Origin of the sequence: Nonomuraea sp. ATR24, from assembly GCF_041950485.1 — a bacterium.
Taxonomy (GTDB): Bacteria; Actinomycetota; Actinomycetes; order Streptosporangiales; family Streptosporangiaceae; genus Nonomuraea; species Nonomuraea ceibae.
Genome location: NZ_JBGNUU010000004.1, coordinates 562,911 through 616,245, shown reverse-complemented (window position 1 = coordinate 616,245; position 53,335 = coordinate 562,911). Strand labels below are relative to the sequence as shown.

At 71.5% G+C, this 53,335-nt stretch carries 63 protein-coding genes (1 of these 63 running past the window's edge); 41 read left to right on the top strand and 22 right to left on the bottom strand.

From position 1 onward, the window contains the following. The 3 genes in view from ACBI99_RS13990 to ACBI99_RS13980 are tightly spaced (at most 49 nt apart) and all read left to right on the top strand, a layout consistent with a single transcriptional unit that may run on beyond the window. Positions 1–491, top strand: partial view of a P-loop NTPase fold protein gene (locus ACBI99_RS13990; RefSeq protein WP_375072428.1) — the 3' end only. Its footprint begins 1,660 nt before the window's first position; the window shows 491 of its 2,151 coding nt (coding positions 1,661–2,151); its start codon lies off the left edge, out of view; the stop codon is at positions 489–491. Between the two features lie 49 nt (positions 492–540). After that, entirely contained in the window at positions 541–810 is a 270-nt protein-coding gene (locus ACBI99_RS13985) for a hypothetical protein (protein WP_375072427.1), read from the top strand. 21 nt (positions 811–831) lie between these two features. Further along, positions 832–1,143 carry a hypothetical protein gene (locus tag ACBI99_RS13980; RefSeq protein WP_357592712.1) on the top strand — a complete coding sequence of 104 codons (312 nt, stop codon included), beginning with the start codon at positions 832–834 and terminating at the stop codon, positions 1,141–1,143. Here ACBI99_RS13980 and ACBI99_RS13975 read toward each other — a convergent pair. After that, the gene (locus ACBI99_RS13975) at positions 1,140–1,601 is read right to left on the bottom strand and encodes a flavodoxin family protein (protein WP_219508838.1); all 462 of its coding nucleotides are present in this window, start codon (positions 1,599–1,601) and stop codon (positions 1,140–1,142) included. The genes ACBI99_RS13980 and ACBI99_RS13975 overlap by 4 nt on opposite strands. Positions 1,602–1,683: 82 nt before the next feature. On the opposite strand from ACBI99_RS13975, the gene ACBI99_RS13970 reads away from it, so the two are divergent. The 7 genes from ACBI99_RS13970 (at position 1,684) to ACBI99_RS13940 (ending at position 7,048) form a co-directional block, all read left to right on the top strand. Further along, positions 1,684–2,361 carry a hypothetical protein gene (locus tag ACBI99_RS13970; RefSeq protein ID WP_219508837.1) on the top strand — a complete coding sequence of 226 codons (678 nt, stop codon included), beginning with the start codon at positions 1,684–1,686 and terminating at the stop codon, positions 2,359–2,361. 96 nt (positions 2,362–2,457) lie between these two features. Beyond that, entirely contained in the window at positions 2,458–3,336 is an 879-nt protein-coding gene (gene bla / locus ACBI99_RS13965) for a class A beta-lactamase (protein ID WP_375072426.1), read from the top strand. Between the two features lie 47 nt (positions 3,337–3,383). After that, positions 3,384–4,490, top strand: a complete 1,107-nt coding sequence (locus ACBI99_RS13960) for a sensor histidine kinase (protein WP_375072425.1) — start codon at positions 3,384–3,386, stop codon at positions 4,488–4,490. Beyond that, the gene (locus ACBI99_RS13955) at positions 4,487–5,146 is read left to right on the top strand and encodes a response regulator transcription factor (RefSeq protein ID WP_219508835.1); all 660 of its coding nucleotides are present in this window, start codon (positions 4,487–4,489) and stop codon (positions 5,144–5,146) included. The genes ACBI99_RS13960 and ACBI99_RS13955 overlap by 4 nt, the downstream gene beginning before the upstream one ends. A gap of 60 nt (positions 5,147–5,206) precedes the next feature. Beyond that, positions 5,207–6,199 (top strand): NAD(P)-dependent alcohol dehydrogenase, encoded by a 993-nt coding sequence (locus tag ACBI99_RS13950; RefSeq protein WP_219508834.1) that lies wholly within the window; start codon positions 5,207–5,209, stop codon positions 6,197–6,199. Positions 6,200–6,220: 21 nt separating this feature from the next. Next, the gene (locus tag ACBI99_RS13945) at positions 6,221–6,772 is read left to right on the top strand and encodes a dienelactone hydrolase family protein (RefSeq protein WP_364182827.1); all 552 of its coding nucleotides are present in this window, start codon (positions 6,221–6,223) and stop codon (positions 6,770–6,772) included. Positions 6,773–6,862: 90 nt separating this feature from the next. Continuing rightward, positions 6,863–7,048, top strand: a complete 186-nt coding sequence (locus tag ACBI99_RS13940) for a DUF5708 family protein (RefSeq protein ID WP_219508832.1) — start codon at positions 6,863–6,865, stop codon at positions 7,046–7,048. On the opposite strand, the gene ACBI99_RS13935 is transcribed toward ACBI99_RS13940, so the two are convergent. The 4 genes from ACBI99_RS13935 to ACBI99_RS13920 form a co-directional block, all read right to left on the bottom strand. Then, on the bottom strand, positions 6,960–7,319 hold the full coding sequence (locus ACBI99_RS13935) for a hypothetical protein (protein WP_364182825.1): 360 nt from the start codon (positions 7,317–7,319) through the stop codon (positions 6,960–6,962). The two genes, ACBI99_RS13940 and ACBI99_RS13935, sit on opposite strands and share 89 nt — an antisense overlap. Next, complete coding sequence (locus tag ACBI99_RS13930) at positions 7,320–8,372, bottom strand: serine/threonine-protein kinase (RefSeq protein ID WP_375072424.1); 1,053 nt, start codon at positions 8,370–8,372, stop codon at positions 7,320–7,322. It abuts the gene before it with no gap. A 105-nt stretch (positions 8,373–8,477) separates the two neighbouring features. Further along, the gene (locus tag ACBI99_RS13925) at positions 8,478–8,690 is read right to left on the bottom strand and encodes a PLDc N-terminal domain-containing protein (RefSeq protein WP_364182819.1); all 213 of its coding nucleotides are present in this window, start codon (positions 8,688–8,690) and stop codon (positions 8,478–8,480) included. A gap of 20 nt (positions 8,691–8,710) precedes the next feature. Beyond that, positions 8,711–9,463: a class I SAM-dependent methyltransferase gene (locus ACBI99_RS13920; protein ID WP_357592696.1), complete on the bottom strand. Its 753-nt coding sequence runs from the start codon at positions 9,461–9,463 to the stop codon at positions 8,711–8,713. 73 nt (positions 9,464–9,536) lie between these two features. Here ACBI99_RS13920 and ACBI99_RS13915 point away from each other — a divergent pair, with 73 nt between their 5' ends. Both ACBI99_RS13915 and ACBI99_RS13910 read left to right on the top strand, forming a co-directional pair. Further along, positions 9,537–10,106 (top strand): CGNR zinc finger domain-containing protein, encoded by a 570-nt coding sequence (locus ACBI99_RS13915; protein WP_219508824.1) that lies wholly within the window; start codon positions 9,537–9,539, stop codon positions 10,104–10,106. A 126-nt stretch (positions 10,107–10,232) separates the two neighbouring features. Then, positions 10,233–10,373: a hypothetical protein gene (locus ACBI99_RS13910; RefSeq protein WP_219508823.1), complete on the top strand. Its 141-nt coding sequence runs from the start codon at positions 10,233–10,235 to the stop codon at positions 10,371–10,373. Between the two features lie 125 nt (positions 10,374–10,498). On the opposite strand, the gene ACBI99_RS13905 is transcribed toward ACBI99_RS13910, so the two are convergent. Next, a complete protein-coding gene (locus tag ACBI99_RS13905; protein ID WP_375072423.1) occupies positions 10,499–10,858 on the bottom strand; it encodes a hypothetical protein in 360 nt (119 codons plus the stop codon). Between the two features lie 334 nt (positions 10,859–11,192). Between ACBI99_RS13905 and ACBI99_RS13900 the strand changes: the two genes are divergently transcribed. The 4 genes from ACBI99_RS13900 to ACBI99_RS13885 all read left to right on the top strand — a co-directional run bounded on the left by ACBI99_RS13900 (position 11,193) and on the right by ACBI99_RS13885 (position 15,628). After that, positions 11,193–13,019: a glycosyltransferase family 2 protein gene (locus ACBI99_RS13900; RefSeq protein ID WP_375072422.1), complete on the top strand. Its 1,827-nt coding sequence runs from the start codon at positions 11,193–11,195 to the stop codon at positions 13,017–13,019. 73 nt (positions 13,020–13,092) lie between these two features. After that, complete coding sequence (locus ACBI99_RS13895; RefSeq protein WP_375072421.1) at positions 13,093–14,109, top strand: energy-coupling factor ABC transporter permease; 1,017 nt, start codon at positions 13,093–13,095, stop codon at positions 14,107–14,109. A gap of 20 nt (positions 14,110–14,129) precedes the next feature. Continuing rightward, positions 14,130–14,885 carry a cobalt ECF transporter T component CbiQ gene (gene cbiQ / locus ACBI99_RS13890; protein WP_364182808.1) on the top strand — a complete coding sequence of 252 codons (756 nt, stop codon included), beginning with the start codon at positions 14,130–14,132 and terminating at the stop codon, positions 14,883–14,885. After that, entirely contained in the window at positions 14,882–15,628 is a 747-nt protein-coding gene (locus tag ACBI99_RS13885; protein ID WP_375072420.1) for an energy-coupling factor ABC transporter ATP-binding protein, read from the top strand. The genes cbiQ and ACBI99_RS13885 overlap by 4 nt, the downstream gene beginning before the upstream one ends. On the opposite strand, the gene ACBI99_RS13880 is transcribed toward ACBI99_RS13885, so the two are convergent. After that, on the bottom strand, positions 15,604–16,638 hold the full coding sequence (locus ACBI99_RS13880) for a TrkA family potassium uptake protein (RefSeq protein ID WP_219508816.1): 1,035 nt from the start codon (positions 16,636–16,638) through the stop codon (positions 15,604–15,606). The two genes, ACBI99_RS13885 and ACBI99_RS13880, sit on opposite strands and share 25 nt — an antisense overlap. 74 nt (positions 16,639–16,712) lie before the next feature. Here ACBI99_RS13880 and ACBI99_RS13875 point away from each other — a divergent pair, with 74 nt between their 5' ends. From ACBI99_RS13875 to ACBI99_RS13860, 4 genes are all read left to right on the top strand, one after another. After that, the gene (locus ACBI99_RS13875; RefSeq protein ID WP_049563214.1) at positions 16,713–17,051 is read left to right on the top strand and encodes an STAS domain-containing protein; all 339 of its coding nucleotides are present in this window, start codon (positions 16,713–16,715) and stop codon (positions 17,049–17,051) included. Between the two features lie 48 nt (positions 17,052–17,099). Continuing rightward, positions 17,100–17,873, top strand: coding sequence for an SDR family NAD(P)-dependent oxidoreductase (locus tag ACBI99_RS13870; protein ID WP_219508815.1), 774 nt, complete (start codon positions 17,100–17,102; stop codon positions 17,871–17,873). Between the two features lie 8 nt (positions 17,874–17,881). Further along, positions 17,882–18,646, top strand: coding sequence for a crotonase/enoyl-CoA hydratase family protein (locus ACBI99_RS13865; RefSeq protein ID WP_219508813.1), 765 nt, complete (start codon positions 17,882–17,884; stop codon positions 18,644–18,646). Between the two features lie 103 nt (positions 18,647–18,749). Then, positions 18,750–19,367 (top strand): rhomboid family intramembrane serine protease, encoded by a 618-nt coding sequence (locus tag ACBI99_RS13860; protein ID WP_375072419.1) that lies wholly within the window; start codon positions 18,750–18,752, stop codon positions 19,365–19,367. Between the two features lie 9 nt (positions 19,368–19,376). Here the strand turns inward: ACBI99_RS13860 and serC are convergent, their stop codons facing one another. Then, positions 19,377–20,486, bottom strand: a complete 1,110-nt coding sequence (gene serC, locus ACBI99_RS13855; protein WP_219508810.1) for a phosphoserine transaminase — start codon at positions 20,484–20,486, stop codon at positions 19,377–19,379. Between the two features lie 189 nt (positions 20,487–20,675). On the opposite strand from serC, the gene ACBI99_RS13850 reads away from it, so the two are divergent. Further along, entirely contained in the window at positions 20,676–23,324 is a 2,649-nt protein-coding gene (locus ACBI99_RS13850) for an ABC transporter substrate-binding protein (protein ID WP_219508808.1), read from the top strand. Here the strand turns inward: ACBI99_RS13850 and ACBI99_RS13845 are convergent. Then, on the bottom strand, positions 23,255–24,361 hold the full coding sequence (locus ACBI99_RS13845; protein ID WP_219508806.1) for a citrate synthase 2: 1,107 nt from the start codon (positions 24,359–24,361) through the stop codon (positions 23,255–23,257). The two genes, ACBI99_RS13850 and ACBI99_RS13845, sit on opposite strands and share 70 nt — an antisense overlap. A 176-nt stretch (positions 24,362–24,537) precedes the next feature. On the opposite strand from ACBI99_RS13845, the gene pdxH reads away from it, so the two are divergent. Both pdxH and ACBI99_RS13835 read left to right on the top strand, forming a co-directional pair. Then, a complete protein-coding gene (gene pdxH, locus ACBI99_RS13840; protein ID WP_219508804.1) occupies positions 24,538–25,191 on the top strand; it encodes a pyridoxamine 5'-phosphate oxidase in 654 nt (217 codons plus the stop codon). 10 nt (positions 25,192–25,201) lie between these two features. Further along, positions 25,202–26,437, top strand: a complete 1,236-nt coding sequence (locus ACBI99_RS13835) for an MFS transporter (protein WP_375072418.1) — start codon at positions 25,202–25,204, stop codon at positions 26,435–26,437. On the opposite strand, the gene ACBI99_RS13830 is transcribed toward ACBI99_RS13835, so the two are convergent. Beyond that, entirely contained in the window at positions 26,422–27,045 is a 624-nt protein-coding gene (locus tag ACBI99_RS13830) for a UdgX family uracil-DNA binding protein (protein WP_375072417.1), read from the bottom strand. The two genes, ACBI99_RS13835 and ACBI99_RS13830, sit on opposite strands and share 16 nt — an antisense overlap. Before the next feature lie 104 nt (positions 27,046–27,149). Between ACBI99_RS13830 and ACBI99_RS13825 the strand changes: the two genes are divergently transcribed. From ACBI99_RS13825 to ACBI99_RS13815, 3 genes are all read left to right on the top strand, one after another. Next, positions 27,150–27,854: a metal-dependent transcriptional regulator gene (locus ACBI99_RS13825; RefSeq protein WP_281427172.1), complete on the top strand. Its 705-nt coding sequence runs from the start codon at positions 27,150–27,152 to the stop codon at positions 27,852–27,854. A 123-nt stretch (positions 27,855–27,977) separates the two neighbouring features. Further along, positions 27,978–30,194 carry a SpoIIE family protein phosphatase gene (locus ACBI99_RS13820; protein ID WP_219508800.1) on the top strand — a complete coding sequence of 739 codons (2,217 nt, stop codon included), beginning with the start codon at positions 27,978–27,980 and terminating at the stop codon, positions 30,192–30,194. 16 nt (positions 30,195–30,210) lie between these two features. Continuing rightward, positions 30,211–31,008: an alpha/beta fold hydrolase gene (locus ACBI99_RS13815; protein WP_375072416.1), complete on the top strand. Its 798-nt coding sequence runs from the start codon at positions 30,211–30,213 to the stop codon at positions 31,006–31,008. On the opposite strand, the gene ACBI99_RS13810 is transcribed toward ACBI99_RS13815, so the two are convergent. Beyond that, a complete protein-coding gene (locus ACBI99_RS13810) occupies positions 30,974–31,135 on the bottom strand; it encodes a hypothetical protein (protein WP_219508798.1) in 162 nt (53 codons plus the stop codon). The two genes, ACBI99_RS13815 and ACBI99_RS13810, sit on opposite strands and share 35 nt — an antisense overlap. A 26-nt stretch (positions 31,136–31,161) precedes the next feature. Continuing rightward, positions 31,162–32,307, bottom strand: coding sequence for an acyl-CoA dehydrogenase family protein (locus tag ACBI99_RS13805; protein ID WP_375072415.1), 1,146 nt, complete (start codon positions 32,305–32,307; stop codon positions 31,162–31,164). A 190-nt stretch (positions 32,308–32,497) separates the two neighbouring features. On the opposite strand from ACBI99_RS13805, the gene ACBI99_RS13800 reads away from it, so the two are divergent. The 6 genes from ACBI99_RS13800 to ACBI99_RS13775 all read left to right on the top strand — a co-directional run bounded on the left by ACBI99_RS13800 (position 32,498) and on the right by ACBI99_RS13775 (position 38,261). Continuing rightward, positions 32,498–33,820, top strand: coding sequence for a hypothetical protein (locus ACBI99_RS13800; protein ID WP_375072414.1), 1,323 nt, complete (start codon positions 32,498–32,500; stop codon positions 33,818–33,820). Beyond that, positions 33,820–34,599: a class F sortase gene (locus ACBI99_RS13795; RefSeq protein WP_357592686.1), complete on the top strand. Its 780-nt coding sequence runs from the start codon at positions 33,820–33,822 to the stop codon at positions 34,597–34,599. The genes ACBI99_RS13800 and ACBI99_RS13795 overlap by 1 nt, the downstream gene beginning before the upstream one ends. 124 nt (positions 34,600–34,723) lie before the next feature. Next, complete coding sequence (locus ACBI99_RS13790) at positions 34,724–35,587, top strand: hypothetical protein (protein ID WP_357592684.1); 864 nt, start codon at positions 34,724–34,726, stop codon at positions 35,585–35,587. A 7-nt stretch (positions 35,588–35,594) separates the two neighbouring features. Continuing rightward, the gene (locus ACBI99_RS13785; RefSeq protein WP_219508792.1) at positions 35,595–36,356 is read left to right on the top strand and encodes a class F sortase; all 762 of its coding nucleotides are present in this window, start codon (positions 35,595–35,597) and stop codon (positions 36,354–36,356) included. Positions 36,357–36,380: 24 nt separating this feature from the next. Beyond that, on the top strand, positions 36,381–37,058 hold the full coding sequence (locus ACBI99_RS13780) for a hypothetical protein (protein WP_219508790.1): 678 nt from the start codon (positions 36,381–36,383) through the stop codon (positions 37,056–37,058). Between the two features lie 57 nt (positions 37,059–37,115). Further along, the gene (locus ACBI99_RS13775; RefSeq protein ID WP_219508789.1) at positions 37,116–38,261 is read left to right on the top strand and encodes an acetyl-CoA C-acetyltransferase; all 1,146 of its coding nucleotides are present in this window, start codon (positions 37,116–37,118) and stop codon (positions 38,259–38,261) included. A 25-nt stretch (positions 38,262–38,286) separates the two neighbouring features. Here the strand turns inward: ACBI99_RS13775 and ACBI99_RS13770 are convergent, their stop codons facing one another. The 6 genes from ACBI99_RS13770 to ACBI99_RS13745 all read right to left on the bottom strand — a co-directional run bounded on the left by ACBI99_RS13770 (position 38,287) and on the right by ACBI99_RS13745 (position 40,720). Beyond that, positions 38,287–38,499 carry a hypothetical protein gene (locus ACBI99_RS13770; protein ID WP_219508787.1) on the bottom strand — a complete coding sequence of 71 codons (213 nt, stop codon included), beginning with the start codon at positions 38,497–38,499 and terminating at the stop codon, positions 38,287–38,289. 2 nt (positions 38,500–38,501) lie between these two features. After that, positions 38,502–39,347, bottom strand: a complete 846-nt coding sequence (locus ACBI99_RS13765; protein WP_375072413.1) for a hypothetical protein — start codon at positions 39,345–39,347, stop codon at positions 38,502–38,504. Beyond that, positions 39,338–39,643, bottom strand: a complete 306-nt coding sequence (locus ACBI99_RS13760) for a hypothetical protein (RefSeq protein WP_375072412.1) — start codon at positions 39,641–39,643, stop codon at positions 39,338–39,340. Before ACBI99_RS13760 ends, ACBI99_RS13765 begins: the two co-directional genes overlap by 10 nt. Positions 39,644–39,702: 59 nt before the next feature. Beyond that, positions 39,703–40,089, bottom strand: a complete 387-nt coding sequence (locus tag ACBI99_RS13755; protein WP_219508783.1) for a YbaB/EbfC family nucleoid-associated protein — start codon at positions 40,087–40,089, stop codon at positions 39,703–39,705. Then, on the bottom strand, positions 40,089–40,484 hold the full coding sequence (locus ACBI99_RS13750) for a YbaB/EbfC family nucleoid-associated protein (protein ID WP_219508782.1): 396 nt from the start codon (positions 40,482–40,484) through the stop codon (positions 40,089–40,091). Before ACBI99_RS13750 ends, ACBI99_RS13755 begins: the two co-directional genes overlap by 1 nt. A gap of 101 nt (positions 40,485–40,585) precedes the next feature. Next, complete coding sequence (locus ACBI99_RS13745) at positions 40,586–40,720, bottom strand: hypothetical protein (RefSeq protein WP_375072411.1); 135 nt, start codon at positions 40,718–40,720, stop codon at positions 40,586–40,588. 219 nt (positions 40,721–40,939) lie between these two features. Here ACBI99_RS13745 and ACBI99_RS13740 point away from each other — a divergent pair, with 219 nt between their 5' ends. After that, positions 40,940–41,383 (top strand): hypothetical protein, encoded by a 444-nt coding sequence (locus ACBI99_RS13740; protein WP_375072410.1) that lies wholly within the window; start codon positions 40,940–40,942, stop codon positions 41,381–41,383. Continuing rightward, on the top strand, positions 41,364–41,663 hold the full coding sequence (locus ACBI99_RS13735) for a transcriptional regulator (protein WP_357593898.1): 300 nt from the start codon (positions 41,364–41,366) through the stop codon (positions 41,661–41,663). The genes ACBI99_RS13740 and ACBI99_RS13735 overlap by 20 nt, the downstream gene beginning before the upstream one ends. A 1-nt stretch (position 41,664) precedes the next feature. Here the strand turns inward: ACBI99_RS13735 and ACBI99_RS13730 are convergent, their stop codons facing one another. Then, positions 41,665–42,129: an Lrp/AsnC family transcriptional regulator gene (locus ACBI99_RS13730; protein WP_357593900.1), complete on the bottom strand. Its 465-nt coding sequence runs from the start codon at positions 42,127–42,129 to the stop codon at positions 41,665–41,667. 80 nt (positions 42,130–42,209) lie between these two features. Between ACBI99_RS13730 and ACBI99_RS13725 the strand changes: the two genes are divergently transcribed. The 5 genes from ACBI99_RS13725 (at position 42,210) to ACBI99_RS13705 (ending at position 48,671) form a co-directional block, all read left to right on the top strand. Next, on the top strand, positions 42,210–43,430 hold the full coding sequence (locus tag ACBI99_RS13725) for an APC family permease (RefSeq protein WP_375072409.1): 1,221 nt from the start codon (positions 42,210–42,212) through the stop codon (positions 43,428–43,430). Positions 43,431–43,514: 84 nt separating this feature from the next. Beyond that, positions 43,515–45,377: an acyl-CoA dehydrogenase family protein gene (locus ACBI99_RS13720; protein WP_375072408.1), complete on the top strand. Its 1,863-nt coding sequence runs from the start codon at positions 43,515–43,517 to the stop codon at positions 45,375–45,377. 192 nt (positions 45,378–45,569) lie between these two features. After that, the gene (locus ACBI99_RS13715) at positions 45,570–46,832 is read left to right on the top strand and encodes an extracellular solute-binding protein (protein WP_375072442.1); all 1,263 of its coding nucleotides are present in this window, start codon (positions 45,570–45,572) and stop codon (positions 46,830–46,832) included. A gap of 70 nt (positions 46,833–46,902) precedes the next feature. Continuing rightward, complete coding sequence (locus tag ACBI99_RS13710; RefSeq protein ID WP_246645798.1) at positions 46,903–47,787, top strand: carbohydrate ABC transporter permease; 885 nt, start codon at positions 46,903–46,905, stop codon at positions 47,785–47,787. Beyond that, positions 47,784–48,671, top strand: coding sequence for a carbohydrate ABC transporter permease (locus ACBI99_RS13705; protein WP_246645797.1), 888 nt, complete (start codon positions 47,784–47,786; stop codon positions 48,669–48,671). Before ACBI99_RS13710 ends, ACBI99_RS13705 begins: the two co-directional genes overlap by 4 nt. Here the strand turns inward: ACBI99_RS13705 and ACBI99_RS13700 are convergent, their stop codons facing one another. Further along, entirely contained in the window at positions 48,672–49,382 is a 711-nt protein-coding gene (locus ACBI99_RS13700; protein ID WP_308125935.1) for a class I SAM-dependent methyltransferase, read from the bottom strand. It lies immediately after the preceding gene. Between the two features lie 114 nt (positions 49,383–49,496). On the opposite strand from ACBI99_RS13700, the gene ACBI99_RS13695 reads away from it, so the two are divergent. Together ACBI99_RS13695 and ACBI99_RS13690 are read left to right on the top strand one after the other, a co-directional pair. Continuing rightward, positions 49,497–50,036, top strand: a complete 540-nt coding sequence (locus tag ACBI99_RS13695) for an RNA polymerase sigma factor (RefSeq protein ID WP_375072407.1) — start codon at positions 49,497–49,499, stop codon at positions 50,034–50,036. Continuing rightward, a complete protein-coding gene (locus ACBI99_RS13690; RefSeq protein WP_375072406.1) occupies positions 50,023–50,952 on the top strand; it encodes a hypothetical protein in 930 nt (309 codons plus the stop codon). Before ACBI99_RS13695 ends, ACBI99_RS13690 begins: the two co-directional genes overlap by 14 nt. Here the strand turns inward: ACBI99_RS13690 and ACBI99_RS13685 are convergent. Further along, on the bottom strand, positions 50,941–51,960 hold the full coding sequence (locus tag ACBI99_RS13685; RefSeq protein ID WP_357593909.1) for an adenosine deaminase: 1,020 nt from the start codon (positions 51,958–51,960) through the stop codon (positions 50,941–50,943). The two genes, ACBI99_RS13690 and ACBI99_RS13685, sit on opposite strands and share 12 nt — an antisense overlap. Positions 51,961–52,000: 40 nt before the next feature. Then, positions 52,001–53,209, bottom strand: coding sequence for a pyridoxal phosphate-dependent aminotransferase (locus ACBI99_RS13680; protein WP_375072405.1), 1,209 nt, complete (start codon positions 53,207–53,209; stop codon positions 52,001–52,003). Between the last annotated feature and the right edge of the window lie 126 nt (positions 53,210–53,335).

The window sequence follows — 53,335 nt, the reverse complement described above, 5'->3', positions numbered from 1 at the left end:
GGGCGGAGCTCGACCGGAGCGGCGACGAGACCCAGGTGCTGAAAGTGCTGGAGAAGGCCGACCCGGAGGTGCGGCAGGCGGTGGCGTCGCAGGCGGTCGAGCGCATCCTCGACGCCGACGTCCAGGACCTCTCGCATCATGCCCTGTCCAGGTTCGCCCGGTTGTTCCACAGCAATCCGAGGGCGATGAAGCGGTTCGTCAACACCTACACCGTGCTGCGGGCCGTACGCGTGCTGGAAGGCAGCGTGGTGCCGACGGACACCCTGGCCCTGTGGACCCTGCTCCGCATCCGCTGGCCGGAGCTGGCCGATCACCTCGAAGCGCACCCCGACGACATCACGCGGCTCATGGACCGGTCGAGCGGCGACGACCTCCCGGAGGCGCTGCGGGAGCTGGCCGCCTCGGCCGACCTGCACGACGTGCTGCACGCCGTGCCCGGGGCCGAGCTGACTCCCGAGCAGATCCGCGCATGTTCCGGAGCCGGTGACTGACCGCTGCGGGGCCGGGCGTTGTACGGTGCGGTGGAGGAGGCGACGCTCCATGGCTGACGAGCAGATCACGACCATCGGCAGATGCCACATGTGCAAGCGCACCTTCGGCTACACGCCCGCGACCGTCATGACGGTCATGATGGACCCCGACACCAACCTTCCGCTGGGCATGACGATCTCCGGCGCCCTGCGCGAGCCCTCCCCGGAGGCCGCGGCCCGGGCGGTGGCGCGCCACGTCTGCCCCGCCTGCGTCGACAAGGTCAAGCAGCTCAAGACCTTCATGGACGCCCAATCCGCCCCACCGTGGGGCGACTCCTGACGGAACCCCCGAGGAGACGGCGTGGACGAGCTCGAACGACGGTTCCACCGGGCGATGGTGGGCATCTACGAGACCGCCAAGCGCGAGCTCGGCTACAACGCGACGCGCTTCCTGCAGATGCTCAGCGAGCGCGGCGGGGTCGAGACCGCGAGGCAGCTCTTGCGGGCCGACGCCCCGTCCGACGGGTTCACCACGCTCTGGACCCACGGAAGGCTCGATCTCACGGTCGAGGCCCACGTCCTGCAGGCGGGCTACGAGAGCCTGTTCTCCGACGAGGACCGGGAGCGGGCGAGCCGGCGGCTGGAGAGTTATGGGTGGCGGGTTGAGGGTTAGCTGATGGTAGCGGCGAGGGTGGCGCCCAGGGTCCAGCAGGCTTCGAGGTCGGCCTTGGCCGGGGCGCCGACGACGGTGACCGGGTGATGGGCGCGTTCCCAGCCGAGCCCGGTGGCGATCGACTCCACCGCGCGGACCGCGCCCGCCGGGTCGTTGTTGCCGTGCACGTACAGGCCGTACGGCAGGCGGCGGGTCTCCTCCAGGCACGGGTAGTAGACGGTGTCGAAGAAGTGCTTGAGCGCTCCGCTCATGTAGCCGATGTTGACCGGCGTGCCGAGCAGGATCCCGTCGGCCTGGAGCACGTCGACGGCGGTGGCGTGCAGGGCGGCGCGGGTGACGACCTCGACGCCCTCGATCTCGTCGGTGGTGGCGCCGCGCCGCACGGCCTCGAAGAGCTCGTGCAGCGTGGGCGAGGCGGTGTGGTGGACGATCAGCAGCCGGCGGGCTTCTTGCGACACGCTGCCGATACTTTCACGCCGCGTGCCGTGGTCAGCGGGAGGCGGGGGGTTCCGGAGGGGAGTGCGGGGTAGCAGGGGGTGCATGGTGACATCGCTCGTGCGGTCAGGGTTCGGCGCCGCGGCGCGCCTGCGACGGGGACGTCCGCTGCATCCGGCCGGGCTCGTCCTCGACGCGCGGCTGCGCGTGCACGGGACGGGCCGGGTGTGGGGGGCGGAGTTCCTCGACCGGCGGATGGATCTGGAGGGGATCGCCCGGTTCTCCCGGTCCACGGGGGTGCCGCCGCCGCTGCCCGACATCCTGGGGATCGCGTTGCGCTGGGAGCAGTCCGATCTGCTGTTGGCCAGCACCGGTCACACCGTGCTCGGGCGGCGCCTGCTCAGGCCGGCCCGGGCGTGGGCGCCCGGCCTCTACAGCTCGCTGTTCTCGTACGAGGTGGGCGGGCGGCGGGTGCTGATCGGCGCGCTGCCGAGGGCGGGACGGCGGCTGCCGGCCAGGTTCGACGCGCTCGCCCGGGCGGTGGCGGACGGGCCGCTGCTGCTGGATCTGCTGGTCGCGGCCCCGGCGGGGCCGTGGGAGGTGTTCGGGCAGGTGGAGGTGGCCGGTCCAGCGCGGACCGACGCCGAGCGGCCGACCCGCTTCGATCCCGTACGCCGTCCCGTGCCGGGGATGCGGCAGGCCGGATGGCTGAGCGAGGTGCGGGAGGCGGCGTACTCCGGCGCGCAGCAGGTGGCCGACCAGTCGCACGAAGAACGCGTCTGACCTCGCGTCCCACCCCGCCTGGCCCCCGTGCAACCCGCGCCCGACCCCCGTTCGACCCGTCGTCCGGTTCCGCGCCGGGCGCGAGAGGATGAAGGCATGCGATATCTCCGGGCCGCGCTGGCGGTTCTTCTGGTCAGCGGCGGCGTCACGGGCACGGCGTCGGCGGACACCGGTCAGGTCGCGAAGGAGTTGCGCAAGCTGGAGGCGTCGTTCCAGGGCCGCATCGGCGCGTACGCGGTCGACACGGGCACCGGCCGGACCGTGGCGTACCGGGCGGACGAGCGGTTCGCGATGCTGTCGACGTTCAAGGCGCCGCTGTGCGCGGCCGTGCTGCAGAAGGCGCGCACCGGCCGGCCGGGGCTGATGGGCAAGGTCGTCAAGTGGACGGCCGCCGACATGACGCCGAACTCGCCGGTCACCGAGAAGCATCTCAAGCACGGCCTGACCGTCTCCCGGCTCTGCGCGGCGGCGGTGACGCGCAGCGACGGCACCGCCTCCAACCTGCTGCTCAGGCAGATCGGCGGCCCCGCCGGGCTGACCCGCTACTTCCGCACGCTGCGGGACCCGGTCTCGCGGATGGACCGCACGCACCCCGGGCTGAACGACTGGACGCCCAAGGAGAAGCGCGACACCACGACGCCCGCGGCGATGGCGCGAGACCTGCGCCTGCTCACGACGGGCAACGCGCTGCACGCCAAGGACCGCGAGCAGCTCGTCGCCTGGCTGCTGGCCAACAAGACCGGCGCCGAGCGCATCCGCGCCGGGCTGCCCCGGAGCTGGAAGGTCGGCGACAAGACCGGGACCAACTCCAGCGGGTTCGGCGGCGGCAACGACATCGCCGTCGTCTGGCCCGGCAAGGGGGCCGCGCCCATCATCATGGCGATCTACACGAACCGTACGCCGGGACTGCCCACCGACAACCGGACCATCGCGAGGACGGCCACCGCCCTGGCCCGCGCCCTCGGCAAACTCTGACAAATCCCGAGGTGCCGGAAACCGGCTGCCGTCCGTACGATAGCGGGGTGCGTCGTTCCATGTGGGACGAGCCGCGTCCGGTCGACCCGCCCCGGCGGGTGTGGCGGGACTGGGTGCTCGTGGGGGTGCTCGCGCCGGTCGCGCTGCTCGAAGGCTTGCTGCGGCCGGACCTGCCGTGGCGGGCCGCGTCGATCGTCGTGGCCGTCGGGCTGGTGCCGACGCTGCTGTGGCGGCGGACCCGGCCGCTGCTGATGCTGGTGATCGCGTTCGGCGTCACCGGGCTGGCGCCGCTGGTGGCCGGCGGCGACACGTCCACGTACACGATGGCCTATCTGCTGCTCCTGCCCTACGCGCTGGTGCGGTGGGGGTCGGGGCGGGAAGCGGTCGCGGGGCTGGTCGTCATGCTGGCGTCGATCGGCTACTCGACGGTGCCGGCGCGGACCCCGCTCGCCGACGCGGTGGGGGCGTTCTCGCTGATGGTGGCGGTGGTGGCGCTCGGCGTGGCGTTCCGCTATCGGGCCGGGGCGCGGGCGCGCGAGCTCGACCGGGTGAAGCTGCTCGAACGTGAGCGGCTGGCCCGCGACCTGCACGACACCGTCGCCCACCACGTCTCGGCCATGGCGATCAGGGCGCAGGCGGGGCTGGCGACCGGCACGCCCGACGCGGCGGCCGAGTCGCTGCGGGTGATCGAGGCGGAGGCGTCGCGCACGCTCAAGGAGATGCGGGCGATGGTCCGCGTCCTGCGCCGGAACGAACCCGGCGAACCCCCGCCCACCGGGCATCTCGCGGATCTCGAACAGCTCGCCGAAGCCCGGGGCGGGCCGCGCGTCGAGGTGGAGCTGGCAGGCGACCTCGACGGCCTGGAACCGGCCACGACCGCCGCGATCTACCGCATCGCCCAGGAATCGGTCACCAACGCCCGGCGCCACGCCCGCGACGCCACCCGGATCGCGATCCGGGTCACCGCCGACGACACGTACGTCCGGCTGCGGGTCAGCGACGACGGCGAGCCGGGGCCCGCCGCCACCCCCGGGTACGGGCTGCTCGGCATGGCCGAACGCGCCGAGCTGCTCGGCGGCAGCTTCGAGGCCGGGCCCGGCGACGGCGGCTGGACGGTGTCGGCGGTGCTGCCCCGGGCGGAGGCGGCCACGTGAGCATCCGCGTGCTGGTCGCCGACGACCAGGAGATCACCCGCACCGGGCTCCGGATGATCCTCGACGCTCAGCCCGGCATCGAGGTCGTCGGCGAGGCGGGCGACGGGCGGCGGGCCGTCGAGCTGGCGCGGCGGCTGCGGCCCGACGTGTGCCTGTTCGACATCCGGATGCCCTACCTGGACGGCATCCAGGCGACCCGCGCGCTCGCCGGGCCGGACGTCCCCGACCCGCTCGCCGTCGTCGTCATCACCACGTTCGACCTGGACGAGTACGTGCACGCCGCGCTGCGGGCCGGCGCGCGCGGCTTCCTGCTCAAGGACGCCGGGACCGAGCTGCTCACGCAGGCGGTCCGGGCCGCGGCGGGCGGCGACGCGCTCATCGCGCCGAGCGTCACCGTGCGGCTGCTGGCCGCCTTCGCCGGAGCCGCGCCGCCCGCGCCGCCCGTCGAGCCGCTGACCGACCGCGAGGAGCAGATCCTCGCCGCCGTGGCGCGCGGGCGCACCAACAGCGAGATCGCCGACGAGCTGCGCATCACGCTCAGCACGGTGAAGAGCCACGTCGCGAACCTGATGACCAAGCTCGGCGTCCGCAACCGCGTCGAGATCGCCATGTGGGCGTACGAGACGAACCGGGCGGGGAACCGGCCGATGGGCTGACGAGGCGCTGGTCCTTTCGGCCGTTACCCCCCTCAGGGGGCCGCGCCCACACTGTGGGACATGAAGGCATACGTCTTACGTTCGTACGGATCGCCCGACGTCCTGCAGCTCACCGAGCTGCCCACCCCGGTGCCGGGGCACGGAGAGGTGCTGGTCCGCGTGCGCGCCACGTCCGTCCAGCCCTACGACTGGCACCTCATGCGCGGGGAGCCGCGCGTGTCCCGGCTGATGCCCGGCCCGCTGGGGCTGCGCGGGCCGAAGATCACCGTGCTCGGCGCCGACGTCGCCGGGCAGGTCGAGGCCATCGGCCCCGGCGTCACCGGCTTCCGGCCGGGCGACGACGTGTTCGCCATGCCCCAGCAGGGCGGCTTCGGCGAGTACGTGTGCGTACCGGAGAAGGATCTCGCGCCGATGCCCGCGGGCCTGTCGTACGAGGAGGCGGCGGCGCTGCCGCTGGCCGCCGGGACCGCGCTGCTGGCGGTGCGCGACGTGGGCCGGGTGCGGCCGGGGCAGCGGGTGCTGGTCAACGGCGCGTCGGGCGGCGTCGGCACGTTCGCGGTGCAGCTCGCCAAGGCGTACGGGGCGCACGTCACCGGCGTGTGCGGCGAGCGGAACCTGGACCTGGTCCGGTCGCTCGGCGCCGACGAGGTCCTCGACCGGGCCAAGCAGGACTTCACCGGCCACGAGGGACGCTACGACGTGCTGGTCGACAACGCGGGCGGCCGTACGGGCGCCGAGTGCCGCAGGGCGCTCACCCGCAAGGGCGTCCACGTGCTCGTCGGCGGGCCGGGCGGGCGGTGGCTGCAGCCGGCCGGGCGCATGTTCGCGCTCCTGGCGGTGGCGCCGTTCGTGTCGCAGCGGGTGGCGCTGGTGGACGTGGTGGGCTGCAAGGAGATGGGCGCGAACCTGCGGACGCTGGCCGCGCTCGTCGAGGGCGGCGAGGTCAGGGTGGTGATCGACCGGCGCTTCCGGTTCGAGGAGATCCCCGAGGCGGTCCGCTACCAGGAGCAGGGGCGCGTCACGGGCAAGGTCGTCGTCAGCGGATTGTCGTAGCCGTAGGACATGCTGGGCCGCATGACTGACGTGCTGCTGTTCCACCACGCGCTCGGGCTGACCCCGGGGGTGCTGGCCTTCGCCGACGAGCTGCGTGGGGCCGGGCACACCGTGCACGTGCCCGACCTCTACGAGGGCCGCGTCTTCGACGACCTGGAGGCGGGGGCCGCGCACGCGCAGGAGATCGGCTTCGGCACGCTCGTCGAGCGCGGGCGGGCCGTCGCCGAAGGGCTGACCCCGGAGCTGGTCTACGCCGGGTTCTCGCTGGGCGTGGTCCCGGCGCAGACGCTGGCGCGCACCAGGGCCGGGGCGAAGGGGGCGCTGCTGCTGGAGGCGTGCCTGCCCGCCGACGACTGGCCCGCCGAGGTGCCGGTCCAGGTCCACGGCATGGACGCCGACCCGTTCTTCGCGGGCGAGGGCGATCTCGACGCCGCCAGGGCGCTCGGCGCGGAGCTGTTCCTCTATCCGGGCGGGCGTCACCTGTTCGCCGACAGCAGCCTGCCCTCCTACGACGCGGGCGCGGCCAAGCTGCTCACCGAGCGGGCGCTGGCGTTCCTGCATCGAAAGATGTAGGCCGATCTCGTCAGCGCGCAGGAAGCCCGCCCACCAGGGAGTCAATAGCGTAGGAGACCTCAGCAGGCATGATCGAAATGAGGCTCCGTCATGGCTCCCGGCCGCAAGAACCTGTTCACCGGCCTCGCCGTCTTCGTCGGCGGGCTGCTGCTGTGGCAGTTCGGGCTCGATGTCGAGATCGTGGTGTTCAACCCGTCGAAGATCGGCGTGGTGATGATGGTGATCGGCGCGCTGGAGGCGCTGTGGGGCCTCTACCGGATGCGCGCCGAGTCCTGAGCCGCCGGTCCTGCACCGCCGTGGTCAGGGCGAAGGCGACCAGCCCGTTGACGTAGGCGACCAGGCCCAGCGCGATCCCCCTGATCTCCAGCACGTCCCACCGGGTGACGACCAGCGCCACCAGGCCGAGGCCCAGCAGGGGTTGCAGCGGCAGCACCGCCACCGCCGTCAGGAGCCGGTTGCGGGCCAGGAAGTCACGCCCGCGCGCGAGGACGATCCAGGCCAGGACGGCGCACACGGCCAGGATCAGGACGAGCGTCGTCACCTCCATCTAGCCGCGCCTCCTCAGGAAGAGGACCGCCGCCACCCCGCCGGCGATCCAGACGAACATGATCGGCCAGAACGGCACCCCGCTCGCCACCCACGGGAACGGCGCCGGCGAGAAGCCGCCCCCGGGATCGGGCTCGTGGCCGTAGTCGGCGGCGAGTGCCACCACGAGCGTGACGACGACGGCGGCCATCTGCATGACGAACGCCCACGTCACCGGACGGCCGGCGCGGCGGGCGGGCGCGGCCTCCTCGTCCTGGCCCAGGATGCGGCGCAGCAGCTCGCCGGCCGTCGGGCGGTCGGCCGGCGACTTGGCCAGGCAGTCGGCCAGCACGTCCCGTACGTCCCGCGGAACCCCGGTGAGGTCGGGCGGCTGGGTCAGGATGCGGTTGAACACCGCCGGGATGCTGTCCTGACCGAACGCCGGCCGGCCCGTCGCCGCGAACACCATCGACACGGCCCAGGAGAACACGTCCGACTCCGGCCCCACCGGCTCGCCGCCGAGCTGCTCGGGCGACATGTACGGCGGGGTGCCGACGACGGAGCTGGTCTGGGTCGCCGTCGCCTCCAGCACGCGGGCGATGCCGAAGTCGACCACCCGGGGCCCGTCGGGGCCGAGCAGCACGTTGCCCGGCTTGAAGTCGCGGTGCACGATCCCGGCCTGGTGGATGGCCTGCAGCGCGGCGGCGGTGGCGAGCATGAGACGGCGCAGCCCGCCCGCGTCGCGGGGGCCGTCGCGGCTGATGAGCTGCTGAAGCGACTCGCCGGGGATGTACTCGCTGACGATGTAGGGCCGGTCGCCGTCGACATCGGCTTCGAGCACCCGTGCCGTGCCGAACGAGCCGACGCTGCGGGCGGCGTCGAGCTCGCGGACGAACTGGCGGCGGTGCTCGGCGACGAGCCGGGCGTGCAGCACCTTGATCGCCACCGGCCGGCCTGACGGGTCGCGGCCGAGGTAGACGGCGCCCTGGCCGCCCTCGCCGAGCAGGGCCTCCACCTGGTAGGCGCCGACGCGCGCCGGGTCGGACTGGCTCAGGGGCCGGGGGGCGGAGACCATCCAGCTCTTATATCAAGATCCCCCCGGCGTGGGCAGGGCAATCGGCGAAGGGAGGCACCGGCAGGGCAATCGGAGAAGGGATACCCGCGGTGCGGCGGGCGGTGGTCAGCGCTTGCGGCCGAAGGCGAAGTAGGCGAGCGGGCCGGCGAAGTTGACGAAGACCGCCGCGCGCCAGGCCCGCTTGGAGCCCTTGATCTCGGCGGCGGGCCGGCGCTGGAGGTCGATCAGCGCCGCGCCCAGGAGGCCGAGCTGCGCGCCCGTGAGCGCGCCGATCGCCGTCCGCTGCCCTTTGCTCAGCTCACGCCACTGTTTCGCCATGAACGTGATGATAAATCACGCTATCGGATGGCGCAGAGCAGGCGGTTGTTGCCGCGCTGCCACAGCGTGCCGGTCTCGCTGAAGCCGGCCTCGCGCAGCGCCGTGACGTGGTGGGAGAGCAGGTTGGACTCCGAGCCGCGGTGGTCGGCGCCGGCGGTGGTCCGCTCGGCGTTGAGCGCGCTGAGGTCGGGGTCGGCGGCGACCGCGTCCCACCAGGCGCGCCAGTCCTCGGGGTGGTCGCCGGCGAAGACGCGCTCGGTCTGGGTGTCGTGGATGGCGCGTTCGAGGCGGGCCAGGCCGGGGGTGACGTCGTCGGAGTCGAGGTGGTCGCCGTTGAGCAGGAGACCGCCGGGCCGCAGCACGCTCGCGAGCTCGCCGTACATCGCGCGCAGGTCGGGCGGGGAGATCCAGTGCAGGGCGGTGGTGCTCACGGCGGCGTCGGCGGGGCGGTCGAGGCCGAGCGTGGCGGTCCAGCCGGGGGTGCGCAGGTCGGCGGCCACGAACGTCAGGTGCGGGTAGGCGGCGCGGCCGAGTCCGAGCAGCAGCGGGTCGGCGTCCACGGCGATCACCCGGGCCTTGGGCAGCCGCTCGACGAGGCGGGCGGACAGCGAGCCGGGGCCGCAGCCGAGGTCGATCACCAGGGGGTCGGGCCGGTCGAGCGCCTCCACGGCGTCGATCAGGGCGGTGAAGCGCTCCTCGCGGTCGGGCAGGTAGCCCGCCTGCTGGCGGTCCCAGCGCGCGAGCCAGGCGAGTGCGGCATCGTGGGTGAGCACAGTAGGTCTCCTTGTGACTGTCGTTTATGCTTTCAGCAGTCACAGACTAGAGCGCAAAGGTGTAACTGGTCAATTGAACTTCAACAGTCACACGGACGGAGTGGTCCGGGTCGCCGTCGGGCTGGTCAACAGCCTGACCCCGGGCGAGCGGCGTGGCCGGCCCGCGCCGCCGCCCGCCGACACCGCCGCGGCGGCCACCGAGGGGCTGCGCGTCGGCTATCCGAGCCACCGCCCGGCGACCGAGGCCGAGGCGGCCGAGCTGGTCGCCGTCGCGCTGCGGCTGCGGGAGGTCTTCGAGGCCGTGGCGGCGGACGACGTGGACACGGCGGCGCTGCGGGTCAACGCGCTGCTGGAGGAGTCGCGGGCCAGGCCGATGCTGCAGCGGCACGATGGCGAGCCGTGGCACCTGCACTTCCACGGCACCGGCGGCACGATGGCGGGCGACTGGGCGGCGAGCTGCGCCACCGGGCTGGCGCTGGTGCTGGGGAGCGAGTTTCACGACCGGCTCGGGGTGTGCACCGCGCCGCACTGCGATCGGGTCTACGTGGACGTCTCGCGTAACGGAACGCGCCGGTTCTGTTCAACTCCTTGCCAGAACCGGGTCAAGACCGCGGCATTCAGAGCGCGCAGCAAGACTGTCTAGCCCGACACATCCGGAAATATCATCCCGGCCTGGAGTGCCAGCCAGGAAAGAGGACGCGAATAAGGCTCGTGCGCCCTTCTGACGTGCCAGAATGGCGCCACTGTGACCCCCTCCCCACCATTCCCCGTGAACCTGGTCGGCATGTCGAACGGCGACGTGCTGATGCTGCCTGCCGTGTGGCCGGTGCGCCTCACTCCCGAGCAGCGGCGCCAGCTCGTGGAGCGGCTGCTCGATGCCGAGACCGAAGAGCTGGGTGTCGATCCGTGACGGATCCCCCTGCTCCAGCTCCCCGGGGGCGGCCCGGGGAGCTGGAGCCCGCTTTGTGATGTATTGACGTCCCCCACGTCACAAAGGTTCACACAAGTCTATAAATGGCCATCTCCACTGAGAAATCAGGCGGCACCCGACAGGTCCGCATGCTTGTCGCGTTCTATCTGGGCCTGGAGGATCTCCTGCCGCTCGTCGCTGATCCTGCGCGTCAGGATCATGTACGCCTCCAGCACCTTGGCGTAGGACCGCCGTGCCTCGTCGAGCTGTTCGGCCAGCATGAGCGCCCGGTCGGCATCGCCCTCGCGCCGGGCCTCGGCCAGCATGGCCCCTGCGTCGTCGACGATCTGCTCGGCCCGTTGCCGGGTCCGGCGCAACACTTCGGAGCACTCGAAGAGCTCTCCCAGTCGCGCTGAGGAAACGATGAACTCTGCCGTGTGCACGGCCGACCCGTTGCCTGCCGTCCGCCGGAGATCTGTTTCCATACCCGCCACCTCCACCGTCAAAGGTTGCCTCACTGTAGACGCGCAATCGCGATCCGTGGATCACGCTCGGATTCTGGAGGTACGGGTCTGTGCCCCCGGAGGACTTCTCTTCTCCCGAGGGGGAAAACAGCGCCCCTGAAGCCGATTCGGTGGGGGTCAAATACGACGCTTAGTCGTCTTACCTGGGTTTATCGAGTGAATGCGGCAATCGTCCGGCTGAGTAAATCAGGGGCACCAAGACTGGCGATCGCCCACGCCGCCGGGGCCGGCGGTCACATACTGATACGAGGCGGATGCGGATGGTGACGCTCCGGGGTGCGGGTTGGTGGTGGCCATGGTGAAGGACGACACGGTGGACGTGAGCATCGTCATCCCCGCCCGCAACTGCAGGCCGTACCTGGACCGGTGCCTCACCTCGGCGCTCGTGCAGCGGGTGGCCGCGGAGATCGTCGTGGTCGACGACGGCTCCACCGACGGGACGGCCGAGCTTCTCGGCCTCTACGCCGAATACCACCGTGACCGCTTCAAGGTGATCCGGCTCGAAGGCTCGGGTGGCGCGGGCCGCCCCCGCAACGTCGGGCTCGACCACGCGGCGGGCCGCTACGTGTTCTTCTGCGACGCCGACGACTACCTCGGCCCCGAGGCGCTGGAGCGCATGGTGGCCGTGGCCGACGCCAACGGCTCCGACATCGTGCTCGGCAAGATCGTCGGGCACGGGCGGCGGGCCCCGGCGTCGATGTTCCACCACAACGCCGACCGCGCCGAGCTGGGCGCCAGCGCCGTCTACAACAGCCTGAGCTGCTTCAAGCTGTTCCGCAGGGAGATGCTGGAGCGCCACCGGATCAGGTTCCGAGAGGGCCTGCTGGTCGGCGAGGACATCTACTTCACCGTGCACGCCTACTGCCACGCGGGCACGATCTCGGTGGTCGCCGACTACGACTGCTACCACCTGGTGGCCAGGGCCGACGGCAGCAGCATCATGCAGCAGCCCGACAGCCGCGACCCGCTGGCCTGGCTGCACATGATCCGCGGGCCGATCGGGCTCATGACCGACCACGTCCCGCCGGGGCCGCTGCGCGACCATCTGCTGCTGCGCCACTTCAGGCTCGACGTGTTCGCGCAGCTCGGCGCGCCGTTCCTGGAGGCGGGGGAGGTGCGGCGCAAGGAGATCGCGCAGGCCGTGGCCGGGCTGTGCGACCAGTGGCTCACGCCGGGCGTCTACCGGGGGCTGACCGGCACCGACCGGCAGCGGCTGGCGGCGCTCGGCGACGTGGACCGGCTGGCGCGGCTGGCCGATCTGGAGGGCGCCACCGTGCGCCGGAAGCTGACCGGGCTGTGCTGGGACGGCGACCGGCTGGCGGTCACGGTGGCGGTCGACCTGGAGGGCATCGGCGTGCCCGACGCGGTGTCGCTGGTGCTGCGCACCCGGGACGACCCCCGGCGCGAGCTGGTGGTGCGCGCCCGGCCGGGCGATCCGGGCGAGAGCGCCGAGCCCGGCCGCCGCTACACCGCCCGGGTCGACGCGCGGGCGCTCGGCTCCGGGATCTGGGACGTGCGCGTGTCGGCCGAGCGCGAGGGCGTGCTGCGCACCGGCAGGCTGGGCGCCGACCGCGACGGCGCCCTGGTGCTCCCGGCGCCCCGGCTGATCGGTGCGGCGGCGGTGCTGCCGTACTTCACGCGCGACAACGGCAACCTCAGCGTCGACGTCGGCGGCTACGTGGTGGGGGTGCCGGGGAGCGTGCGCATCACCAGGACCAGGTGGTCGCTCGGGCGGCGGCTGGTGATCGACGGCGAGATCACGGTCGCCGGCGGTGTGCCGCCGGAGGAGGCCGTGCGGCGGCTGGTGTGGCGCGAGCGCGGCAGCGGGCGCGAGCGCGCCGACGTGGTGGCGGCGCTGCCCGGCGGCGGCTTCGTGGCCCGGCCGGCGGTGGGCAGGCTGCCGCCCGGCACCTGGGACGCCTACCTGGAGCTGGACCTGGGCGGCCCGCCCGCGCGGTTCAGGATCGAGACCGAGGCCGCGACGGTCGCCGCGCCGCGCCGCTGGCTGGGCGGGATCGCGCTGCTGAGCGTCCGCCCGTACGCGACGTCCGGCAAGGGCCGGTTGAGCACGGTGGTGCGGCAGCTCAGCGCGCGGGCGGTGATCCGAAGAATCATGCGCTAATGCCATCCATATGCAGGTGCAAGACGATGACCTAAAGTAGGTACGTTTGTTCACCTGCATCCGGAGGCTGGTCGTGCACGTCCCCGATGGCTTCTTCAACGCAGCAGTGTCCGTGTCGGCCGGGGTGGTGGCCGCCGCGGGAGTCGCGGTCTGCCTGCGCGGCGCCCGGCGCGAGCTCGACGACCGCACCGCGCCCATGGCCGGGCTGGTGGCCGCCTTCATCTTCGCCGTCCAGATGCTCAACTTCCCCGTCGCGGCCGGGACCAGCGGCCACCTGCTCGGCGGGGCGCTGGCGGCGATACTCGTCGGACCCTACACAGGCGTCCTGTGCATGGCCGTGGTGCTGATCGTGCAGGGGCTGTTCTTCGCCGACGGCGGGCTCACCGCGCTGGGCGTCAACATCACGCTCATGGGCCTGGTGACCGTGCTCGTCGGCTGGGGCGTCTTCCGGGCGATCACCAGGGTCGCGCCGGGGCGGGGCGGGGTGACCGCCGCCGCGTTCGTCGCCTCGCTGCTGTCGGTGCCGGCCTCCGCGCTGGTGTTCACCGTGCTGTTCTGGGTCGGCGGCACCGCGCCGATCGAGCTCGGCACGGTCGCGGCCGCGATGGGCGGCGTGCACGTGCTCATCGGCATCGGCGAGGGCCTGATCACCGCGCTCACCGTCGGCGCCGTCCTCGCGGTCCGGCCCGACCTGGTGTACGGCGCGCGGGGCCTGGCCAGGCCGCTGGAGCTGCGCGGCGCCGACGGCACGACCGTGGTGAGCCAGGAGCCCGACAGCGCCGGGCGGCCGGTGCCCGCCAGGGGCGGCAGGCCGTTCGTGCTCGGCGCGCTCGGCGTCACGCTGGTGCTGGCCGGGCTGGTGTCGTCCTACGCCTCCGCCGACCCCGACGGGCTGGAGTCGGTGGCCGAGGAGAAGGGCTTCCTGGGGCAGGCGGCCGACCACCTGTTCGGCACCTGGGCGCTGGCCGACTACGGTGAGGTCGGCGGCATCCCCGTGGGCGTCGCGGGAATCATCGGCGTCGGCATCACCCTGCTCGTCGCCGGGGTCGTGGCCTGGGCCGCGCGCGGGCGCGACCGCACGCGGGTCTGAGTCGGGAGGCGGTGGAGCCGGTGGGATCGGGGCACGCGCACCGGCTCTACCTGCCGGGCGGCTCGCCGGTGCACCGGCTGCCCGCGCAGTGCAAGCTGCTCGCCGTCCTGTGCTTCGCGCTGGTGGTGGTGGCTACGCCGCGCGAGCGGTTCTGGGCCTTCGCCGCGTACGCGCTGCTGCTGGCCGGGGTGGCGGCCGTGGCCAGGCTCCCGGTCGCGTACGTGCCGAGGCGCATGGTGGTCGAGCTGCCGTTCGTGCTGTTCGCGTTCCTGATCCCGGTCATCGGGCTGGGGGAGCGGACCGTGGTGCTCGGGATGTCGCTGAGCGTGCCGGGGCTCTGGGCGGCCTGGAACATCCTGGCCAAGGCGACGCTCGGCGTGGTCGCCTCGATCCTGCTGGCGGCGACGACCGAGCCGAGGGCGCTGCTGCTCGGGGCGCAGCGGCTGCGGGTGCCGGGGCTGCTGGTGCAGATCGCCATGTTCATGCTGCGCTACCTGGACGTGATCATGGATGAGATGCGGCGGATGCGGGTCGCCCGGGAGTCGCGCGGGTTCGAGGCGCGCAACCTGCGGCAGGCCCCGGTGATCGCGCGGTCGGCGGGGGCGCTGTTCATCCGGTCGTACGAGCGCGGCGAGCGGGTGCATCTGGCGATGCTCAGCCGCGGCTACAGCGGCCAGATGCCGATAATTGACGATATTTCGGCATCTGCCGTGCAGTGGGGGGCCGCACTCGCCCTCCCCGCCGCGGCCCTGGCAGTTCTGGGGCTCTCCCTATGACGCGACCCACGGTCAACTCCCTCGAAGTCAGCCGCCTCGCCTACGCCTACCCCGACGGCACGCAGGCCCTCTACGGCGTGGACCTGACGATCCGGCGCGGCGAGCGGGTGGCGCTGCTCGGCCCCAACGGCGCCGGCAAGACCACGCTCGTCATGCACCTCAACGGCATCCTGACGGCCGGGCACGGCACGGTGACGGTCGCCGGCACGCCGGTGCGCCGCGACACGCTCAAGGAGATCAGGCAGCGCGTCGGCCTGGTCTTCCAGGACCCCGACGACCAGCTCTTCATGCCCACCGTGCGCGACGACGTGGCGTTCGGCCCGGCCAACTCGGGGCTGCGCGGCGAGGAGCTGGAGGCCGTGGTCAAGAGCGCGCTGGAGCGCGTCGGCATGCTGGAGGCCGTCGACCGGCCGCCGCACCACCTGTCGTTCGGCCAGCGCCGCCGGGTCGCGGTGGCGACCGTGCTGGCGATGGAGCCGGAGATCCTGGTGCTCGACGAGCCGTCGTCCAACCTCGACCCGGCGGCCCGCAGGGAGCTGGCCGAGATCCTGCGCTCGCTGGACGTGACCGTGCTCATGGTCACCCACGACCTGCCGTACGCGCTGGAGCTGTGCGAGCGCTCGCTCATCCTGTCGGACGGGGTGATCGCCGCCGACGGGCCCACCCGCGAGCTGCTGGCCGACGAGGCGCTGCTGGCCCGCCACCGGCTGGAGCTGCCTTACGGGTTCGCCATCCCGGGCTGAGGCGGCACGTGGATGAGCACCAGGCGGTCGCCCGCCCGCAGCTCGGCGGCCTCAGGATCGGTGTAGTTGAGCATCCGGCCGTCGCGCACCACGGCCACCGCGATCTCCTCGCCGCGGGCCGGCGGGCCGCCCACCTCGTCGGCGCGCACCGGCCGCTCGTACAGGTCCAGGCCCTTGCCGTACACGAGCAGGTCCTCGATCAGCGCGCTGACGGCGGGGCTCTGGGTGGCGACGCCGAGCATGCGGCCGGCCGCCTCCGAGGAGGTGATCACCACGTCGGCGCCGCTCTGCCGGACCAGGGGGTCGTTCTCGGCCTCGCGGACGGCGGCCACGATCGTCGCGCCCGGGTTGAGGCTGCGGGCGGTGAGCGTGACCAGGGCGGTCGTGTCGTCGCGCCGGGTGGCGATGATCACCTCGCGCGCCTGTCTGATCCCGGCGAGGTCGAGGATGTGGCTGCGGCTGCCGTCGCCGGTGATCCCGGCGAAGCCGTGGGCCGACGCCTCGGCGACGACGCCCGGATCGGGGTCGACCACGACGATCGACTCCTTGGGGCAGCCGTTCTCCAGCAGCGTGCGGCTCGCGGCGCGGCCCTTGGTGCCGTAGCCGACGATCACCGTGTGGTCGCGCAACCTGCCCCTCCAGCGTTCGATGAGTATGGCCTCGCGGGTGCGCCGGGTGAGCACCTCCAGCGTGGTGCCCACGAGCACGACCAGAAAGGCGATCCGCAGCGGCGTGACGGCGACGATGTTGACGACCCGGGCCGCCGTGCTGACCGGGGTGATGTCACCGTAGCCGGTCGTGGAGATCGACACGGTCACGTAGTAGAGGGCGTCGAGCAGGCTGACGTCGCCGTCGGCGCTGTCGCGGTAGCCGTCGAGATCCACCGCTACCAGCACGAACATGGCGAGCAGCATCGCCAGGGCGATCGCCATCCGGCGCAGCACGGCGCGCAGCGGGCTGAGACGGGCCTCGGGCAGGCGGACACCCCGTGCCGGCTCATCCTCATGCATACCGGTGATCGTAGTTTGTGCGTGCCCGGTATCAGGGCAAGGGGAAGTACAGTGGCTCATCGAGGAGGGGCCAAATGAAGCTGCGGCTTGCGCGACACGCCCTCGGTGACGCCGTGGTGGTGGCCGTTGCGGGGGAGCTCGATCTGTTCACCGCACCGTTCCTCCGTGACGAGGTGCGCGACGCGATCAAGCAGGACAGCGCCCGGCTCGTGCTCGACCTCCAGCAGCTGTCGTTCATGGACTCCAGCGGGCTCTCGGTGCTCATCGAGGCCTGGCGGCTGGCCACCGGCGAGGGCGGCGGGGTGTCGCTGGCGGCCCCTCAGGCGCCTGTGGCGCGCATCCTGCGCACGACCGGGCTCGACCGGCGGATCAAGGTCTATTCGGATGTGGACAGCGCCGTGGGGGGAATTTAACCGCCCCCGAGTAGAACTTCATTCGGTAGCCGGGTTAGGGTCCGTGCTATGGACGTGAACGGATCCGCAGCAATCATCTCCGGCGGTGCGAGCGGCCTCGGCGAGGCCACCGCCCGCGAGCTGGCCCGCGCCGGCGCCACCGTGGTCATCGCCGACCTCAACGAGGAGCGCGGCAAGGCCCTGGCCGACGAGCTCGGCGGGGTCTTCGTCAAGACCGACGTGTCGGACGACGAGCAGGTGCAGGCCGCCGTGGACGCGGCCGTCGCCACCGGCAAGCCGCTGCGCGTGCTGGTCAACAGCGCCGGCATCGGCTGGGCCGAGCGCACCGTCAACCGCAACGGCGAGCCGCACAACCCGGCGACCTACCGCAAGGTCATCGAGGTCAACCTGATCGGCACGTTCAACCTCATGCGCATCGGCGCGGCGGCCATCGCCAAGACCGAGCCGGTCGACGAGGACGGCCAGCGCGGCGTGGTGATCAACACCGCGTCCGTGGCCGCGCTGGAGGGACAGACCGGTCAGCTCGCCTACAGCGCCTCCAAGGGCGGCATCGTCGGCATGACCGTGCCCGCCGCCCGCGACCTGGCCGCCATCGGCGTCCGGGTGAACACGATCTGCCCCGGCATCATCGACACCCCCATCTACGGCTTCTCGGGCAACGCCGAGGAGTTCAAGGCCAAGCTGGTGGCGCCGGTCGTGTTCCCCAAGCGCATGGGCCGCGCCGGCGAGTTCGCCCACCTGGTGCGCTCCCTGGTGGCGAACGACTACATGAACGCCGAGGTCATCCGCTTCGACGGCGGCATCCGCTTCCAGCCCAAGTAGGAGGGCCCGTGTCCGACGAAGTGCTCGTCGAGGAGTCCGGCGGCGTCGCCGTGCTCACCATCAACCGCCCCAAGGCGCGCAACGCCGTCAACGGCGCGGTGGCCCGGGGCATCGCCGAGGCGCTGGACGCGCTCGACGCCCGCCCCGACGTCTCCGCGTACGTGCTGACCGGCGCGGGCGGCACCTTCTGCGCGGGCATGGACCTGAAGGGGTTCCTGACGGGCGACATGCCGGTCGTGGAGGGACGCGGCTTCGGCGGCCTGACCGAGTCGCCGCCGAAGAAGCCGATCGTCGCGGCCGTCGAGGGCTACGCGCTGGCGGGCGGCTTCGAGCTGGCCCTGTCGTGCGACGTGATCGTGGCCTCGTCGGAGTCCACGTTCGGCCTGCCGGAGCCCAAGCGCGGCCTGGTGGCCGGGGCGGGCGGCATCATGCGCCTGCCGAGGCGGATCGCGTACCACGTGGCGATGGAGATGGCGCTGACCGGCGACCACTACCCGGCCTCGCGGCTGTACGAGCTGGGCCTGGTCAACCGGATCACCGAGCCGGGACAGGCGCTGGAAGGCGCGCTGGAGCTGGCTCGCAAGATCGCCGCGAACGCGCCGCTGGCGCTCGCCGCGACCAAGAAGGTGATCATCGAGTCGCAGGACTGGCCGCTCGACGAGATGTTCAAGCGGCAGGGCGCGATCATCAACCCGGTGTTCGGCTCCAAGGACGCGATGGAGGGCGCGGCGGCCTTCGCCGAGAAGCGCGCTCCGCAGTGGAAGGGCGAATAGCCCGCGGACGACCCAGCCCCCTCCCGCCCGGGAGGGGGCTTTTCACGCACTCGGGCCGGTTCGTACGTACGGTAAAAAGGGAGTCGTCCACCTGGGAGAGCGCATGAGCGACTATTCGAGGTCCCCGTTCGAGTCGGCCAAGCGCGGCGCGGGGGCGCTGCTGTCGGGCGCGCTGGCCGCGTTCCTCCTGATGGTGGGCCTGCTCGCGGTCATGTGGGCGGTGGAGATCGTCGACTACTTCATGTTCGGCGCCCTGGACGGCTTCGGCATCGTCGGCTGGGAGCCGGCGGGACTGTCGGGGATCTTCTTCGCGCCGTTCCTGCACATCGGCTTCGGGCACCTGATCGCCAACTCGCTGCCGCTGCTGGTCCTCGGATTTCTGACCGCGCTGCGCGGCATCGGCAAGTTTCTGCTGGCCAGCCTGCTGATCATCGTCATCGGCGGCGTGGGCACCTGGTTCACCAGCCCCGACGTGGTCACCGTGGGCGCCAGCGGGCTGGTGTTCGGCTACTTCGGCTACATCCTGGCCCGGGGCCTGTTCGACCGGCTCCTGCTCGACATCGTCATCGCGATCGGCGTCGGCATCGCCTACTGGTCGATCCTCGCGGGCGTGCTGCCCAACCAGCCGGGGATCTCCTGGCAGGGCCACCTGTTCGGGCTGGTCGGCGGTGTGGTGGCGGCCTGGGTGCTGCGCAGGCAGCAGCCCAGGCCACTCGTCTGACGTCGCAGGCTAGAGGCGCTCGACCACGTGGTCGATGCAGGCCGTCAGGGCCTCGACGTCGGCCGGGTCGATCGCCGGGAACATCGCCACCCGAAGCTGGTTGCGGCCCAGCTTGCGGTAGGGCTCGGTGTCGACGATGCCGTTGGCGCGCAGCACCTTGGCCACCTCGGCGGCGTCGACGGAGTCGGCGAAGTCGATGGTGCCGACCACCTGCGAGCGGAACTCGGGGGCCGCGAACGGCGTCGCGAAGGACGACTTGTCGGCCCAGGTGTAGAGGCGCTGCGCCGAGTCGGCCGTGCGGGACGTGGTCCAGGCCAGGCCGCCGTTGCCGTTCATCCAGTCGAGCTGGTCGGCCAGCAGGAACAGCGTGGCCACGGCCGGGGTGTTGTAGGTCTGGTCCTTGGCCGAGTTGTCGATGGCGATCGGCAGGCTGAAGAACTCCGGCACGTAGCGGCCCGAGCCCGCGATCTCCTCGACCCTGGCCAGGGCGCGCGGCGACATGATCGCGATCCACAGGCCGCCGTCGGAGGCGAAGCTCTTCTGCGGGGCGAAGTAGTAGACGTCGGTCTCCGACACGTCGACGGGCAGGCCGCCGGCGCCGGAGGTGGCGTCGACCAGCACGAGCGCGTCGTCGCCGCCGACCCGCTGGATCGGCATGGCCACGCCGGTGGAGGTCTCGTTGTGGGTGAGGGCGTAGACGTCGATCCCGTCCTCGGCGACCGCCTCGGGGTGGGTGCCGACCTCGGACTTGATGACCGAGGGCTCGCCCAGCCACGGGGCCTTCTTGGCCACGGTCGCGAACTTCGAGGAGAACTCGCCGAACGACAGGTGCTGCGACCGGTCGCGGATCAGCCCGAAGGCGGCGATGTCCCAGAAGGCGGTGGTGCCGCCGTTGCCGAGCACGACCTGGTAGCCCTCGGGCAGCGAGAACAGGTCGGCCAGGCCGGAGCGCACGCGGCCGACGAGGTTCTTGACCGGCTTCTGGCGGTGCGAGGTGCCCATGAGGCTCGCCCCGGAGGCGGCGAGGGCGGCCAGTTGCTCGGTGCGCACCTTCGAGGGCCCGCAGCCGAAGCGGCCGTCGGCGGGCTTGATGTCAGCGGGAATCACGATGTCAGCCACCAGACAAGGGTATCCAGCCGCCGAGATTCCCTGGTCCCGGGTCCGGATGCTGAGAAATGGTGAAACGACCACCCCTTGGAGCGTGGGAGGGCTCCGGCGGGGGCGGCTGGACACATCACTCCATGAGATTTACGGCAGTATGTCGACAAAGGAGTGGATCGTCGGGGGGCGACCGCCAGGGAGCGACGCATGGCCGATGTCCGCACGTTCCTCCGGCACCTGTTCGGCAGGCTCATCCGGCGACCCGCCCCCTGGCGGCGCGACCGGTCGCTGCCGCAGGTGTCGGTGTTCCTGACGGGTGAGGGCGACCTGGAGCCGCTCATCGTGCCCGACGGGCAGCCGGTGCCCTATTTCTCGCCGGCCGTCTACTCGGGCGTGCCCGACCTGGTGAAGCAGGCGGTGGCCAAGCTCGGCGAGCGCACCGGACCGCGCGGGCTGCCGAGGATCAGGTTCCAGCTCACCGGCTTCGTGCTGCTGGTGCTGCGCCGGCGGGAGCTCGGCGAGGTGGCCATCCCCGACATGGAGCGGGCGCTGGCCGAGGACCGGCCGGGCCGGGGCGGGCCCCCTGACGACCGCCCGAGGGTGGTCATGCTCGACTACCTGGGCAGGTCGCTGACCGGCTGGATCCCGGCGGCGTCGGTGATCGGCACCTGGCTCGGCCAGGCGACCACGCTGCTGGCGTGGGGGGTGAGCGTCGCGGCCGGCGTCGTGGTGGCCGTCGGGCACGCGGCCGTGCTGGCCCGCACCCACGTGCGCAGCTCGTGGTTCCGCAAGCAGGCGGCGCAGCAGCGCACGCCGTGGGAGCGGCTGCCCGCGTACGCGAGCAGGCTGGCCGCCAGGGCGTCGGACGAGGAGCTGGAGCGTCTGCTGGTCGGCGCCTTCCTGGAGGACCTCAGGCAGGCGTACAGGCGCCGCAGGCTGTTCCTGTGGCCCGCGTGGGCGCGTGCCTACCACTGCGTGCTCTACCTGAAGGGCGTCACGGCCGCCGACACGGCCGCGGCGGCGTTCCTCGGCCGCCTGCACGAGGTGCGCGAGCGCAACGCGCAGTGGGACCCGCTGCTCGTCGTCACCTCCGGCCCCGAGTCGCCCGGGCTGGTGCGCGACGTGCGCACGGTGCGCGTCACGGGCGCGGACGGCGACGAGGAGGCGCACCACGAGTGGCTGCGCCGGGTCAGCCACCGGCACGGGCCCGCGTACCTGGTGATCGAGGGCGTCGACCTCACGGCCGGGGACGACCGGCGGGCGGCCCCGCTCGCGCCGGTGGCGGGGCACAAGCGGGTGCGCGCCTACTGGACGATCATGGTGGCGCTGCTGGTCGTGCCGCTGATCGCGTCCGGCCTGTACGTGTGGAACTCCGCCATGACCTACTGCCAGGCCCCCGACGTGCTGCGGGACGAGCTCGGCGAGTGCGTCGGCATCAGCGACGGCGGCTACGTCTTCCACGACCGGCTGAAGACCCCCATCGCCCGCATCGCGGCCGAGAACGTCAAGGCCGTCGACAGCGGCCGCTACGTGGAGATCGTCTACATCGGCCCGATGACCGGCGCGCCGGACGCCCTGCTGGCGGGCTCCCACGGCGAGCTGTACGGGATCGCCGCCTACCAGCAGGACTACAACGCCCAGAGCGGCGACCGGCCCAAGATGCGCGTGCTGCTCGGCAACCCCGGCAAGGCGTTCAGGAAGTCCGTGACGCTCGCCCGGCAGGTCGTCGACCGGCTGGAGTCGGGCGCGCCGATCGTCGGCGTGATCGGCATGGCGCAGAGCCGCGCGGTCAACCAGGAGGCCATCGCGGTGCTCAACACCGCCGGGCTGCCCGTCATGGTCACCGTCGGCACCGCCGACGAGCTCGGCCAGCACGAGCGGGTGCCGTCGCCGTACTTCTTCCGCATGGCCGCCAACAACGGGCGCGAGGCCAGGGCGTCGGCGGCGTGGGTCAGGGCGGGCACCGGCGGGCTGCCCGCCGCCAAGAAGGTGACGCTGCTGGAGGACGTCACCGAGGGCGACCTCTACAGCGCCGACCTGGCCGCCGGCTTCCGCGACGCCTTCGGCGAGGCCGGCGTCACCAGCCTGTCGTACACGGGCGGGCGTCAGCTCAAGGCCCAGGTGAAGAAGGCGTGCGCGGGCAAGCCCGACCTCATCTACTACACCGGCAGGGGCGACGACTTCGTCACCTTCGTCCAGGGCGTCGACGAGGGGTGCAGCCAGTCCCGCATCCACCACGTGCTGGCCTCCGACGACGTCACCAAGTACGTCCAGGACAACCACCAGAGGCTCAAGGACCACCCCAACCTGCGCCTGCACTACGTCACGCTGGCGTGGGAGAAGGTCTGGGACCACGTCACGGGCGGCGAGGGCCAGGGAGGAAAAGCCCAGATCGGGCGCATCCAACGGCTGATCGGCAAGGACGCGCAGCCGTCGCGGCTGCACGCGATGCTCGCCCACGACGCCGCGCTCGCCCTCGGGCTCGCGATCGCCGCCGCCCCCGGCCCGGTGCCGGACAAGGGCACGGTCCTGTTCGGGCTGAGCACGATGGGCACGCAGTACGGGACCACCGGGGTGATCGAGTTCACCGGTGGCAGGGAGCTGCACGAGTCGGCCGGCAAGCCGGTCATGCTCATCCAGGTGGGCCAGGAGCCGAAGCTCGTCGGCGTGTGCGGCAGGCTCACCGAGGTGGGGCCGAGCCTGGCCGACTGCCCCGACCGCGCCCTGCGCGGGGCGGACGACGCGAACGGCCCGCCGGTCGGACCGGCGGGCCGTCAGGGAGGGCGTCAGATGGTGCCGGCGACCTCGGCGGCGCCGGGCACGTCGCTGAGCGGACGCGACGCGGGGCCGATGTAGTTGGCGCTCGGGCGCACCAGCCTGCCCGTGAGCTTCTGCTCCAGGATGTGCGCGGCCCAGCCGGCCGTGCGGGCGCAGGTGAACATCGAGGTGAACATGTGCGAGGGCACCTCGGCGAAGTCCAGGACCACGGCGGCCCAGTATTCGACGTTGGTGGCCAGCACCCGGTCGGGCTTGCGGGCGTGCAGCTCCTCCAGGGCCGCCTGCTCAAGGGCCGCGGCGACCTCGTAGCGAGGCGCGTCGAGCTCCTTGGCGGTGCGGCGGAGCACGCGGGCCCGCGGGTCCTCGGCGCGGTAGACGCGGTGTCCGAAGCCCATGAGCCTGTTGCCCTTGTCGAGCTCGCTCTGCACGTACTTCTTGGCGTCGCCGAGCTGCTCGACGCCCTCGATCATGTGCAGCACGCGCGCCGGGGCGCCGCCGTGGAGCGGGCCCGACATGGCGCCGACCGCCCCGGACAGCGCCGCGGCCACGTCCGCGCCGGTGGAGGCGATGACGCGGGCGGTGAAGGTGGAGGCGTTCATGCCGTGCTCGGCGGCGGAGGTCCAGTACGCGTCGATGGCCTTGACATGCTTGGGGTCAGGCTCACCGCGCCAGCGGACCATGAAACGCTCGACGATGGTCTTGGCCTCGTCGACCCGGCTCTGCGGCACCATCGGCAGGCCGAGGCCACGCGCCGACTGCGCCACGAAGGACAGGGCCATCACGGAGGCGCGGGCGAGCTGGTCGCGCGCCTCCTCGTCGCTGATGTCGAGCAGCGGCTTGAAGCCGTAGGCGGGGGCCAGCATGGCCAGCGCGCTCTGCACGTCGACTCGGATGTCACCGGAATGGACAGGGATGGGGTACGGCTCCGCCGGGGGCAGGCCCGGCTGGAACTTGTTGTCGACCAGCAGGCCCCACACATGCCCGAAGGGGACACGGCCGACCAGCTCCTCGATGTCGACGCCCCGGTATCGAAGGGCGCCCCCTTCTTTGTCCGGTTCCGCGATCTCGGTCTCGAAAGCTACGACGCCTTCGAGGCCGGGTTTGAAGTCGGACATTCTCGGCCGCCTCCCTTTCTTGCCATGTTCCGGCAATGCCTTGATGTCGAGATACCGGCCAGTCAATTTAACCCCCTCCCAGGTCGTGCTCGGTCTCGGGACCCGCCGGTAGGCCATAACCGCTGGTAGGGGGCGCTGTGTGGGATCTGCCACCAAGCACGCGAGAATACCGTCTCGTGGATGCCACCTCGCGCCCGCCCTCCTTGGCGGGGCTTCGCCGGACCTATGAGGGCGAACCGTTGCTCGAAGCCGCCGTCGCCGCCGATCCGATCGCGCAGTTCACCGTCTGGTTCCAGGACGCGCTCGACGCCGGCCTGCCCGAGCCCAACGCCATGGTGCTCGCCACCGCCTCCGCAGGGGGCCGGCCGAGCGCCAGGACCGTGCTGCTCAAGGGCTACGACGAGCGCGGTTTCGTCTTCTACACCAACTACGAGTCCCGCAAGGGCCGCGACCTGGCGGAGAACCCGAGGGCGTCGCTGCTGTTCCCGTGGCATCCGCTGCGCCGTCAGGTGCGGGTGGAGGGCTCGGTGAAGAGGCTGTCGGCCGAGGAGTCGGCCGCCTATTTCAACGCCAGGCCGTACGGCTCGCGCATCGGCGCGTGGGCGTCGCGCCAGTCGGCGGTGGTGCGGTCGCGGGAGGAGCTGGACGCCCGCTACGAGGAGCTGGCGGCGCGCTGGCCGGACGATCCGCCGGTGCCCGACTTCTGGGGCGGCTTCCGGGTGACGCCGGTGGAGGTGGAGTTCTGGCAGGGGCAGCTCGACCGGATGCACGACCGGCTGCGTTACCGGCGCACGCGGCCGGGGTGGGAGTTGGAGAGACTTGCCCCTTAATGTGCCTTAAGTGACATTCGGGGATTTCGTCAAGCGTCACCTGGTCGACACCCGGCCGCTGTCCGTGCCCGCCTACCGGCGCCTCTGGATCGGCCAGGCCGTCTCCCACGTCGGCCTCGGCGCCACCGTCGTGGCCGTCAGCCAGCAGGTCTACGACCTGACCGGCTCGTCGTTCTGGGTCGGCATGCTGGGGCTGGCCAACCTGATCCCCCTGGTGATCTTCGGGCTGTGGGGCGGGGCCGTCGCCGACGCCGTCGACCGGCGCAAGCTCCTCGTCGCCGGCTCCGCCGTCGCGTGGGTGAGCACGATGCTCATCCTGATCCAGGCGCTGGCCGGCGTACCCAACGTGTACGTGCTGCTGGCCACCGTGGCCGTGGGCGCCGCCGGCTTCGCCGTCAGCTCCTCCACCCGGGGCGCCATCATCCCCCGGCTGCTCCCCGCCGAGCTGGTGCCCTCGGCCAACGCGCTCAACTCGCTCGTCTACAGCATCGGCGCCGTCGCCGGGCCGATGATCGGCGGCATCCTGCTCACCGAGGGCGGCTACGCGGCCGCCTACGCCGTGGACGCCCTGCTGTTCACCGCCAGCCTCTACGCCGCCTTCCGGCTGCCCGCGCTGGCACCCCAGGGCGAGGTGTCCCGGCCCGGCTGGCGGTCCGTGGCCGAGGGGCTCCGCTTCATCGCCACCAGCCCGGTGCTGCTCATGTCGTTCGTCGTCGACATCATCGCCATGGTGTTCGCGCTGCCCAGAGCCCTGTTCCCGGAGCTCGTCGACCTGCGCTTCGGCGGCGACCTGAACGTCCTCGGCTGGCTGGTGGCCTCCATGGCGGCCGGGTCGGTCATCGGCGGGCTGTTCTCCGGCTGGGTCACCCGGGTCACCCGCCAGGGCCTGGCGCTCACGGCCGTCATCGCCGTGTGGGGGCTCGCGGTCGCCGCCGCCGGGCTCGCCCAGCAGCTCTGGCTCGTGCTGCTGTTCATGGCCGTCGGGGGAGCCGCCGACGTGGTCTCCTCCGTGTGGCGGCAGTCCATACTCCAGCTGTACGCGCCGGACGAGATGCGGGGGCGGATGCAGGGCGTCTTCATGGTCGTCGTCGCGGGCGGGCCCCGGCTCGGCGACGTCCGGGCCGGAGCCACGGCCACCGCCTTCGGCCTCACCACCGCGTGGGTGGGCGGCGGCATCGCCTGCGCGCTGGCCGTATTCGTCGCCGGCCTGTCGGTGGCCGGCTTCAGGAACTACCGCGCCCGCTGACCGGCCGCCACCTTGAGGTCGGCGAGGAAGCCCTCGTACGCCGCGTCCCGGTCGGGCGCGCGCAGGACCGCGGACGGGTGGATCGTGGCCACCGCCGTGGCCTCGCCCAGCGGCACCGGCGCCCCCCGCTGCCGCGTCACCCGGAACGCCCGCCCCAGCAGCGCCCGCGCGGCCGTCGCCCCCAGCACCACGACCACCTGCGGCTCCACCACGGCCAGCTCGGCGTTCAGCCACGGCTGGCAGGCCCCGATCTCGGCCGCCGTCGGCTTCTGGTGGATGCGCCGCCTGCCCTGCCGGGTGAACGAGAAGTGCTTGACCGCGTTCGTCAGGTAGACGTCCTCCCGCTCGATCCCGGCCTCGGCCAGCCCCCGGTCCAGCACCCGCCCGGCCGGTCCGACGAACGGGTGCCCCTGCAGGTCCTCCTGGTCGCCGGGCTGCTCCCCGACGAGCATGAACGCGGCCCCGGCGGGCCCCTCGCCGAACACCGTGCGCGTCGCCGCCCGATAGAGGTCGCAGCCCTCGCAACCGGCCGCCGCCTCCCGCAGCGACGTCAGGTCCAGGCGATCGGGAAGGAACTCGGCCGCTGAGTTGTTTCCGTCCTTTGACATCGTCGGTCGTTTCTCCCCCATAGGCTTTGCCTCTGACTCCTGTGCCCGAAGCGGACGGGCTCAGTCCCCGCCACGACCGGCGTAGCATGCAGTTGGGAGGAGCCTTGACCGCACACGGCCTGATCGACACGACGGAGATGTATCTCCGGACGATTTACGAGCTCGAGGAGGAGGGCATCGTCCCCCTCCGGGCGCGCATCGCCGAGCGCCTGCAGCAGAGCGGCCCCACGGTGAGCCAGACCGTCGCCCGCATGGAGCGCGACGGCCTCGTCCGCGTCGAGGGTGACCGCCACCTGTCCATGACCGAGCTCGGCCGCACCCTGGCGACCAGGGTCATGCGCAAGCACCGGCTCGCCGAATGCCTGCTGACCGACGTCATCGGGCTGCCCTGGGAGGAGGTGCACATCGAGGCCTGCCGCTGGGAGCACGTCATGTCGGAGTCGGTCGAGACCCGCCTGGTCAAGCTGCTCGACAACCCCACGGTGTGCCCGCACGGCAACCCCATCCCCGGCCTGGCCGAGCTCGGCGCGCAGGAGAGCGCCGAACCGTCCGGGAGCATGCTGCCGACCATGACGGAGGTCGCCGGGGCCCAAGGAGTGCCCGTGGTAGTGCGTCGAATTAGCGAACAAGTGCAAAGTGATCCCGCTCTGATGCTTAAACTCAAGCAAGTTGGGATACAACCCGGACGCGAGGTGACGCTCGCGGCGAGCGACGACGGTGTGCGGGTGACAGGTGACGGTGACGCGAACGACTCTCTCGCGGAGATCCCGCGTGACGTTGCCGCGCACGTTTTCGTCACCAGGCGCTGACGCACGCGCGGCTGCTTGGTTGAATCCCAACTGGGAGCCCCTCCACTCCCCCCCGGCCAAGACTGTTGCAGGAGCGCCCGTGGTTCGCTTTTCGCGCATGCGTCCCCTAGGAGTGGTCTCCGGATGAAGCGATGGGGGGACGTGTCACCCGACGCCGATCACCTGGCCGCGTCGTCGGTGCTCGACCATGCCGAGATGGCGGTGGTCGTCACCGACCGGTTCAGCAATCTCCTTTACTGGAACCCGTTCGCCGAGCGGTTGTTCGGCCGGCCACGGGCGTCGGGCCGCGACCCCTCGGCCCAGTCCTTCGGGATCATGGACAAGGACCACCCGCAGGCCATCGAGCTGAGCAAGCACGTGCTCAAGGGCGGCGTCTGGGAGGGCACGTTCGACGTGCGGCGCGCCGACGGCTCCGTCCTGTACGTGCGCGCCCAGGCGGTGCCGCTGCGCCACACCTCCGGCTCGGTGACGGGCATCGTCATCACCGCCCGCGAGGCGCTGCGCAGCAACGAGCGTGAGAAGGACCGGTTCGGCCTGCTGGAGCGCATCGGCGAGCGGCTGGCCGGCTCGCTGTACGTCGAGGAGACGCTCAAGCGGGTCGCCGAGATGCTGGTCCCGCAGTTCGCCGACCACTGCTTCATCGAGCTGATGGAGGGCGACCGGCTGGTGCGCCGGATCTCCCAGCACGTGCAGGGCTGGTCGCCGCCGCCCGGCACCTGGAAGCCCGTCGGCGCCGAGATCCGCTACCCGTCCGGCCACTACGCCGAGGCGGCCATGCGCCGCCAGGAGACGATCCTGGTCGACGACTTCGCCGGCAACAGCTTCCCCGCCCCGTCCGAGGGCAGCGCCCGGCTGTGCGGCGAGGTCGGCATGAACTCCGCGATCGTCGCCCCGCTGAGCGTGCGCGGCGAGACGCTGGGCCTGATGTACCTCGGGCTGTCCAACCTGACCGACCGCCGCAGCCCCCACTACGACGCCTTCGACCGCGACTTCGTCGGGGCCATCGCCACCCGGGTCGCGCTCGCCATCGACAACGCGTTGCTGTTCGAGGAGGAGCGGCACACCGCCGAGTCCTTCCAGAAGCACCTGCTGCCCCGGGCGCTGCCGCAGCTCGACGGCCTCCAGATCGCCGTCCGCTACTACCCGGCCGCCCCGCTCGTCTCCCACGGCCAGGGCATCCAGACCCAGGTCGGCGGCGACTGGTACGACGTGATCCCGCTGTCGGCCGGCCGGGTCGGCATCGTGATCGGCGACGTGGAAGGCCGGGGCGCCAAGGCCGCCGCCATCATGGGCCAGCTCCGGGCCGCGCTGCGCGCCTTCGCCCAGGACGACAAGTCGCCCGCCGACATCCTGGCCAGGCTCGACGAGTGGACCCGCATCATCGCCACCCCCGAGCGCGACGACAACGGCGCCGACGTCAGCATCCCGCCCATCGTCACCTGCCAGTACCTGGTCTACGACGCCTGGTCGCGCCAGCTGTCCTTCGCCAACGCCGGGCACGCCCCGCCGCTGCTGCTGCACGACGGCCAGTGCGTCGAGCTCGACATCGAGGAGGTCGGCCAGCCGCTCGGCGTACGCGCCAAGGGGCTGCACGCCGACCTCGTCTACAAGGAGGAGACGCGCACGCTGCCGCCCGGCGCGGCGCTGCTCCTCTACACCGACGGCCTGGTCGACCGCCGCCCCGCCCGGCTCGGCGAGATGCCCACCGAGGCCGAGACGCTCGGGGTGCTCTGCGAGAAGCTCGCCAAGATGGCCGACGCCGAGGTCGAGCGCATCGCCGACGCCGCCACCGTCGCGGTGCCCGGCGAGATCGACGACGACATGGCGATCCTCGTGGTCCGCTCCAGCGATGCCGACCTCGACGTCGAGGAGCGTACGTTCCCGGCCCAGCCGATCATGGTGGGCGAGGCCCGCCGGATGGCGTCGGAGGCGTTCGAAGGCTGGAACGTGCCGGAAGAGCGCGCCGAGCTGGCCTGCCTGCTCGTCTCCGAGGTCGTCACCAACGTGGTGCTGCACGCCTCCACGGCCAGCGTGCCGCGCCGCGAGCTGATCGTCGACGGGCCGCCGCTGCCGTTCGAGGACTCCTGGGACATGCCGGGCTTCGAGGACGAGGTGGTCGGCGACAAGGAGTTCACGCTGCGGCTGCGGCGTGGCGGCGAGTCGGTCTGGGTCGAGGTGTTCGACCAGGACCTGCGGCTGCCGCGCATCCGCAGCGCCGGCGAGAACGACGAGGGCGGCCGCGGCCTCTACCTGGTCGACCAGCTCGCCAAGCGGTGGGGCTCGCGGCCCACCAGGGAAGGCAAAGCGGTCTGGTTCGAGATTCCCACGCGCAGCCGCTGATGGTTCACTTACGCGCATGGAGCTGGCCTTCGAACGCAGGGGCTCCGGCGAGCCGCTGATCCTGGTCCACGGCATCGGGCACCACTGGCAGGCCTGGTTGCCGGTCATGGACCGGCTGGCCGCCGCGCGCACCGTCATCGCCGTCGACCTGCCCGGGTTCGGTCGCTCGCGCGGGCTGCCCGACGGCGTCCCCTACACGGCCGAGTCGCTCGCCGACGCCGTCGAGTCCTTCTGCGCGCTGCTCGGGCTGCGCGAGCCGCACATCGCCGGCAACTCGCTGGGCGGCTACATCGCGCTGGAGCTGGCCTCGCGCGGCACCGTCCGCACCGCCACCGCGCTGTCGCCCGCCGGGTTCTGGTCGCGCGCCGAGCTGCTCTACTGCCAGGCGGTGCTGCGCGCCGCCCGGGCGTCGGCCCGCGCGCTCCCGCCCGGGCAGGCGGGCCGGACTGCCGAGAGCGCGCTCGGCCGCACGCTGTCGGCCGGGCTCCTGGTGGCCCACCCGTCGAGGCTCACGCCCACCGCGCTCACCGCCGGGTCGCAGGCGCTCGCCGGCTCCGCCGGGTTCGACGAGACGCTCGCGTCGTTCTCCGGGCTGATGCCGCCCGCGCCGCCCAAGTCACCGATCACCATCGCCTGGGGCGCGCACGACCGGCTGCTGCCGCGCCGCCAGGCCGTGCGCGCCGCCCGCTGGTCGGGCCAGCGGGTCAAGCTGCTCAAGGGGTGCGGTCACGTACCCATGAGCGACGACCCGGCGCTGGTGGCGCGGGTGCTGCTGGAGGCTAGCGGAACGTCTGACCCCACAGCAGGAGCATGACGATCACGAAGACGATCATGATGCCGGCGTAGCCCACGGCGCCGAGCCTGAACGCCCGGCGCACCCGGTTGAGGCCCCAGGCGAACAGCAAAGCCAGGAAAACCAGGAGGATCAGGCCGCTGTCCATGGTCTCCAGTATGCGTCGCCGGACGGCTAAAAACCGAAGGAGCGGCCGATGATCTCCTTCATGATCTCGGTGGTGCCGCCGTAGATCGTCTGCACGCGGCTGTCGAGCCACGCCTTGGCCACCGGATACTCGTTCATGTAGCCGTAGCCGCCGTGCAGTTGCAGGCAGCGGTCGATGAGCTTGGTCTGCAGCTCGGTGGTCCACCACTTGGCCTTGGCCGCGTCGACCACCGTGAGCTCGCCGGCGTTCAGCGCCACGATGCACTTGTCCACGTAGTGGCGGGCGATCTCCGTCTCGGTGGCCAGCTCCGCCAGCACGAACCGGGTGTTCTGGAAGGAGCCGATGTTCCGGCCGAACGCCTGGCGGCCCTTGCAGTACTCGATCGTCTGCTCCAGCACCGTCTCCGCCGCCGCCACGGCCGCCACCGCGATCGACAGGCGCTCCTGCGGCAGGTTGTCCATGAGCTGGAAGAAGCCCCGGCCGTCCTCCGGGCCGAGCCGGTTGGCGACCGGCACCCGGACGTTCTCGAAGAACAGCTCCGCCGTGTCCTGCGCCTTCATGCCGACCTTGTCCAGGTTGCGGCCGTGCCCGAACCCGTCCATGCCCCGCTCGACCACCAGCAGCGTCGTCCCCCTTGCCCCGGCGGCAGGATCGGTCTTGGCCACCACGATGACGAGATCTGCGTTGACGCCGTTCGTGATGAACGTCTTCTGCCCGTTCAGCAGGTAGTGGTCGCCCTCGCGCACCGCCGTCGTCCTGATCCCCTGAAGGTCGCTGCCCGCGCCCGGCTCCGTCATCGCGATCGCCGTGATCAGCTCACCGCTCGCGAACCCCGGCAGCCACCGCCGCTTCTGCTCCTCGTCCGTCAGATCCACCAGGTACGGGGCCACGACGTCGTTGTGCAGCGAGAAGCCCAGGCCGGACGCCCCGTTGCGGATGATCTCCTCGACGATCACCGCGTTGTACTGGAAGTCCGTGATGCCCGCCCCGCCGTACTCCTCCGGCACCGAGAAGCCGAACATGCCGACCTCCCCGGCCTTCTTCCAGACCTCGCGGGGCACGATGCCGTCCTTCTCCCACCGGGCGTGATGGGGCACCACCTCACGGGCCATGAACTCCCGCACGGTCTCCCGGAAAAGCAGGTGCTCCTCGTCGAAGAGGTCTCGCCGCATGTCGCCTCCTAGCAGGGGGTGTGTGCGTTCCAGAATACGATTCTGGCGGGCGGACACGGGTTCATCACAAGTGGCGGAACATGGGCGTGTTGCGGGGCTTGACGGCTCTAAGATCTACCTTCGGTTTACTGTGCGATCGGAGTTAGCCGTGAGTCGGTGGCGCAATGCGTGGATCGCCGCATCGATCGGAATGGCGGCCTCAGCCGCGTTCGTCGCGATACCCGCGAAGGCGAGTACGTTCAACCTCGTCGTCGACTACACGTGTACGGGCGGTATCGCCGGCTCGTCCGAGGTCAAGCTGAAAGCCCGGGTCCAGATCCCGACGGCCGTCCAGGTCGGCAGCATGCTCAAGCTCGGCTGGTCGATCGAGCATGCGAACACGCCGCGCTTCATCTCACCCGACTACTACGCCGAGGGCGCCAGGATGTCGCTGGTGGGCAACGTCAAGCTTGCCGGTGCTTGGAACGGCACGCTTGAGGCGCATGGCAGCGAGGACCAGGCGGCCCTCAAGCCCAACCAGCCTCTCGTCGCACCTGAGGGACTGTCCTCCGAGGCGCACATGACCAAAGAGGGCGTCATCAAGCTCACCCCGCAGGAGATGACGGTCGACTTTGTTCCCCCGGCCGGCGAGGTCATCGTCAACAACGACGACCCCCGTGTGAAATATGACGCTGGCTGGGCTCACAGCGGCACCACCCGACCGGAATACGGTGATCACCTCCGGGACGTGCACACCACCTCCACCCGCACGGACGAGGCGGTCATCCGCTTCCGCGGCACCGGCTTCGAGTACATCGGCCGCGAGATGCCCGACGTGGGTCGGGTCCGCGTGATCGTGGACGAGGACGCCTCGGCGATCGTCGACCCGACCAAGGACTCCAGCGGCAATCCGACCAACGCCACCAAGGGCAACATCTCCCTCTGGGAACGCAAGGACCTGCCGTACAAGGAGCACGTGGTCAGGATCCGAGCCATCGACGAGGGCAAGGACGTCCACCTGGATGCCTTCAAGCTGCACACGCGCGAGATGATCGACCCGCCGACCGAGCACAGGTCCACCTGCAGGGTCACGAGCAACCCGGACGCCGTCGAGATCACCGTGGGCAGCGGGCCCTCCTCGTCACCCGACCCGTCGGGAACGCCTCCGATCAGCCCGGACCCCACGCCGACGCAGACCAACACGAGCACCCCCGGACCCACTACCGCGACGACGCCGCCGAACCGGCATGTCCCCTGGCCCAGCACCAGTCACGTGGTCGTCGTGGTCCCGGGCAGCAGCAAGACCCCCACGCCCACGGCCAAGACCACGCCGGGCCCCACCGCCACCAACTACAAGGCCGCCCAGGTCGACACCACCCCGCTGGGCGGCGTGGACACCGGTGAGGCTCCCGAGCAGGTCGCGGGCGGCTCGTACGCGCTGATCGCCGGCGGGTCGCTGCTGCTGATGGGCAGCGCAGCCGGAGGGCTCCTGGTGCGGCGCCGCCGCGCCGGACACGCCGGAGGGACTGACTGATGAGCGAGCTGAAGTCGACGATGTCCAAGGCCACCCCGGCGCTGCTGATCGCCGGGTCGCTGGCCGGCGTGGGCGCCATCATGGTCGGCCTGCTGTCGCTGGCGCCGCCGGTGGACGACGGCTCCGGCCCGGTTCCGATGGCGGCCCAGCAGGACCCGGCGACGCTGCAGTATCAGAACGCGGGCGCGTTCGAGCTGCCGCCCAGCGTCGGCCCCGGCGGCGAGAACGTCCCCCTGACCCCGGCCCGCCTCGACGCGCCCCCGCCGCTGCCCGCCGAGGTCGTGGTCCCGGCCATCAAGCCGGTCAAGTCGAAGACGACCAAGGTCAGGCCCACCCGTATCCGCATCCCGGACATCAAGGTCAACGCCCCGATCAACACGGTCGGCCTCACCAAGCAGGGCGCCCTCGCCACCCCGCCGCTCAGCAAGCCCAACCTGACCGGCTGGTACGGCAAGAGCCCGCTGCCGGGCGAGCTCGGCCCCTCGGTGATCAACGGCCACGTCGCCACGAAAAAGGGCGCCGCTGTTTTCAAGCGTCTGAGCGAGCTGTCCAAGGGTGACCACATCTACGTGTACCGCTCGGACGGCAAGGTGACGCGCTTCACGGTCAGCGGCATCGAGCAGGTCGGCAAGAAGACGTTCCCCACCAAGCGCGTGTACGGCGATACGAAGGAAGCCCAGCTCAGGCTCATCACGTGTGGCGGGATCTACAACAAGGCGGCCCACAGCTACACGGACAACATCATCGTCTACGCCACCCTGTCCAAGAAGAAGGGCTGATACCGTCTTTTTGGTCTTTTACAGGAGATTGACAGGATTAGTCCGTATGATCTCAACCCAACCGTAACCAACGGCTGGAATCGTGGTACGCCCTGTTGTGACTGTGCTGAAACGGAGAAGGACAGTGCTGACGTCCAAGGCGCGGCGCCGCCTCGCCCTCAAGACATCCGCTTTCGCCCTTCTCGGTGCAGGTGTCTTCGGTGTCATCCCGGCAGTGGCCGCCCTCGCGGCGCCGGTGGAAGTGACCTACTTGTGTAAGCCGACCGGCGGGGAGCAGACGAGAATCCCGTTCATGATGGAGCTGAGGACGCCAACCGCGGCACCGACCCCCAGCGCCACCGTGACGGTCATGTGGGACATCAAGCAGCCGACGAACACGGCCAGCCAGTTGCAGGCGACCGCGGTGATCACGCCCAGCAGCACCGTCGTCGCGGAAGCCACCGTCACCCCGACCGGCAGCCCGTTGCCCAGCGCTCCGGTCCCGGCGGCGGCGACCGCCACCCCTGCGGCCGAAGTGGCCGCCGGGGCTCCGATGCCCATCCCAACCATGGGCATCGTGGTCCGGCCCACCGCCACGGGAATGGCCACCATCAAGGCGGGCGCCTTCAGCCTCAAGGTCAACGGGACCGTCTGGTACAGCTGCGAGCCGGGTCCGTCCGGCGGGCCTTCCGCCACCCTCGTCGTCGGCACGAGCACCGCCACGTCGACCTCGACTGGGACGCCCACGACAACCCCCACGACGACGCCCACGACCTCCACGCCCATCCCCACCAAGACCACCACGGTCTTCGAGACCGTGACGCCCACCCCCAGCGAGACGACCACCTCTCCTCGTAGCTCCGAGACCCCCAAGGACGGGGCCGACACCGGGGCCGGGGGGACGATGGGGCCCGATGGGCGGATGTTCCTGGCGGCCGGGTCGGCGCTGATCCTGGCGGCCGGGGCCGGGGGGCTGCTGATGCGGCGTCGCGGCGTATCCAAGGGATGATGGACCCGTGGCGAACCAGTACCCCTACGGCGCCGGCCCGCAGCCTCCGCAGGACGATGGCGGCAGCAGGGTCCTGAGGACGACGTTGCTGCTCGCCGCCGTGGCGGGCGTGGTGACGGTGGTGGCGGGGATGCTGATCGTGCTGGGCTCGCCGGAGGAGTACGGCCTGGCGAGCCAGCGTGATTCGCTGGGCCTGACGGCGCTGCCGGACGGTCAGGCGTCGGGGCAGCCGGAGCAGGCGCTGTTCCAGGCGGGGCCGGACGCGCCGCCGCCGCTGCCGCAGATCAAGCCGGCTCCGGCGATGCTGCCGTCGACCCCGGTGCGCATCATCATCAAGAAGCTGGGCGTGAACGCGCCGATCAAGTCCGTGGGCCTGGCCAAGGACGGCACGATCCAGGTGCCGCCGGCCGACAATCCCAACCTGGCGGGCTGGTACCGCAACATGTCGACGCCTGGTGAGGCGGGTCCGGCGGTGCTGCTGGGGCACAAGGACACGCGGACGCGGGCGGCCGTCTTCAACCGGCTGCCCGAGCTGCTCAACGGCGACCAGATCGAGATCAAGCGCCAGGACGGCATCACGGCGGTGTTCACGGTCGGCGGCATCGAGCAGGCGAGCAAGAAGACGTTCCCCTCCGAGCGCGTGTACGGCCCGCAGGAGAACGCCCAGCTCCACCTCATCACGTGCGGCGGCATCTACAACCGCAGCACGGGTCACTACACCGACAACGTCATCGTCTACGCGACGATGACGAGCTCCTATCGAAGCTGATCGCGGAGGCGCGCAATGGGCTGGATGGCGAAGCGGAGACTGCGAACTGGCCCCACGGCGGCTCTGCCCGCCAAGCCGGATCGCGCCGAGTTGCTGAGGCTGGTGCGGCTGGCCGATCCGGGGGCGCGCGAGGACGGCGACGACATCGTGGCGGTGGACGTACGGGTGCATGCCCCGGTGGAGGCGGAGCCGGAGCTGGTCGGCGGGGAGCTGGAGCGGGTCTGGGCGTGCCGGGTGGCGGCGGAGGGCCCGCTGCCGTTCGACTTCTTCGACCGTTTCCTGGCGGAGGGGCTGGCGTTCCGGCTGGGCGGGCTGGCCGTGTGCCGGGGCGAGGTGGACGATCCGGCCGATGAGGCGGCTCCGGGCGGTCCGGCGGTGATCCTGCCGGTGCGGCCGTCGGCGGAGGAGCTGATCGAGCTGCTGGAGGGCGAGGTCGAGCAGGAGGAGGAGTTCGTCTTCTCGGCGGGCGGGGTGCGGGCGCTGGTGGTGCCGCAGAAGGGGCAGCCGCCTGCGGTGAAGGAGCTGCTGCCGTTCGCCACGGAGCTGACGGCGATCGAGTTGCGCGGTGATGACCGGCTCAAGCTGGGCACGCTGGCGTTGTCGTTGTCGGAGGCGCTGAACGGCCTGGTCGTGGACCGGTGGCGGTTCCGGGTGGATCGGGCGGAGGAACTGCTTCCCCCGGCGAGGGCAGAAACCGAGTGACGTTCTGTTGTACCCTCTGCCTAAGAACCGAATATTGCTCGGTTTACAGGAGGCACTGTGGCAGAGGCGTACATCGTCGGGGCGGTCCGCACCCCGGTCGGCAAGAAGAAGGGCGGCCTGTCCACCGTCCACCCCACTGACCTGGCGGCGCACACGCTGAAGGCGCTGATCGACCGCACCGGCGTGGACCCCGCGGCGGTCGAGGACGTCATCATGGGGTGCGTCATGCAGTTCGGCCCCCAGAGCATGGACATCGCGCGCAACGCCTGGCTGTCGGCCGGGCTGCCGGAGACCACGGCCGGCGTCACGATCGACCGGCAGTGCGGCTCATCCCAGCAGTCGATCCACTTCGCGGCCCAGGGCGTGCTGTCGGGCACCCAGGACCTCGTGGTGGCGGCCGGCGTCGAGTCGATGAGCATCGTGCCGATGGGCTCGTCGATCACCGCCGCGCTGGAGAAGGGCATGCCGTTCCCGTTCGGCGACAAGTGGGTCGAGCGTTACGGCAAGCAGGAGATCTCGCAGTTCCGCGGCGCGGAGCTGATGTGCGAGAAGTGGGGCCTCAAGCGCGACGAGCTGGAGCGGTTCGCGTTCGAGTCGCACCAGCGGGCCGCCAAGGCCATCGCCAACGGCTATTTCAAGGACCAGATCGAGCCGATCAACGGCGTCGAGGACGACGAGGGCCCGCGCCCCGACTCCACGCTGGAGAAGCTGGCCACCTTGAAGACCCTCAAAGAGGGCGGCCAGATCACCGCCGCCACGTCGTCGCAGATCTCCGACGGCTCCGGCGCGCTGCTGATCGCCTCCGAGCAGGCGGTCAAGGACCACGGTCTCACCCCGCGCGCCCGCATCCACCAGCTCGCGCTCATGGGCGACGACCCGGTCTACATGCTGACCGCGCCCATCCCGGCGACGCAGAAGGCGCTGGCCAAGTCGGGCCTGTCGATCGACGACATCGACGTGACGGAGATCAACGAGGCGTTCGCGCCGGTGCCGCTCGCGTGGATCAAGGAGCTGGGCGCCGACCCGGCCAAGGTCAACCCGAACGGCGGCGCCATCGCCCTGGGCCACCCGCTGGGCGGCACGGGCGCGATCCTGATGACCAAGCTGCTGCACGAGCTGGAGCGCACCGGCGGCCGTTACGGCCTCCAGACGATGTGTGAGGGCGGCGGCCAGGCCAACGTCACCATCATCGAGCGGCTCTGACGCGAACCCAGGCGCCCCGGCCGGGTCAGGCCGGGGCGGCCTCGTCGTAGTAGACGGTCACGAACGGCCACGATGCGCCGTCGTCGTCCATGTCGTTGTGGAAGACCACGTCGCGGATGTCGATCGGCCCCATCTCCTCCAGGGTGCCGGCCAGCCGGCGCAGCAGCATCGGCACGTCGCCCTGCTCCTCGCCCGCCGGGTTGTTCAGCGAGAAGTGCCGCGTCTGAAGCTCGGCCATCCCTACTTTCTCCCTCTCTTCTGCTTGTTGCGGTCCCCGGAGAACTTCTCGGCCTTGCGCTCCTTGGCCTTCGCGCTGTTGAACAGCTTGTTGTCGAACTTCTTGCCGGCGTTCTTGGCGTCGACGGCCGCCTGTTCCTCGGGGCTGAGGTTGGCCTGGCTCTCGCTACGGCCGCGCCCGCCCTTGCGCCCGCCGCGCTGGAGGATGCCGGGGGAGCGGTCCATCAGGTTGCCCTGCGGGCGCAGCGGCATCCGGCCGGGTCCGGCGCCTGCCAGCGCCGGGCCGCCGGGGCCGCCGGGGCGGCGCAGGTTGTCCAGGATGCGGCGCATCGGGTCGGTGACGCGGCGGGCCAGGCCGGGCGCCAGCACCCGGCCGGTGCCCTCGGCGGCCTCCCGGTAGATCTTCATGCCCGCTCTCCTGGTGGCGAGCAGTGACGCCGTCGCGGTGAGGCTGGCGAACGGGCCGCCGCTCAGCAGCGCCATCGCCAGCCGTACGGTGCCGACCGCCGCGACCGTGCCCACGGCGATCTTGGTGGCGGTCACCACCGTGGCCATGCCGTCCAGCGCGACGGGCGCCATCCGGGTGGCCGCGGCGGCCTGGGCGAGGTGGCCGTTGCCGTTGCCGGTCTCCTGCCAGAGGCTCTGCAGCTCGGTGGCCGAGCCGCCCCGGTAGACGGCGGCCGAGCCGAGCACGGCGGCGTCCGCCTCGGCGCCCGACTGCGCGGCGTGTGCCTGCACCACGCGGGCCGCGTCGGCGTCGAGACGGACCTCGTCCTCGTCGATGTTGGGGAAGGGCAGCCCGGCCAGCTCCAGCACGGCGTGCAGCTCGGGCGGCAGGACTATGCCCATGGATCCAGCTCCGGCAGCGCGCTGGCCTGCTCGGCGGCCTCGACGTTGTCGGGCACCATGGCCATGCCGGCACCCACGCCGCCGATCGTCCCCGACAGGGCCGGCACGGTGGTCAGCATGGTGTGGCGGCACTCCACCCAGGCCTTCTCGAACTCGCTGAACAGCCCGTTGTCGCCCCAGCCGCCCGTTCTGGCGCGCAGCCGCTCCACCGCGGCCTCGTACTCTTCCCCGTGGACGCGCACCCGGACCGCCTGCTGCCGCAGCGCGCCCTTCGCGACTTCCATCCCCGTAGTCATGAATCCGACATTAATGGGTCACCTGTGACCAGTGTGACCAGTGTGAGTAATGTCGCTTGTCAGTCGAGCAGGTTCACCAGTCGTTCACGTACGGCGACCGGGTCGACGGCCCGGCCGGGGAACGCCTGCTCGAACGCCGATCGCAGCAGGTCGTCGGCCTGCCGCTGGGCGTCCTGCTGGGCCTGGCGCACGGCCAGCAGGATTTCGTCGGCGAGCGCCTGGCTGCCCTCGCGCACCGCGCGCGCGTCGAGCGTGATCTTGAGTACGCGCCCGTCGGCCGCCGCCGTGGCGTGCACGTGGCCCCGGTCGCCGCCGCCCGCGCCGACGATCTCGCCGAGCCGCTCCTCGCCCTCGGCTAGTAGCTCCAGGACCCGGGCGTTCTGCTCGTCGGCGCGGTCCACGTCCTGGGGACGGATGTCGCCGGGGTCGAGGTCGAAGCCGAACATCACAGCCCTCCCGTGTACAGCTCGCGGGCCGCGGACTCCACCCGGTCGCGCACGAACCGCTCGTCCAGCGGCTCGGGCAGCGTCCCGGCCCGGCCGGCGGCGTCCGCCACGATGTCGCCGGTGCGGCGCGCGGCCTCCTCCTGCGCGGCCTGGACCGCGGCGGTCACCTCGGCGCCCAGCCGCGCCACGTCGAGCCGCAGGGCGCGCGGGTCGATCTTGACGCCGGTCAGCGTGCCGCGCCCGTCGGCGACGGCCCTGATCATGCCCTGCGCGGCCTCGCCGGTCCCCTCGACGGCGGCGATCTGACGCTGGGCCTCGCGCAGGTGCCGCATCGCCGACCGCGTCTGGTCGACGACCTGGTCCAGGTAGAGGCGATCCTCCCGGGGGTCTGGCATGCGAAATCCCCTTTGTCTGGTCGAAAGTTGGCCCCACATCTTGACATGCGAATGCCCCGCCCCTCAGCCGGAGGGACGGGGCAGCCTGGGCGCTATGGGAGCTAGCGGCCCTTGGGCGGGATGCGCCGCGGCGGCGCGATCGGCCGCTGCGGCAGCTTCGGCATGGGCCGGGGCTGCGGGTGGCCGGGGACGTTCTTCTTGCCCGAAGCCTTCTGGCCCGAGGAACGAACACGCATGAAAGGGCTCCTTTACGTGAGGGCGACGCGGCCGTGGCCGGGTACGCGAGCTCAGCTAGCCGCGTCTGATGGGCGGATGGGCTGAGTGGCCGGGGCCGATCGGCCCGGGCGCTTCACAGGTAAAGGCGCATGTCCCCAAGGTAAGAGCCGCTCCGGCGGCGCCGCAACCGATTATTTCCGGACTTTCCATGATGGAAAGAGTGTGCTTAACTTTCCATCATGGAAAGTGAATCTGCCCGCCTCGCCCTGGAAGGCGTCGCCGAGGTCCGCGCCCGCGTGGCCGACCGCCTCGTCAGCCCGTGGTGGTATCACTACGGGCTGGCCGCCGCGATCCTGCTCGCTTACGTCTCGATCAGCTTCAGGTTCGCCTCGTACGGGGTGCCGTTCCTGGCCGTCGCCGCAGCCGGACTCATGATGGCGCTGAAGCGCGTGACCGGGATCGCGCCGCGTGCCCCGCGCGCCACCCCGGCGGTCGTGGCCTGGAGCCTGGTGGCGCTGGCGCTGACGGCCGGGGCGATGGCGCTGGAGTGGGGTGGCGGCGTGAAGGGTGCGGTCGCGGTGGCGGGCGTGGCCGTGGCCGCGATCGCCGTGGTCGCCGGCCGCCGGTCCGACCGGGCGCTGCGCGGCGAGCTGCGGGACGGTCATGACCCAGCCGGCCTTTGACGAGACCATCCACGCGCCGATCCGGCTGCGGATCTGCGCGATGCTCGCCGCCGTGGAGTCGGCCGAGTTCTCCGTCGTCCGCGACAGCATCGGCATCAGCGACTCCGTGCTGAGCAAGCACGCCAAGGTGCTCCAGACGGCCGGCTACCTCGACCTGGCCAAGGCCCGCCGCACCACCTGGCTCTCCCTGACGGCCTCGGGCCGGGCCGCCCTGGCCGGTCACCTGGCCGAGCTGCGCCGCATCGCCGCCCTCGCGGAGCTGACCGGGCCGGAAGGCTGACTCACCCGGGCGCGGGCAGCCGTTCCGGCACCGCGTTGTGCACCTGCTGGAAGATCACCGAGGTGCGGAACCCGGCGATCTCGCGCCGCTTGCTGAGGCGGTCCAGCAGGAACGCGTGCAGGTGGTCGAGGTCCTGGACGGCCACGTGCAGCAGGAAGTCGTCACCGCCCGCCAGCACGAACACGCTCAGCACCTCCGGCAGCTCGCCGGCCGACCGCACGAAGGCGTCGATGACCGCGCGGCTGAGCGGCCGCACCTGGACCGACACCATGGCCTGCACCCCGCGGTTGAGCGCCACGGGGTCGATGTCGGCGTGGTAGCCCCGGATCACCCCGCGCCGGGTCAGCGCCCGTACCCGCTCCAGGCAGGTCGATGGGGCCACGCCGAGCTGACGGGCGAGCTCGCGGTTGGACTGCCGCGCATCCGTTTGGAGAAGGCGGACGATCGCCGAATCAAGTTCATCCATGCCGGCATTCTGCCGTCCAGATCGGCCATCCGTTCGGCAGGCGGGCATCGGCGCCGTGCGGATGGCTACTTTCTGCACCCATGACGGAGCAAACGGCAAGACTGGGAGTGGGTCAGGGGACGGCGTTGCTCGTGGGGGCGGTGCTCGGGCCGGGGATGCTCGCGCTGCCGCACCTCGCGGCGGCGGCAGCGGGGCCGGCGTCGGTGCTGGCGTGGGCGGCGCTGCTCGTGCTGAGCGTGCCGGTGGCGCTGACGTTCGCGGCGCTGGGCAGCCGCCATCCCGGCGGCGGGGGAGTGGCGGCGTTCACCGGACTGGCGTTCGGCAGGCGGGCGGCGGCGGTGGCCGGCTGGTGGTTCTACGGGTCGGTCCCGCTCGGGATCGTCGCCGGCGCGCTGGTCGGCGGCCAGTACGTCGCCGCGTCGTCCGGCGTGCCCGCGCCGCTCGCCGCCGCGGTGCTGCTGGGCGGCGCGTTCCTGGTCAACGCCGCCGGGCTGCGGACCTCCGGACGGGTGCAGGTGGTGCTCGTCGGCCTGCTCGTCGCACTGCTGGCCGTCGCCGTGATCACCGCCGCGCCGCACGCCGAGGCCGCCGCCTTCACCCCTTTCGCCCCGTACGGCGCCGCGGGGGTGGTGAGCGCGGCCGGGGTGCTGCTGTTCGCGTTCGTCGGCTGGGAGGCGGCCAGCCACCTGTCGGCCGAGTTCGCCGCCAGAGGCGGGCTGCTCCGGGCCACGGTCGTCACGCTGGCCGTGATCAGCGTGCTCTACCTCGGCGTCTGCCTGACCACGATCGGCGTGCTCGGGCCGGCCGCGGCCACCACGCAGGCGCCGCTCGCCGCGCTGCTGGAGACCGGCATCGGCCCGGCGGCCCGGCCGCTGACCGGCGTGCTCGCGGTCCTGCTCACCTTCGGCGCGATCAACGCCTACGTCGCCGGGGCCGCCCGCCTCGGCGTGGCCCTGGCCAGGGACGGCGCGCTGCCGGGCTGGTTCGCCGGGGGCGGCACGCCGCTGCGCAGCCTCGGCCTGCTGGCCGTGATCACCGTTCCGGTGCTGGTGTGGGCCGTGGACCTGGACCTGCTGATGCGGGCCACGTCCGCGTGCCTGGCCGCCGTCACGTTCGCCGGGGTGACGGCCGCCGTACGGGTGCTGCCCGCCGGGAGGCACCGGGCGACCGCGCGGGCGGCGAGCGCGCTGTCGCTGGTCGCGCTCGCCGCCTGCGGCGCCTACCTGCTGGTGCCGGCCGTGCTGGCCGGAGTGGCCGTGATCGCGCTGAAGGCGGGGGAGCGGCGGCCACTGCCGCGGTGAAATCTCCCACCGGAGAGCGCAAAGCGCCCCCGCCGGGGCAGTACACACCAGCGCATGACAGGCGTAGCGTCGGCGGGAGGTGCCATGAGCGAGTACGCCAAGGCAAGGGAGCTGGGCGAGCAGGCCCGCGAGCGGGAATGGGCCCGGCCGAGCTTCGCCAAGCAGCTGTTCCTCGGAGATCTCCGGCTGGACCTGGTGCACCCGGTGCCGGCGCTGCCCGACGAGGACGCCAAACGGGGCGAGGAGTTCGTCAGGCGGCTGCGCCGCTTCCTGGAGACGCACGTGGACCCGGCGCAGATCGAACGGACGGCGCTGGTGCCGGACGAGGTGGTCAAGGGGCTGGCCGGGCTCGGCGCGTTCGGGATCACGATCGGGGAGGACTACGGCGGGCTCGGCCTGCCGTACCTGTACTACTGCCGAGCGCTCATGCTCGTCGGGTCCTACAGCCCGGCGCTGGCCACGCTGCTGTCGGCGCACCAGTCGATCGGCGTGCCGCAGCCGCTCAAGCAGTTCGGCACCGAGGAGCAGAAGCGGGAGTTCCTGCCCAGGTGCGCGCGGGGCGAGATCTCGGCGTTCCTGCTGACCGAGCCCGACGTGGGCTCCGACCCGGCCCGCCTGTCCACCACCGCGGTACGCGACGGCGACGACTACGTCATCGACGGCGTCAAGCTGTGGACCACCAACGGGGTGATCGCCGATCTGCTCGTCGTCATGGCCAGGACCGGCGAGAAGATCAGCGCGTTCGTCGTCGAGGGCGACTCGCCGGGCATCACGGTCAAGCGGCGCAACACGTTCATGGGCCTGCGCGGCATCGAGAACGGCGTGACCGAGTTCTCCCAGGTCAGGGTTCCGGCCCGGAACCTGATCGGGCGGGAGGGCCAGGGCCTGAAGATCGCGCTCACCACGCTCAACACCGGTCGCCTGTCGCTGCCCGCCACCTGCGCGGGCAGCGCCAAGTGGGCCGTCAAGATCGCCCGGGAGTGGGGCAACGCCCGAGTCCAGTGGGGCCGCAAGATCGGCGAGCACGAGGCCGTCGCCACCAAGATCGCCTTCATCGCGGCGAGCGCCTACGCCCTGGAGGCGGTCTGCGAGCTGACCGCCAGGATGGCCGACGACCGGCGCAACGACATCAGGATCGAGGCGGCGCTGGCCAAGCTGTACGCCTCGGAGCTGTCGTACCGGGTGCTCGACGAGCTGGTCCAGCTACGCGGCGGGCGCGGCTTCGAGACGGCGGAGTCGCTGGCGGCGCGCGGCGAGCGCGGCGTGCCCGCCGAGCAGATGCTGCGCGACTCCCGCATCAACCGGATCTTCGAGGGCTCCTCGGAGATCATGCGCCTGCTCATCACCAGGGAGGCGGTCGACGCCCATCTGACGGCCGCCGGTGAGCTGATCAACCCGGAGGCGGGCCCCAAGGAACGCGCCCAGGCGCTCAGGCGGGCGAGCCGGTTCTACGCCCGCTGGCTGCCGTCGCTGGTGACCGGCGCGGGCCAGCTCCCCACGGCCTTCGCCGGCTTCGGCCCGCTCGCCGCGCACCTGCGTTTCGTGGAGCGGACCAGCAGGAAGCTGGCCCGGGCCACCTTCTACGGCATGTCGCGCTGGCAGGGCAAGCTGGAGCACAAGCAGTCGTTCCTGGGCCGGATCGTCGACATCGGGGCGGAGACGTTCGCCATGACGGCCGTGTGCGTCAAGGCCGAGGAGGACGCGCGCGACCTGGGCCGCCGTCCGTACGAGCTGGCCGACACGTTCTGCCGTCAGGCCAGGTTGCGGGTGGACGCGCTGTTCGACCGGCTGTGGGACAACAGCGACGGGCACGACACGCGGCTGGCCGGCTACGTGCTCGACGGGCGCTACACGTTCCTGGAGGAGGGGGTGCTGGACCCGTCGATCGACGGGCCGTGGATCGGGACGCCCGAGGGCGGGGAGAGCGTGCGGAGAAAAATCCTCTGACGTGTGGTCTAGACCGGTTGTGCGAAACCTGTGGTCCGAGTGTTCTCAAACCGAGACCCACCGGTATAGACCGGTTGATGAACCCGGGCTTACTCTGGCGCACACGTGGCTTCCCAACCCCTGGACGGCGTCCTGAAGCTGGTACGGACCAGTATGACACCGTCCCACGAGAAGGCGGTACTGACGGTGAACATGAAACTTGTGGGCGGCGCCGCTCTCGGCCTGGCGACCATGCTGGTCCTGTCCAGCTGCGGCTCCAGCACGCCGGAGACCGGAGGCGGTGACAAGGCGGCCGGCGGTGGCCAGGTGACGCTGAAGATGGTCGCCGCCGACTACGGCGACGGCCCCGGCAAGCCCAACTCCGGCCAGACGTTCTGGGACGGCGTGGTCAAGGAGTTCGAGGCCGCCAACCCCAACATCAAGGTCGATGTCCAGGTCATCAACTGGAACGACATCGACAAGCAGGTCGCCACCATGATCCAGAACGGTCAGGTGCCCGACATCCTGCAGACCGGCGACTACTCCGGCTTCGTCGCCGACCAGCTCCTCTACAAGGTGGACGAGGTCCTCTCGCCCGAGGTCTCCGGCGACATGCTGCAGAAGTTCGCCGACTACGGCAAGGTCGACGGCACCGCGTACGGCATCCCGTTCGTGTCCTCGGCCCGCGCCCTGTTCTACAACAAGGAGCTGTTCTCCAAGGCCGGCATCGCCGAGCCGCCCAAGACCTGGGACGAGATCAAGGCCGCCGCCAAGAAGCTCAAGGACGCCGGCGTCAGCCAGCCCTTCGGCCTCCCGCTCGGCCAGGAGGAGGCCCAGGCCGAGTCGTTCCTGTGGATGCTCGGCAACGGCGGCGGCTACAAGGACGCTTCCGGCAAGTGGGCGATCAACTCCCCGCAGAACGTCGAGACCTTCACCTACCTCAAGGGCATGGTCGCCGAGGGCCTCACCACCCCCAACCCCGGCACCAAGGACCGCAAGACGGTCTGGGAGGACTTCGGCGCCGGCAAGGTCGGCATGGTCAACGGCGGACCCATGTCCATCCCGATCTTCGACGCGGCCGGTCTGAAGGACTACGGCGTCGTGCCCATCCCCGGCAAGGCGGGCCCGCTCGACACCACGCTCGGCGTCATGGACTGGATCATGGCGTTCAACAAGAACGGCCACGCCGCCGAGATCAAGAAGTTCTTCGACTTCTTCTACACCGGCAGCGCCGCGCAGAAGATCAGCGACACCTACAAGCTGCTGCCCGTCACCAACGGCGGCATCCAGAAGCTGTCCGGCGACGAGAAGCTCAAGCCGTTCCTCGACGCGCTGCCCAACGCCAGCTTCTACCCCTTCCAGGACCCCAAGTGGGCCGACCTGAACCCGGCGATCAAGCAGACCATCGGCGGAGCCGTCACCGACGACCCCGCCAAGGTCCTCGGCGAGCTGCAGAAGACCGCCGAGTCCAGCTGATCCATCAGTGGGTCCGTACGGCCGGCGTCCCCGTCCAGGACGCTGGCCGTACCGTCATGGAAGGTTCGTCATGAGAAGGTTGCGCCCCCTGGAGCCCCTCGCCTGGGTGGGGCCCGCCGTGCTGCTGATCGCGGTCGTCGTGATCTGGCCGGTGATCGAGATGGTCCGGTCGTCGTTCCTGCAGATCAGCCGGGTCGGCGTCGTCCGGGGCTACAACGGCTTCGACAACTACGACAAGCTGTTCGCCGAGAAGGACTTCGCGGACATCATGGTCCGCAGCGTGATCTGGGTCGTGGCCGTCGTCGCGCTCACCGTGCTGATCTCGCTCGCCCTCGCCCAGCTGTTCAACCAGCGCTTCCCCGGCCGCAAGATGGCCCGGTGGGCGCTGATCGCGCCGTGGGCCGCCTCGGTGCTGATGACCGCGATCGTCTTCCGCTGGATGCTCGACCCCGAGGTCGGCGTGATCAACCAGATCCGGCTGAAGCTCGGCCTCATCGACGCGCTCGGCGGCGCCGACGCCGACCAGCTCGGCGTGGCCGCCACCGCGATGCCGTGGCTGGTGTTCGTCGCGGTGTTCGTGTCGGTGCCCTTCACCACGTACGCGCTGCTGGCCGGGCTCGCCACGATCCCGTCCGACGTGTACGAGGCGGCCAAGATGGACGGGGCCTCGCGGCTGCGTACCTACTGGTCGATCACGCTGCCCCTGCTGCGGCCGGCGCTGACCGTCGCCGCGCTGATCAACGTGATGAACGTCTTCAACAGCTTCCCGATCATCTGGGCGATGACCCACGGGCAGCCGGGCTACTCGACGGCCACCTCGACCATCTTCATGTTCATCCTCAAGAGCTCCGACATCGGCGAGTCCGCCGCGATGTCGGTGGTCAACTTCGGAATGGTGCTCGTGATCACCGCCGTCTTCCTCAAGATCTCCCGCTGGAACAGGGCGGTGGCATGATGGCCGTCAAGACCGCGCCTCCGGCGCCTCCACGCTCCCACGCCCGCACCGCCCCGCGCGGCGGGCACGCGATGCCCAGGCTCAAGACGACGCTGGTCGCGGCGGCCGCGTACGTGATCGCCTTCATCTTCCTGTTCCCCTACGTGGTGATGGTGCTGACCTCGCTGCGCCCGCAGGAGTCCCTGCGCGACGCGACGCTGCTGCCCACCCAGTGGGAATGGTCGAACCTGGTCACGTTCTGGAGCAGCGGCCTGGCCGGCAACCTCGTCGTCACCCTCCAGGTGGCGGCCGGATCCACGGTCCTGGTGCTGCTGGTGGCCCTGCCGGCCGCCTACTACACGGCCCGGCACAACTTCCGCGGGCGCACCATGTTCCTCATCCTGGTGCTGATCACCCAGATGTTCCAGCCCACCGCCATGCTCGTCGGCATCTACCGGGAGTTCTCCCAGTTCGGGCTGGTCGACTCGGTCTGGTCGCTGATCCTGGTCAACGGCGGCTTCAACCTGGCCTTCGCCGTGTGGATCCTCAACGCCTACTTCGCCTCGATCCCGCGCGACCTGGAGGAGGCCGCGTTCCTCGACGGCAACGGGCGCTTCGGCGCGCTGTTCAGGGTCACGCTGCCGCTGGCCATGCCCGGCGTCATCACCGCGCTGATCTTCACGTTCATCGCCGCCTGGAACGAGTTCGTGGTGGCGCTCACGCTCACCACCACGCCCGAGAAGCAGCCGCTGACCGTGGCGCTGAACTCCTTCATCGGCCAGTATCAGGTCGACTGGCAGAACCTGTTCGCCGGCTCGGTGATCGCCACGATCCCCGTCATCATCCTGTTCGCGCTCATCGAGCGGAAGGTCGTCGGCGGCCTCACGGCCGGCTCGATCAAGTGACTAGCGCGGCACCCGGGCCACGCAGAACACGGTCTGGCCGAACGGCGGGCGGATGAACCGCTCGATCAGCCGGGTGGCCGGCACCACCGTGCGGTCGTAGATCTTGACCAGCCGCGGGTCCGGGTAGCCGACGCCACCCCGGCGCACCGCCGCCCACCAGGCGATGCCGCCCAGCATGTTGATCGGCTTGAGCACGTCGATGTCGAGCCCGGCCCGCGCCACGGTCGCGCGCAGCGTCTTGGGCGTGTAGCGCTGCACGTGACCGACCTTGCGGTCGAAGTCCCCGTACAGCTGCATGTAACCCGGCACCCAGATGATGATCCGGCCGCCCGGCAGCGTCACCCGCGCCAGCGACCGCAGCGCCTCCGCGTCGTCCTCGATGTGCTCCAGCACGTTCATCAGGACGACCGTGTCGACCTTGTCCTCCATCGGCACCTCGTCCGGCAGCGCGAACTGCAGCACGTCGATGTCGTCACGGCCCGCGAACCGCTTGCGGAGCTGCTCCACGCAGTAAGGGTCGAAGTCGCTGACCACCAGCCGGTCGAGCCGAGGCAGGAACTGCTCGGCGAAGTGGCCCAGCCCGGACCCGATCTCCAGCATCGACCGGCCCACGTGCGGCGCGACCATGTCGAACTCGTACTGCCGGTAGTTCTTCGCCTCGTCGCCGCCCAGGTGGTTCTCCAGGGCCTCGTCACCGGCAGCCGGTTGCACTACACGGTCATATCCAGAAGACATAGTCCCGTTCCTTTAAGGGGCTCGCGGAATGGCCCGAGTCTAGTGCCCTTCCGCCCGGGGCCGCCCATGCGATGAAATCTGAACTGCCCCATGGACGACGACGAGGCCATCGCCCGCTCCCTGCGCGGCGACCTGACCGCCTACGAGGCGCTGGTCGCCCGCTACAGCGCGCTCGCCCACCGCACCGCCGCCCTGCTCGGCGCCCGCGACGAGGCCGAGGACGTCGTCCAGGAGGCGTTCGTCAAGGCGTACCGGCACCTGCCGTCCTTCCGCCCCGGCTCACCGTTCCGGCCCTGGCTGCTGCGCATCGTCGCCAACGAGACGCACAACCTGACCCGGGCGCGCGGGCGTCGCTCCGAGCTGTCCGTACGGCTCGCCGCCACGGCCGACGTGGTCAGCGGGGACGACCCGGAAGGCGCCGCCGTGGCCACCGACCGGCGGGCCCGGCTCCTGAACGCCGTCCGCGCCCTGCCCGAACGGGAACGCCGGGCCGTCGTGTGCCGGTACTTCTTACAGCTGTCGGAGGCCGAGACCGCCCAGGTGCTCGGCTGGCCGATCGGCACCGTCAAGTCCAGGACCCACCGCGGCCTGGCCCGGCTCAGGAGGGAGGTGGGCGATGACCTCGGCTGAACACCCCGACGACCTGGAGGCCGAACTGCGCGCACTCGGCGACTCCCTCGACATCCCGTCCCCACCTCCCGACCAGGTAGCCGCCACCGTCCGCGCCCGCCTCACCCTCCCCGGCGACCACCCCTCCTCGCCGGCCGCCCCCCTGCCGGAGAACGCCCCGCCCGACGAGGAGCCGCGTCCGGCCGCCCCCTCCCCTCAGGAGGGCCGGCCGTCCCCGGTGGGCGGGAGCGTCCCGCCCGAAGAGGGGCGCGCCCCTGGCGGCGGGGAGCCACCACCAGCGGCCCCCTCCCCTCAGGAGGGCCGGCTGTCCACGCCGGGGCGCGTTCCGTCCGGTGGTGGGCGCTCTGTTCGTTGGGGGCGGCGGAGGTGGGTGGCCGTCGCGGTGGTGGCGGTCGTGGTGGCCGTGTGCGCGGCTACGCCGCAGGGCCGGGAGGCCGTGGTGGCGGTGCTGCGCCAGGCGGGGATCGAGCTGCGCCTGGGGAGCGAGCCCCCGGCGCCGGTACGGACCACGGCCACGCCGCCGGGCGAGCGCACCGTCCCCCCAGGGGACGTGCGGACCGGCTACCCCAGGGCTCTCGGCGCCCCCGAGCGGGTGACGACGGCCGACGACGGCAGGGTGGTGTCGATGTTCTGGCCGGGCGGCATCCGCTTCGACCGTATCGACGGGACCGTGGACCCGTACTTCTTCAAGAAGCTGGCCCCGCCCTTCCCCGAGCACGTCGAGGTGAACGGCGTCACCGGCTGGTGGGTGGCGGGCGAGCACCCGCTGGGCCACCTCACGCGTGACGACGGCGAGGAGATCCCGTTGCGCCAGGCGGCGGCCACGCTGGTGTGGCAGGTGGGGGACACCGGCTACAGGCTGGAAGGCGCGGGCTCCATGGAGCGGGCGGTGGAGCTGGCCCGTTCACTCGGGTGACACGAGCCAGTCGTCGATCTCCTTGAGCAGCTCCTTGCGCGTGGACTCGGGCGCGGCGGACGACCTGATCGACTGGCGCGCCAGCTCGGCCACCTCGGCGTCGCTGAGCCCGTGCACGTCGCGGGCGAGCTCGTACTGCCGCAGCAGCCGGGCCCCGAACAGCAGCGGGTCGTCCGACCCGAGCGCGATCGGCACCCCGGCGTCGAACAGCCGCCGCAGCGGCACGTCCGCGTCGCTCTCGGCGACGCCGAGGCCGACGTTGGAGGTGGGGCAGATCTCGCAGCAGATCTGCCGGTCGGCCAGGCGCTGCATCAGCCACGGGTCCTCGGCGGCGCGCACGCCGTGGCCGACCCGGTCGGCGCCGAGGTCGTCGACGCACTGCGCCACGCTGCGCGGCCCGAGCAGTTCGCCGCCGTGGGGGACGGCCAGCAGGTCGGCCCGTTTGGCGATGCGGAAGGCGCGTTCGAAGTCGCGGGCCTGGGCGCGGCGCTCGTCGTTGGACAGCCCGAACCCGACGACGCCCTGGCCGGCGTACTGCGTGGCGAGCCGGGCGAGGGTGTTGGCGTCGAGCGGGTGGCGGGTGCGGTTGGCGGCGACGACCACGGCGACGCCGACGCCCGCGGACCGGGCGGCCTGGCCGGCGGCGTCGAGCACCAGCTCCAGGGTGGCGGTCAGCCCGCCGAAGCGCTGCGCGTAGCCGGACGGGTCGACCTGGATCTCCAGCCACCGCGATCCGGCGGCGGCCTCGTCCTCGGCGGTCTCGCGCAGCAGCCGGTAGACGTGCTCGGTGCGGGTGAGCACCGAGCGGGCGATGTCGTACAGGCGCTGGAAGCGGAACCAGCCGCGCTCGTCGGTCGCCCGCAGTCTGGGCGGCCAGTCCTGCTCCAGCGCGTCGGGCAGGTGCAGGCCCTGCTCCCTGGCCAGCTCCAGCAGCGTGGTGTGCCGCATGGATCCGGTGAAGTGCAGGTGGAGATGGGCCTTGGGAAGGGTTTGCAGGGACCGTGCCATCGCCATATCTTGCCACCGGCCGCCCCCGGCCGGTGGCGGGTCAGCGAGCCTCGGCCAGCAGCTTGCCCAGCCTGCTGACGCCTTCGACCAGATCGTCGTCGCCGAGCGCGTAGGACAGCCGGAAGTAGCCGGGGGTGCCGAACGCCTCTCCGGGCACCACGGCGACCTCGGCCTCTTCCAGGATCAGCTCGGCCAGCTCCGCCGACGTCTGGGGCCGCCGCCCGCGCAGTTCCTTGCCGATCAGCTCCTTGACCGTCGGATACGCGTAGAACGCCCCCTTCGGCTCAGGGCAGAACACGCCCGGGATCTCGTTCAGCATCCGGACCATCGTCCGGCGGCGCCGGTCGAACGCCTCGCGCATCCGCGCCACGGCCGACAGGTCGCCGGAGACCGCCGCCAGGGCCGCCATCTGCGACACGTTGGCGACGTTGGAGGTGGCGTGCGACTGCAGGTTGGCCGCCGCCTTGACGACGTCGGGCGGGCCGATCAGCCAGCCGACCCGCCAGCCCGTCATCGCGTACGTCTTGGCCACGCCGTTGAGGATGACCACCTGGTCGCCCAGCTCGGGGACGGCCGTGGCGATGCTGGTGAACTCGGCGCCGCCGTACGTCAGGTGCTCGTAGATCTCGTCGGTGACCACCCACAGGCCGTTCCCGGCCGCCCAGCGGCCGATCGCCTCGGTCTGCTCGCGCGAGTAGACGGCGCCCGTCGGGTTGGACGGCGAGACGAACAGCAGGACCTTCGTGCGTTCGGTCCTGGCGGCCTCCAGCTGCTCGACGCTCGCCAGGTAGCCGGTGGTCTCGTCGGTCACCACGTCGACCTGGACGCCCCCGGCGAGCTTGATCGCCTCGGGGTAGGTGGTCCAGTAGGGGGCGACCACGAGCACCTCGTCGCCCGGGTCGAGCAGCGTCGCGAACGCCTGGTAGACGGCCTGCTTGCCGCCGTTGGTCACCAGCACCCGCGAGGCGTCCGTCGCGTAGCCGGAGTCGCGGCGCGTCTTGTCGGCGATGGCCTGCTTCAGCTCGGGCAGGCCGCCGGCCGGGGTGTACTTGTGGAAGCGCGGGTCGCGGGCGGCCTCCACGGCGGCCTCGACGATGTAGTCAGGCGTCGGGAAGTCGGGCTCGCCCGCGCCGAAGCCGATGACCGGGCGGCCGGCGGCCTTCATCGCCTTGGCCTTGGCGTCCACGGCGAGAGTCGCGGACTCGGAAATCGCGGAGATCCGTGCGGACACACGGGGTCTGGTGGACATGTGTCCATGCTCGCATGCCGCCCGTGACCTGGGCGATCGCTTATGGTTCGACGTGACGGAGATTCACCCGTACACTTTTCGCCAGGTCGTGCCGCCGCATGGTGGGTGCGGTTCGGTCCAGGCAGT

What these genes read in the sequence shown, in the direction of transcription:
- ACBI99_RS13985 (WP_375072427.1), top strand. Translation starts at nt 541, where the DNA reads ATGGCTGACGAGCAGATCACGACCATCGGCAGATGCCACATGTGCAAG.
- ACBI99_RS13970 (WP_219508837.1), top strand. Translation starts at nt 1,684, where the DNA reads ATGGTGACATCGCTCGTGCGGTCAGGGTTCGGCGCCGCGGCGCGCCTG.
- bla (WP_375072426.1), top strand. Translation starts at nt 2,458, where the DNA reads ATGCGATATCTCCGGGCCGCGCTGGCGGTTCTTCTGGTCAGCGGCGGC.
- ACBI99_RS13950 (WP_219508834.1), top strand. Translation starts at nt 5,207, where the DNA reads ATGAAGGCATACGTCTTACGTTCGTACGGATCGCCCGACGTCCTGCAG.
- ACBI99_RS13945 (WP_364182827.1), top strand. Translation starts at nt 6,221, where the DNA reads ATGACTGACGTGCTGCTGTTCCACCACGCGCTCGGGCTGACCCCGGGG.
- ACBI99_RS13940 (WP_219508832.1), top strand. Translation starts at nt 6,863, where the DNA reads ATGGCTCCCGGCCGCAAGAACCTGTTCACCGGCCTCGCCGTCTTCGTC.
- ACBI99_RS13935 (WP_364182825.1), bottom strand. Translation starts at nt 7,319, where the DNA reads ATGGAGGTGACGACGCTCGTCCTGATCCTGGCCGTGTGCGCCGTCCTG.
- ACBI99_RS13930 (WP_375072424.1), bottom strand. Translation starts at nt 8,372, where the DNA reads ATGGTCTCCGCCCCCCGGCCCCTGAGCCAGTCCGACCCGGCGCGCGTC.
- ACBI99_RS13925 (WP_364182819.1), bottom strand. Translation starts at nt 8,690, where the DNA reads ATGGCGAAACAGTGGCGTGAGCTGAGCAAAGGGCAGCGGACGGCGATC.
- ACBI99_RS13905 (WP_375072423.1), bottom strand. Translation starts at nt 10,858, where the DNA reads ATGGAAACAGATCTCCGGCGGACGGCAGGCAACGGGTCGGCCGTGCAC.
- ACBI99_RS13900 (WP_375072422.1), top strand. Translation starts at nt 11,193, where the DNA reads ATGGTGAAGGACGACACGGTGGACGTGAGCATCGTCATCCCCGCCCGC.
- ACBI99_RS13885 (WP_375072420.1), top strand. Translation starts at nt 14,882, where the DNA reads ATGACGCGACCCACGGTCAACTCCCTCGAAGTCAGCCGCCTCGCCTAC.
- ACBI99_RS13880 (WP_219508816.1), bottom strand. Translation starts at nt 16,638, where the DNA reads ATGCATGAGGATGAGCCGGCACGGGGTGTCCGCCTGCCCGAGGCCCGT.
- ACBI99_RS13875 (WP_049563214.1), top strand. Translation starts at nt 16,713, where the DNA reads ATGAAGCTGCGGCTTGCGCGACACGCCCTCGGTGACGCCGTGGTGGTG.
- ACBI99_RS13870 (WP_219508815.1), top strand. Translation starts at nt 17,100, where the DNA reads ATGGACGTGAACGGATCCGCAGCAATCATCTCCGGCGGTGCGAGCGGC.
- ACBI99_RS13860 (WP_375072419.1), top strand. Translation starts at nt 18,750, where the DNA reads ATGAGCGACTATTCGAGGTCCCCGTTCGAGTCGGCCAAGCGCGGCGCG.
- ACBI99_RS13850 (WP_219508808.1), top strand. Translation starts at nt 20,676, where the DNA reads ATGGCCGATGTCCGCACGTTCCTCCGGCACCTGTTCGGCAGGCTCATC.
- ACBI99_RS13845 (WP_219508806.1), bottom strand. Translation starts at nt 24,361, where the DNA reads ATGTCCGACTTCAAACCCGGCCTCGAAGGCGTCGTAGCTTTCGAGACC.
- ACBI99_RS13830 (WP_375072417.1), bottom strand. Translation starts at nt 27,045, where the DNA reads ATGTCAAAGGACGGAAACAACTCAGCGGCCGAGTTCCTTCCCGATCGC.
- ACBI99_RS13820 (WP_219508800.1), top strand. Translation starts at nt 27,978, where the DNA reads ATGAAGCGATGGGGGGACGTGTCACCCGACGCCGATCACCTGGCCGCG.
- ACBI99_RS13815 (WP_375072416.1), top strand. Translation starts at nt 30,211, where the DNA reads ATGGAGCTGGCCTTCGAACGCAGGGGCTCCGGCGAGCCGCTGATCCTG.
- ACBI99_RS13810 (WP_219508798.1), bottom strand. Translation starts at nt 31,135, where the DNA reads ATGGACAGCGGCCTGATCCTCCTGGTTTTCCTGGCTTTGCTGTTCGCC.
- ACBI99_RS13805 (WP_375072415.1), bottom strand. Translation starts at nt 32,307, where the DNA reads ATGCGGCGAGACCTCTTCGACGAGGAGCACCTGCTTTTCCGGGAGACC.
- ACBI99_RS13800 (WP_375072414.1), top strand. Translation starts at nt 32,498, where the DNA reads ATGGCGGCCTCAGCCGCGTTCGTCGCGATACCCGCGAAGGCGAGTACG.
- ACBI99_RS13795 (WP_357592686.1), top strand. Translation starts at nt 33,820, where the DNA reads ATGAGCGAGCTGAAGTCGACGATGTCCAAGGCCACCCCGGCGCTGCTG.
- ACBI99_RS13780 (WP_219508790.1), top strand. Translation starts at nt 36,381, where the DNA reads ATGGCGAAGCGGAGACTGCGAACTGGCCCCACGGCGGCTCTGCCCGCC.
- ACBI99_RS13770 (WP_219508787.1), bottom strand. Translation starts at nt 38,499, where the DNA reads ATGGCCGAGCTTCAGACGCGGCACTTCTCGCTGAACAACCCGGCGGGC.
- ACBI99_RS13765 (WP_375072413.1), bottom strand. Translation starts at nt 39,347, where the DNA reads ATGGGCATAGTCCTGCCGCCCGAGCTGCACGCCGTGCTGGAGCTGGCC.
- ACBI99_RS13760 (WP_375072412.1), bottom strand. Translation starts at nt 39,643, where the DNA reads ATGACTACGGGGATGGAAGTCGCGAAGGGCGCGCTGCGGCAGCAGGCG.
- ACBI99_RS13755 (WP_219508783.1), bottom strand. Translation starts at nt 40,089, where the DNA reads ATGTTCGGCTTCGACCTCGACCCCGGCGACATCCGTCCCCAGGACGTG.
- ACBI99_RS13750 (WP_219508782.1), bottom strand. Translation starts at nt 40,484, where the DNA reads ATGCCAGACCCCCGGGAGGATCGCCTCTACCTGGACCAGGTCGTCGAC.
- ACBI99_RS13745 (WP_375072411.1), bottom strand. Translation starts at nt 40,720, where the DNA reads ATGCGTGTTCGTTCCTCGGGCCAGAAGGCTTCGGGCAAGAAGAACGTC.
- ACBI99_RS13740 (WP_375072410.1), top strand. Translation starts at nt 40,940, where the DNA reads ATGGAAAGTGAATCTGCCCGCCTCGCCCTGGAAGGCGTCGCCGAGGTC.
- ACBI99_RS13735 (WP_357593898.1), top strand. Translation starts at nt 41,364, where the DNA reads ATGACCCAGCCGGCCTTTGACGAGACCATCCACGCGCCGATCCGGCTG.
- ACBI99_RS13730 (WP_357593900.1), bottom strand. Translation starts at nt 42,129, where the DNA reads ATGGATGAACTTGATTCGGCGATCGTCCGCCTTCTCCAAACGGATGCG.
- ACBI99_RS13725 (WP_375072409.1), top strand. Translation starts at nt 42,210, where the DNA reads ATGACGGAGCAAACGGCAAGACTGGGAGTGGGTCAGGGGACGGCGTTG.
- ACBI99_RS13720 (WP_375072408.1), top strand. Translation starts at nt 43,515, where the DNA reads ATGAGCGAGTACGCCAAGGCAAGGGAGCTGGGCGAGCAGGCCCGCGAG.
- ACBI99_RS13715 (WP_375072442.1), top strand. Translation starts at nt 45,570, where the DNA reads ATGAAACTTGTGGGCGGCGCCGCTCTCGGCCTGGCGACCATGCTGGTC.
- ACBI99_RS13710 (WP_246645798.1), top strand. Translation starts at nt 46,903, where the DNA reads ATGAGAAGGTTGCGCCCCCTGGAGCCCCTCGCCTGGGTGGGGCCCGCC.
- ACBI99_RS13705 (WP_246645797.1), top strand. Translation starts at nt 47,784, where the DNA reads ATGATGGCCGTCAAGACCGCGCCTCCGGCGCCTCCACGCTCCCACGCC.
- ACBI99_RS13695 (WP_375072407.1), top strand. Translation starts at nt 49,497, where the DNA reads ATGGACGACGACGAGGCCATCGCCCGCTCCCTGCGCGGCGACCTGACC.
- ACBI99_RS13690 (WP_375072406.1), top strand. Translation starts at nt 50,023, where the DNA reads ATGACCTCGGCTGAACACCCCGACGACCTGGAGGCCGAACTGCGCGCA.
- ACBI99_RS13685 (WP_357593909.1), bottom strand. Translation starts at nt 51,960, where the DNA reads ATGGCACGGTCCCTGCAAACCCTTCCCAAGGCCCATCTCCACCTGCAC.
- ACBI99_RS13680 (WP_375072405.1), bottom strand. Translation starts at nt 53,209, where the DNA reads ATGTCCACCAGACCCCGTGTGTCCGCACGGATCTCCGCGATTTCCGAG.